Raw genomic sequence first — 57,549 nt, forward strand, 5'->3', positions numbered from 1 at the left:
GGAACCGATTGGGGGATGCTGAAGATACTCGCTGTCCTGTTTGCTGCGCGACAGCGCGGCGTCGAAGACGGGGCGGCAACTCCTACGCGTTTACGGCGTTTGTGTGCGCCCATACACGTCATTGAAGCGCACGATGTCGTCTTCCCCTACGTAGTCCCCGCATTGCACTTCGATCATCACCAACTCAACGTCGGTTGGATTCACCAGGCGGTGCGCGCGGCCGGCTTTGATATACGTCGATTCATTGCTGCCCAACACAAACTGCTGGTCGCCATTGGTGACCTGCGCGGTGCCGCTGACGACGATCCAGTGTTCGCTGCGATGGCGGTGCATCTGCAATGACAAGGCACCTTGCGGTTTGACCACGATGCGTTTGAGTTTGAACCCGGGGCCTTCCTCCAGCACGGTGTAGTTGCCCCAGGGCCGTGTCACGCTGCGGTGCAGGCGATACGTATCGTGGCCTTGTTGCTTGAGCGCCTGAGCGATGTATTTAACATCCTGGCTGCGGGTCGCATCGGCGATCAGCAGGGCATCGGCGGTGTCGATGATGATCAAATCCTTGAGGCCCACCCCGCCGACCAGCCGCTTAGGCGAATCGATGTAACAACCCTGTACATCGTGCAGCACGGTTTGCCCGGTGCACTGGTTGCCATCGGCATCGGCGGGGCTCAATTCACGCACTGCCTGCCAACTGCCAATGTCACTCCAGCCGAGTTGGCAGGGCACGACGGCGACTTTTTTCGAGAGTTCCATCAACGCATAGTCAATGGAAATATCGGCCGCCTGAGCGAAGGTCTGGCTGTCGAGTTCGCGATGGCGTTGCTGCGGGCCTTCAAAAACCGGGCTGTGCTCAAGGCACAGGCTCACGGCCTGGAGGATCTGCGGCGCATGTTGCGCAAGCTCTTGCAGCAGGCTGTCGACGCGCATGCAGAACATTCCGCTGTTCCACAGGTGCAGGCCGTCCTCCAGGTACTGCTGAGCGGTGGCCGCATCCGGTTTTTCAATGAAGCGCGCCACGGCACACCCGTCGCCTTTTTCGATGTAGCCAAACCCCGTCTCGGCCCTGGTCGGCTGAATACCGAACGTCACCAGCCAGCCCTGATCGGCCAACTGCCGGGCGCTGTCGACGGCCTGCTGGAAGGCCGCGATGTCGCTGATCAGATGATCGGCCGGCAGCACGAGCAGGTGCGCATCTGCGCCGTAACGTTGGGCCACGTGCAGCGCGGCAGCGGCGATGGCGGGGGCGGTGTTGCGGCCGAAGGGCTCAAGGATGAAGTCCAGCGCGACGTCGTCCGCCGGGTGCTGGCGATAGTCGTCAAGCGTACGGAAATACACGTCGCGGTTGGTCACGGTCAGCAACTGGCTCACACCCGGCAAGCCGGTGGCGCGTTGAAAGGTCTTTTGCAGCAGGCTCTGGCCATCGGGCAGGCGCATGAAGGGCTTGGGCATGGCTTCACGCGACACCGGCCACAGTCGGGTGCCCGCGCCACCGGCGATGATGCAGGGAATGAGTGGGCTCATTCAGAACGCCTCCAGAGGCAATGGGCTGCGGTTGGGGGGTGAAGTCTGACGGGTTCTGGCGGTTTGATCGACCCGTTGACGGCCCTGAAAGGTTTTTTTGCAAATAAACCGCCTGAGTTGGGCCTTTCTTGATCGGTTGTTGTCCAACCCTACGGACTGACCAGGAGATGCGGCATGAGTGCAGGAAAGGCATTTTTAATTTTGCACGGCAAGCAAGCCATGAACGAAGACGTTCGGGCTGCTGTCGAGCAGCAACGTGCAGGCGGGCGCGAGCTGACGGTGCGCCTTACGTGGGAAGCCGGGGACGCGCAGCGTCTGGTGGGCGAAGCGCTTGAGGCCGGTTACGAGCAGTTGATTGCAGGTGGGGGTGACGGCACGTTGCGTGATGTGGCCGAAGCAATGGCACAGGCGCAGACCACCGCCAGCCTGGTGCTGTTGCCGTTGGGCACGGCCAATGACTTTGCCCGTGCGGCGGGGGTGCCGCTGGAACCCGGCCCGGCCTTGGGGCTGCTGGACGTACCGGCCCGGCAGATCGATTTGGGTGAAGTCGGCGGGCAGTATTTTTTGAACATGGCCACGGGCGGCTTTGGTAGCCAGGTCACCGCCAATACCTCAGAAGACTTGAAAAAAGTCATCGGCGGCGCGGCTTACCTGTTTACCGGGCTTTCGCGTTTCAGTGAGTTGCAGGCGGCCTACGCCGAGCTGCAAGGCCCTGATTTTCAGTGGCAAGGCCAATTGTTGGCGCTGGGCATTGGCAATGGCCGCCAAGCGGGCGGTGGGCACGAGTTGTGCCCGCAGGCATTGGCCGATGATGGCCTGCTGGACGTGAGTATCCTGCCCGCGCCACAAGAGGTGGTGGGTACGGTGAAAAACCTCATGGCGGGTGGCTGGGGGCTGGATAACCTGTTTGTCCGGGCGCGCCTGCCATGGGTAGAGATCAAGGCCGCGCAAGGGCTGGCGCTTAACCTGGATGGCGAGCCGCTAACCGGCGAGAGCTTGCGCTTCAGCGCACACAAAGGCGCGTTGCGCGTGCATTTGCCGCAAAACTCACCGCTGTTGAGTTCCTAAAAGCGCCAGATGTCATCTGGCCATTATTTTTAGGGTGTGAGGGTAGGGAAGGGTCAAGAATCGACGTGTCGTGTCGATAGCCTAGGACTTTTCGCACACACGCCCAGGAAATATCTATGGCCGGCATTCTCGACACGGTAGACCAGCGCACACAGTTGGTCGGTGAAAACCGACTGGAACTTCTGATGTTTCGCCTTGCAGGGCGGCAGTTGTTCGCAATCAACGTGTTCAAGGTGCAAGAAGTGTTGCAACTGCCCAAGTTGACCCTGATGCCCCATCGCCATCGGCATGTGTGCGGGGTCATCAACTTGCGCGGCAAGACCCTGCCCGTCATCGACCTCTCCCAGGCCATCGGCATGCGTCCGGTGGTTCCGGGGCCCGACAGCACGATCATCGTCACCGAGTACAACCGCTCGATTCAGGCCTTTCTGGTGGGCAGTGTGGACCGGATCGTCAACATGAACTGGGAAGCCATCCTGCCGCCGCCCGCCAGCGCCGGACGCCACCATTATTTGACCGCCATCAGCAAGGTTGACGAGCAACTGGTGGAAATCATCGACGTGGAAAAGGTCTTGGCCGAGATCGTGCCGTACAACGCCAAAGTCTCCCCCGACAAGCTGGCCGACCCGGTGCTGGAGCGGGCGCGGGGCCGTGAAGTGCTGCTGGTCGATGATTCCAGTGTGGCCTTGGCGCAGTTGCGGGAAACGTTGTCGCAGTTGGGGATCAAAATGCATGTCGCCAGCGACGGCCTCAAAGCCTTCAACATGCTCAAGGCCTGGGCCGATTCCGGGCAGGTCATGACCGACAAGCTGCTAATGGTGTTCACCGACGCGGAAATGCCTGAAATGGATGGTTACCGTTTAACCACAGAAATTCGTAACGATCCTCGTCTGCGCAGCTTGTATGTGGTACTTCACACTTCCTTGTCCGGCAGCTTCAACGAGTCGATGGTGAAGAAGGTGGGGTGTGACAACTTTCTCTCCAAATTCCAGCCGGATAAATTGGTGGAGGTCGTTCGTCAGCGCTTGATGCTGGACGAAGTGCCTGCCTGATCCTGCCCCAGTGGGGGGATCTTTGCAGGCCCTAAGGCTTCTATACTGTGGCTTTTTTACCTTGCAGGGATCTGACCCATGCTTCGTCTGAGTGCGCTGTATCGCTTCCCACTGAAATCCGGCAAAGGCGAAAGCCTGCCGCAAGCCCGATTGGACAAGCTGGGGCTGGTCGGTGATCGACGCTGGATGCTCGTGGACGAAGCGAGCGGGCGATTCCTGACGCAGCGCACAGAGCCTAAAATGAGCCAGCTGTCGGCCCTGTGGAATGGCGCGGGCGGCCTGACCTTGAGTGCTCAGGGCTTTTCGCCTCTGGAGGTGGCGTTGCCTGACCCGGACGATAATCTGCGCGGTGTGACCATTTGGCGCGACACCTTGCGCGTGCCGGATGCTGGGGATGAGGCGGCGCAGTGGTTAAGCGGCTTTATCGACAAGCCGGTGCGCCTGGTACATGTGCCGCTTGAGCGCGCGCGCATGACAGAGTCGGGCTACGGGCAGGATGATGACAAAGTGGCGTTCGCCGATGGCTACCCCTTGCTGTTGATCGGTCAGGCCTCGCTGGATGACCTTTCGCAGAAAGTAGGGCGTTCGCTGGAGATGCTGCGCTTTCGCCCCAACCTGGTGATTGAAGGCAGCGAAGCGTTTGCCGAAGACGGCTGGAAGCGCATCCGCATTGGCGATGTTGAGTTTCGAGTGGTCAAGCCGTGCTCGCGTTGCATCCTCACCACGATCGACCCGCAGACCGGCGAGCGGGACGCCAATCGTGAACCCTTCGCGACCTTGAACAACTATCGCAAACAGGAAGGTGGCGCGATGTTTGGGCAAAACCTGGTTAACGACAGCGAAGGCGTGCTGGAAGTCGGCATGCCAGTCAGCATTCTGGAATAACTGCAGTAGCGAGCTTGCCTCGCGATCTTTTGACCTTGAAAAGATCGCGAGACGAGCTCGCTCCTACAGGGTTTCGTCAATTATTGATCATCAAAATACCGCTCATGCCAGTCCACCAGCGGCTGTGGCACGTTGAGCTTCTGCCCGTAGATCACCGAATAAGACAACACGTTCTGCACGTATTGGCGGGTTTCGTCGAACGGGATGCTTTCAATCCACACGTCAAAGCCCAAATGGTTCGCGCCTTTCAACCACTGACGCACCCGGCCCGGGCCTGCGTTGTAGGCCGCTGAGGCGAGCACGCGGTTGCCATTGAACTGGCCGTGTACCTGGCTCAAGTAAGCGGCGCCCAACTGGATGTTTTTGTCCGGGTCCAGCACTTGCTGTGGCGAGGCCAGCGGGATGCTGAATTTGCGGGCAGTCTCTTTGGCGGTGGCGGGCATCAATTGCATCAAGCCGCTGGCGCCCACGCCGGAACGGGCATCATCCATAAAGGCGCTTTCCTGACGGGTAATGGCGAATACCCAACTTGAATGCAGGCCACGGACTTTAGCTTCGCGTACCAGGGTGTCGCGGTGCGCCATCGGGAAGCGAATGTCCAGATCGTCCCAATACTGCGCCTGACTGATGGTACGAATGGCCGGGAAATACCACTTGAGGTCGTAAGCCAGCTTGGCCTGGGCGACCATCTCGTCACGGTTGAAGTGACGGCTGACGTAGTACCACTCACGCCGACCATCCACCACCTGGCCCCGGGCGTGGAACTCCAGGGCGCGCTGAATACCCGGTGTGTTGCGTACCTTGTTGACCAGTTGCGGGCTGAGCACCAGCGGCTTGTTGTTGAGCTTGTAAGGCGTTTGCGCCCGATCGGCAGCCAGGAAGCCGTAGAAGTCACGTTCCTTGGCGACATTCTTGAGCAGCACCAGCGCTTGCGGGTTTTTCGGCTCGGCCAGCTCCAGGCTTCGGGCCTGCCAGTAGCGCCAGCGGTTAGTGGTTGCGAGGTCTTGCGGCAGTTTTTTGGTCAACTGATACGCGTCTTCCCAGCGCGCCAGGCGCAACAGCAGGCGCAGGCGCCATTCGGTGACGGTGTTGTCACGCAGCTCCGGGTCGTACTGGGTCATGATGGCCAGGCCGCGGCTGTCGTAACGACGGGCGAACGTCAGGCCGATTTCCCGGGCAATTGACACTTTTTCGTCACGGGAAAAGTGCATGTTATTGGCATAGGTGTCGAGCAGCGACGCGGCTTTTTCCGGGTCCTGGCGGGCGAGGCGGCGCAAGCCCAGGCCGACCGCATCCGACATGGCTTCGCTGGCTGGCAGGAACACCGATGGCTGGCTGAGCATGTCGGGCTTTTGGGCCACGGCGATCATCAGTTTGGCTTGCGGGCCCAGTGTGGTCAGCCCGCTGGCCAGTGAGGTGGCCAGCGCATAGTTGCGTGCTTCGGCGGCGAGTTTGACCCGCTGCCAGCGCTTTTGCTCGGTCAACTGGCCTTCTGCTGCCCATTGCCCGAACAGGGCGTCGCACGCGGTAGGTTGAGCTTTGCCCACCAGCCAGAGTTTTTCGGCGCTGGCATAGCCTTCAGCCTTGAGGTTGTGGCTGATCTGGTATTGGCCATTGAGGCAGTCCAGCTCGGTGAAATTGAGCTTGGGGTCGTAATATTTGACGAAGGTTGCCCAGTCGCCACGCTCGGCCAGCCAGCGTAACCAGCGCAATCTCATCCAGTTGGATTGTGGCAGATCGCCATGCTCGGCCAAAAACTGTTCGATTTCGGCGTTACTCGCAGATTTCAGGCGTGCTGTCAGCTCGTCGTAGGCCAGATAAGGGGTCAACGGGTACGTGCGCAGGGCGGCAGCATTTTGAAAATAAGGGCCGGAGTCACCTTTGGCCAAGGCGCGCTTGGCGTCATCGTACAGTTGCCGTTGTTGGGTCAGGTCTGCAGCCAGCGTGGATTGCACGGCGCAGGTAGAGAGCAGCAGGCAGGATAAAAAGTTGAAAAGACGACTGCGCATGAGGCTTCCGTACAGATTGAAAACACGACACGTGCAGCGCTCGGCTGCACAGACTGTGTCGTAGCTTAGCCTTTTGCCGGCAACCCGTGAAAGCCTTGGCGGCTAACCGGTGCATCTTGTTCAGAAATGATCGGTAGACGCGCCCGTACACGAAATACCCGGCCGCCTGCGGGCTCAAATCAGGTAGAATGCGCGCCCAGTTTTTGGAGAAGCTCATGACCCTGCTCAAATTCAGCGATGTGTCCCTTGCTTTCGGCTCTACGCCGTTGTTGGACAAGGTGTCCTGGCAGATCGCCCGTGGAGAGCGGGTGTGCATCATCGGCCGCAACGGCACCGGCAAGTCCAGCATGATGAAGCTGGTTAAAGGTGATCAAAAGCCTGACGACGGCTCTGTCTGGCGCGCACCCGGGCTCAAGATTGGCGAATTGCCGCAAGAGTTGCCGGTAGCCGACGGACGGACAGTGTTCGACGTAGTGGCTCAAGGTCTGGACGGTGTCGGCGAATTGCTGGCCCAGTACCATCACCTTAGCCAGAACATCGTCACCGATGCCGACCTGGACAAACTGATGCACGTCCAGCAAGACCTTGAAGCCCGTGATGGCTGGCGCTTGCAGCAATTGGTCGACAGCACCCTGAGCCGCCTGCAGTTGCCGGCTGACAAAACCCTCGCCGAGTTGTCGGGTGGCTGGCGTCGTCGCGTCCTGCTGGCGCAAGCACTGGTTTCCGAGCCGGACTTGCTGCTGCTCGACGAACCGACCAACCACTTGGACATCGGCGCAATTGCCTGGCTGGAAGAGGCCTTGAAGGACTTCCAGGGCGCTGTGCTGTTCATCACCCACGACCGTTCCTTCTTGCAGAACCTGGCAACCCGGATTCTGGAGCTGGACCGTGGTGGCCTGATCGACTGGAACGGCGACTACGCCAGCTTCCTGGTGCACAAAGAAGCCACCCTGGCCGCAGAAGAAACCGCCAACGCGCTGTTCGACAAGCGTCTGGCTCAGGAAGAAGTGTGGATCCGTCAGGGCATCAAGGCCCGTCGTACCCGTAACGAAGGCCGTGTTCGTGCCTTGAAAGCCTTGCGTGTAGAGCGCAGCGAGCGTCGTGAGCGCACCGGCAAGGCCAACATTCAGCTCGATACCGCTGAAAAGTCCGGCAAACAAGTGATGGTGCTGGAAAACGTCAGCTTTGCTCACCCGGGCGGCCCGTTCCTGGTCAAAGACTTCTCGATGGTCCTGCAGCGCGGCGACCGCATTGGTCTGCTGGGCGCTAACGGTACCGGCAAGACCACGCTGCTCAAGCTGATGCTGGGCGGCCTGCAACCCACCGACGGCAAAGTGGAAGAGGGCACGCGTATCGACGTGGCGTACTTCGACCAATTGCGCCACCAGTTGGACCTGGAAAAGACCGTGATCGACAACGTGGCTGAAGGCCGCGATTTTATCGACATCGACGGTCAAAGCCGCCACGTCCTCAGCTATCTGGGTGACTTCCTGTTCAGCCCGCAGCGTGCCCGCACGCCGGTCAAGGCGCTGTCGGGTGGTGAGCGTGCGCGTCTGTTGCTGGCCAAGTTGTTCAGCAAACCGGCCAACTTGCTGGTACTCGACGAACCGACCAACGACCTGGACGTAGAAACCCTCGAGTTGCTCGAAGAAGTGTTGTTGACCTTCCAGGGCACTGTGCTGATGGTCAGCCACGACCGGGCATTCCTCGACAACGTGGTCACCAGCACGCTGGTCTTCGAAGGTGAAGGCAAGGTACGTGAATACGTGGGTGGTTATCAGGACTGGCTGCGTCAGGGCGGTTCGCCGCGTCTGCTGGGCGTCACCGAAAGCAAGTCGGGCAAGGCTGACTTGAATTCGGCGGTGGTCACCGCGGCACCGGCACCGGCCGCTGCACAGCCTGCACCTGCGGCGAAAAAGAAGCTCAGCTACAAGCTTCAGCGTGAGCTGGAAGCGTTGCCGGGCGACATCGATGCCAAAGAACAGGCTATTGCGGCTGTCGAGGCTGAAATGGCCGAAGCTGGCTTCTATCAGCGTCCTGCTGCTGAAACCGCTGCTGTGATTGCCAAGCTGGAGAAGCTGCAAGCCGAGCTTGATCAATTGGTTGAGCGTTGGGCCGAGCTGGATGCCTGAGTGACGGTGCGTTGAAACAAAAAGCCCGGCCCTTTAATCAGGGGCCGGGCTTTTTGTTGGGCGCAAGGCGGGCCTTACTCGGGTTTCTTCAGGCTCACGGCCAGTACGTCGCACGGTGCACCGTGCAGTACGTCGTTGGCCGTAGAGCCCAGCAACAGCGCCAGACCGTGGCGGCCATGGCTGCCGACGACGATCAGTTCGCAGCCGTGCTCTTTGGCAAAGCCGTGGATTTCCTGGCGTGGCTGGCCGTATTTGAGGTGGCAGTTGTCTTTGGACAGTTGCGGGTAGATGTCGATCAGGCGCTCAAGGCGCGCCTTGGCCTGGTCGAACTGCTGTTGCTGAAGCTGTGACAGGTCCATGGGGACGTCACCACCAAAGGCCATCGCCATGGGCTCGACGATATGGATGAGCGACAGTTTTGCATTGTTCGCTTCAGCGCTGGCGCTGGCGCGATAGATTACGGGGTCGCATTCTTCGGTCAGGTCGACGGCAACTAAAATATGCTTGTAGGGCATCGGCGAGGTCATGTGAAGCGTTCCTGTAAGGGAGATTAATGATGAGTATGGCCCGTTTATTGAGGCGTGTTATGGATCGGGATCAACTCGTTTATAAAGTGATGAGAGTAGAAATATGACGGTATGGATCGTGGTGTCAATCCTGGTGCTGGTTCTGAGCCCTTTGGCCTGGCTGCGACCTTCGCGGCGCCAGAGTGGTCGCATGGCATTGCGCATGGAAGCCCGGCGCATGGGGTTGGCAATGCAACTGGCGAGCCAGGAATGGCCGCACTGGCTTGAACCTGAGCCGCCGGGCTCGTGTGCGCAGTTTCATCGTCCGCGTCGGGGTACTAAGCCTGAAGTCTGGTGCTATTGGCAATCAGCGCCGGGAATATGGGTCAATCAGTGGCGTGAAGTCTGCACGGATGAGCGCTTGCTGACCCAGTTCAACAAATTACCGGCCAACGTGTACAAAGTTGAAGCCGGGCCACAGATGATTGCCTTGTACTGGGGCGAAAAAGGCGAGCCAGACGTCCTGCAAGCCATTGATCAAGTGCTTAAAGCACTGGCGTAAGTCGCTTTCTACCTTGCCTCGGACCGTAGGAGCTGCCGCAGGCTGCGATCTTTAAAATCTAAAGATCGCAGCCTGCGGCAGCTCCTACCGTTGATTCTTCCTGCCGGTAAAAACCCGCGCCGCACTCAGCCAAACCCTGTCTATCCTTGTCTGCTCTTGCGCGGGTTTTAAATCTGACTGGTGAGTCGTTTTGTCATCCTTGTTTTGGACAATTGACAATCGTTGGCTTTTCCGTGAAGGTGTCGACACCCAAATCAAACGGGCGTATGAATCGGGTGTTTGTCTTGTCAGACGATGCTCGCAGAATCCCGACTATCGCGTTGGCGGGTGTGCCTGGCGGATTGGCATCAGCATTGACACAACGGTCAATGACAGCCAGACGCTAGCGTCCGACGTGTACTGTTCAGCTTCCATATCGTGGAGATCAGTTGATGATTTACGAAGGTAAAGCCATCACGGTTACGGCTCTTGAAAGTGGCATCGTCGAACTCAAGTTCGATCTCAAGGGTGAGTCCGTCAACAAGTTCAACCGTCTAACCCTGAATGAATTGCGTCAGGCAGTGGATGCGATCAAGGCAGATGCTTCGGTCAAGGGTGTCATCGTTTCCAGTGGCAAAGACGTCTTCATCGTCGGCGCTGACATCACCGAATTCGTCGAAAACTTCAAGTTGCCGGATGCCGAGCTGATCGCGGGCAACCTCGAAGCCAACAAAATCTTCAGTGATTTCGAAGACCTCAATGTCCCGACTGTTGCCGTGATCAATGGCATAGCGTTGGGTGGCGGTCTGGAAATGTGCCTGGCTGCGGACTTCCGCGTCATGGCCGACAGCGCCAAGATCGGCCTGCCAGAAGTCAAGCTGGGCATCTACCCGGGCTTCGGCGGCACCGTCCGTCTGCCACGTCTGATCGGCGTTGATAACGCAGTTGAGTGGATCGCCTCGGGTAAAGAAAACCGTGCCGAAGACGCGCTGAAAGTCAGCGCGGTTGATGTCGTGGTGCCGGTTGCCAAGCTGACAGACGCTGCACTGGACGTGATCAAGCGCGCCATCAGCGGCGAACTGGATTACAAGGCCAAGCGCCAGCCAAAGCTTGAAAAACTCAAGCTGAACGCGATTGAACAAATGATGGCTTTCGAAACCGCCAAAGGTTTCGTTGCAGGCCAGGCTGGCCCGAACTACCCGGCGCCGGTTGAAGCGATCAAGACCATCCAGAAAGCCGCGAACTTCGGTCGCGACAAAGCGCTGGAAGTGGAAGCGGCAGGCTTTGCCAAACTGGCCAAAACCTCGGCTTCGAATGCCTTGATCGGCTTGTTCCTGAACGATCAGGAACTGAAGAAAAAAGCCAAGATCTACGACAAGATCGCCAAAGACGTGAAGCAGGCCGCCGTTCTTGGTGCCGGCATCATGGGTGGCGGTATTGCCTATCAGTCGGCTTCCAAAGGTACGCCGATCCTGATGAAGGACATCAACGAGCACGGCATCGAGCAAGGTCTGGCAGAAGCCGCCAAGCTGCTGGTGGGCCGCGTTGATAAAGGTCGCATGACCCCGGCCAAAATGGCTGAAATCCTTAACGGTATTCGTCCTACCTTGTCTTACGGTGATTTCGGCAACGTCGACCTGGTGGTCGAAGCCGTTGTTGAAAACCCTAAGGTCAAGCAAGCGGTATTGGCTGAAGTGGAAAACCACGTGCGTGAAGACGCCATTCTGGCGTCCAACACCTCGACCATTTCCATCAGTCTGCTGGCCAAGGCGCTCAAGCGTCCTGAAAACTTTGTCGGCATGCACTTCTTTAACCCGGTGCACATGATGCCGCTGGTTGAAGTAATCCGTGGCGAGAAGTCCAGTGATCTGGCGGTTGCCACCACGGTTGCCTACGCCAAGAAAATGGGCAAGAACCCGATCGTGGTCAACGACTGCCCGGGCTTCCTGGTCAACCGCGTCCTGTTCCCGTACTTCGGCGGTTTCGCCAAGCTGGTCAGCGCCGGTGTCGACTTTGTGCGTATCGACAAAGTGATGGAAAAATTCGGCTGGCCGATGGGCCCTGCCTACCTGATGGACGTGGTCGGTATCGACACCGGTCACCACGGCCGTGACGTAATGGCTGAAGGCTTCCCGGATCGCATGAAAGACGACCGTCGTTCGGCAGTCGATGCGCTGTACGAAGCCAACCGCCTGGGTCAGAAAAACGGCAAAGGTTTCTACGCCTACGAGGCGGACAAGAAAGGCAAGCAGAAGAAAGTCGTGGATTCGAGCGTGCTTGAAGTGCTCAAGCCGGTTGTCTACGAGCAGCGCGACGTCACCGACGAAGACATCATCAACTGGATGATGATCCCGCTGTGTCTGGAAACCGTGCGTTGCCTGGAAGACGGCATCGTTGAAACGGCAGCCGAGGCCGACATGGGCCTGGTCTATGGCATTGGCTTCCCGCTGTTCCGTGGCGGCGCGCTGCGCTACATCGACTCGATCGGTGTGGCAGAGTTCGTAGCCCTGGCTGATCAGTACGCTGAACTGGGCGCGCTGTACCACCCGACTGCGAAGCTGCGTGAAATGGCCAAAAACGGTCAGAGCTTCTTCGGTTAAGCGCCCCATTAGAGTGAGAGTGAAATTATGAGCTTGAATCCTAGAGACGTGGTGATTGTCGACTTCGGTCGCACCCCGATGGGCCGCTCCAAGGGTGGCATGCACCGCAACACCCGCGCCGAAGACATGTCGGCGCACCTGATCAGCAAAGTGCTGGAGCGCAACAGCAAAGTTGACCCGGCTGAAGTCGAAGACGTGATCTGGGGCTGTGTTAACCAGACCCTGGAGCAAGGCTGGAACATCGCGCGCATGGCGTCGCTGATGACCCAGATCCCGCACACGTCGGCGGCACAAACCGTGAGCCGTCTGTGCGGCTCGTCCATGAGCGCACTGCACACTGCCGCACAAGCCATCATGACCGGCAACGGTGACGTGTTTGTCGTGGGCGGCGTCGAGCACATGGGCCACGTGAGCATGATGCACGGCGTTGATCCTAACCCGCACATGTCGCTGTACGCGGCAAAAGCGTCGGGCATGATGGGCCTGACCGCTGAAATGCTGGGCAAGATGCACGGCATCACCCGTGAGCAACAGGATGCCTTTGGCGTGCGTTCGCATCAGTTGGCCCACAAGGCAACGATTGAAGGCAAGTTCAAGGATGAAATCATCCCGATGCAGGGGTATGACGAAAACGGCTTCCTGAAAGTTTTCGACTACGATGAAACTATCCGTCCGGAAACGACCCTGGAAAGCCTGGCCGCCTTGAAGCCAGCCTTTAACCCTAAAGGCGGGACCGTGACTGCGGGCACTTCGTCGCAGATCACCGACGGTGCTTCGTGCATGATCGTCATGTCCGCCCAGCGCGCCAAAGATCTGGGTCTGGAGCCGTTGGCCGTGATCCGTTCGATGGCACTGGCAGGTGTGGACCCGGCAATCATGGGCTATGGTCCAGTACCGGCAACACAAAAAGCATTGAAGCGTGCAGGCTTGAATATGGCCGATATCGACTTCATTGAGCTCAACGAAGCCTTCGCTGCACAGGCCCTGCCAGTGCTGAAAGATTTGAAAGTGCTCGACAAGATGAATGAGAAGGTTAACCTGCACGGCGGTGCAATTGCTCTGGGCCATCCATTTGGATGCTCGGGTGCTCGCATCTCCGGCACTTTGCTCAATGTGATGAAGCAAAATGGCGGCACTTTCGGGTTGTCCACCATGTGCATTGGTCTTGGCCAGGGCATTGCCACTGTCTTCGAACGCGTTTAAAGCGTTGCGTTGATGGAAGCCGGGGCCATGTGCCCCGGTTTTTGTTTTTAGGCTTTTTTTTATTTTTTCTTGCAGGGGGCCGCAACATGCCGCTACAACCTGGGCTCTATCAGCATTACAAAGGGCCGCAATATCGGGTATTCAATGTGGCTCGCCACTCTGAAACCGAAGAGGAAGTGGTGTTTTACCAAGCCCTGTATGGCGATTTCGGCTTTTGGGTTCGCCCGCTGAGCATGTTCCTTGAGACGGTCATCGTTGACGGTGAGCAAGTCCCGCGTTTTGCCTTGATTGAGGCTGAGCCGAGCATTTTTTCCCGGCCATGAGGCCTGGTCGCGCAGAACCCTGTGCTTGACCTCACCTTGTAGCCACTATATATAGCGGTGCCGCGTCAGGCGCTCACCGCCTTTCACTTCTAGAATTCAGGAATTTTCTGATCCATGGGCAAATCGCTGGTCATTGTGGAATCCCCGGCTAAGGCCAAGACCATCAACAAGTACTTGGGCAACGAGTACGTGGTGAAGTCGAGTATCGGCCATATCCGAGACCTGCCCACCAGCGGTTCGGCTAGCGCCAGTAAAGAACCTGCTGCCAAGCGTGGCAAGGCAGCGGCGGGCGAAGCGCCGGCCCTGTCGCCTAAAGAGAAAGCTCAAAAGCAGCTGATCTCGCGCATGGGGGTCGATCCCGAGCATGGCTGGAAAGCCAAGTACGAGATCCTGCCCGGCAAGGAAAAGGTCATCGAAGAGCTGCGTCGGCTCGCCAAAGATGCTGACACCATCTATCTCGCAACCGACTTGGATCGCGAGGGGGAAGCCATTGCCTGGCACCTGCGCGAAGCCATCGGGGGTGACGACAGCCGCTATAAGCGCGTGGTGTTCAACGAGATCACCAAGAAGGCGATTCAAGAAGCCTTCTCCAAGCCGGGCGAGCTGGATATCAACCGTGTGAATGCACAGCAGGCGCGTCGCTTCCTCGACCGCGTGGTGGGCTACATGGTCTCGCCACTGCTGTGGGCCAAAATTGCCCGTGGCCTGTCGGCTGGCCGTGTGCAGTCGGTTGCGGTCAAGCTGGTGGTTGAGCGTGAGCGTGAGATTCGTGCATTCAACCCCGAAGAATACTGGGAAGTTCACGCTGACCTGGGCACTGCCAAGGGTGCGAAAGTGCGCTTTGATGTGGCCCGCGAAAACGGCGAAGCCTTCAAGCCGCTGAACGAAGCCCAGGCCATGGCCGCGCTGGAGAAGCTCAAGGCTTCCAGCTACACCATCGCCAAGCGCGAAGACAAACCGACCAGCAGCAAGCCGTCGGCACCGTTTATCACCTCCACCCTGCAACAGGCCGCCAGTAACCGCCTGGGCTTCGGGGTGAAGAAAACCATGATGATGGCTCAGCGTTTGTATGAAGCGGGCTACATCACGTACATGCGTACCGACTCCACCAACCTCTCGGCCGATGCGGTCGCGATGGCGCGCACTTACATCGAAAGCGAGTTCGGCGAGTCGTACCTGCCGCCGACGCCTAACGTGTACAGCAGCAAGGAAGGCGCACAAGAGGCTCACGAAGCGATTCGTCCTTCAGACGTGAATATGCACCCGAGCAAGCTGTCGGGCATGGAGCGCGATGCTGAGCGCCTCTACGAGCTCATCTGGCGCCAGTTCGTGGCCTGCCAGATGCTGCCAGCCAAATACCTGTCGACCACCGTCAGCGTGGCCGCAGGCGACTTCGAGCTGCGTGCCAAGGGCCGTATCCTCAAGTTCGACGGTTACACCCGCGTAATGCCGCAAATCACCAAGCCTGGCGATGACGATGTACTGCCGGACATGGCCCAAGGCGACGTGCTCAAGCTGATCCAGCTGGACCCGAGCCAACATTTCACCAAGCCGCCTGCGCGTTATTCGGAAGCGAGCCTGGTGAAAGAGATGGAAAAACGCGGTATTGGTCGTCCGTCGACCTACGCAGCGATTATCGGAACCATCCAGGACCGCGGTTATGTGGCGTTGCACAACCGTCGTTTCTACTCCGAGAAAATGGGCGACATCGTCACCGAGCGCCTGTCTGAGAGCTTCTCTGACCTCATGGACTACGGCTTCACCGCCGGCATGGAAGAGAACCTCGATGACGTCGCACAAGGTGAGCGCGACTGGAAAAACGTGCTGGACGAGTTCTACGGCGACTTCAAGAAAAAGCTTGAAGTAGCAGCAGCACCGGACGGCGGCATGCGTGCCAACGAACCGGTCATGACCGATATTCCGTGCAAGGAATGCGGTCGTCCGATGCAAATCCGTACGGCCTCCACCGGCGTGTTCCTGGGTTGCTCGGGTTACAGCCTGCCGCCTAAAGAGCGTTGCAAGGCCACCGTCAACCTGGTGCCGGGCGATGAAATCGCTGCGGACGACGAGGGCGAGTCCGAGTCGCTGGTGCTGCTGGGCAAACACCGCTGCCCGATCTGCAGCACGGCGATGGATGCTTACCTGCTGGATGAAAAGCACAAGCTGCACATCTGCGGTAACAACCCGGATTGCGTGGGTTACGAGATCGAAGAAGGCAACTACCGCATCAAGGGCTACGAAGGGCCGAGCCTGGAGTGCGACAAGTGCGGCAGTGAAATGCAGCTCAAGACCGGCCGTTTCGGCAAGTTCTTTGGTTGCACCAATTCGGAGTGCAAGAACACTCGCAAGCTGCTGAAAAGCGGTGAAGCAGCACCACCGAAAATGGATCCGGTGAAAATGCCGGAGCTCAAGTGCGAGAAGGTCGACGACACCTACATCCTGCGTGATGGTGCTTCGGGGTTGTTCCTGGCAGCGAGCCAGTTCCCGAAAAACCGTGAGACCCGCGCACCGTTGGTGATCGAAATCATCCCGCACAAGGACGAGATTGATCCTAAGTATCACTTCTTGTGTGAAGCGCCGAAGAAAGACCCTGAAGGTCGCCCGGCCGTGATTCGTTACAGCCGCAAGACCAAAGAGCAATACGTACAGACCGAAGTGGACGGCAAGCCGACCGGCTGGCGTGCGTTCTACGACGGTGGTAGCTGGAAAGTAGAAGACAAGCGCAAAGATAAAGACGCTTGAAACTGAACTGACCGCACCACAAAAAACCGCGCAAGGGCTGCATGTCTTGCGCGGTTTTTTTGATTTTGGGTGGGGTAGTTCAAATCTGTGGGAGCGAGCTTGCCTCGCGATCTTTTGATTTTTGGTGGGGTGGCTTCGCTATCCATCGCAGCCTTCGTGCCTCGGCAGCGACTACGGGGATGTTTTGACCCTGGGGTGAAAATCCTCTCGTCATGGCCTTGCGCCCTTATCCCCTATACCTGAGACTGCTGTCAGCCCTTACCCATTCGCTGTGGAGCGCCTCAACATGGCTCACGAACGCTATACCCGTACCAATCAGAAAATTTATTTCGCCGGTTTGGCCCTTGAGGCCATGAACAAGGCCGGGGAGGGGCGGGCCATGAATGCTCAGGCACTGGTTCAGGCTGAACGCGAATCGGCCATTTTTCATTTGTATGGCGCTTTACTCGGCTTATGCCATGAAATCGCCGGCTTTTATCGCTTGCCTCAAGCAAACGCTCCGCGGGTCGAGTTGCTGCTGACTCAAGAAGTTTTAGACGCCATAGCCATTCCAGAGTTGGCAGAAATGGTCGAGCTGGCCAGAGCGCCGCATACCTGGCTGGCGCAATTGGTTGCCACTCACGCAGCGTTGTACCAGCCGTTGCAGGCGCCGAAGAAGGTTAAGGCAGACGTTTTTCAGCCCCTGATTGAGGCGGTAAATCTGGAGGATGAAGCACCCGAAGAATTAAGCCGGGAGACGCTGGAGGAGTGGCGCCAAAACCTCAAAAGTTTGGCCATCAGGTTTCGTGACGGACTAAATGAGTGTTGAAGGTCGCGGATAAAACTGTACAGTCATTCATCAGTCGGTAATGAAACAGGCTCATATCCTGGAAAAATTACAATGGATGACTGATATAATCCCGCGCTTTCGTGGAGAACAAACCTTTATGCCAACGTCCTTTCTAGAAATTGTCGAATTACCAGACGGCCGTATCGAGTTGCGCCGGGCTGAAGACGAGGGGTCTTTGGTGACGCTTAACTTTTCTGAAGATGCCAAGGCCTTTCTACAAGGTCAGCACGTTGAGGTGGCCAAAGCCATGCTCAGCGTCGGTGTTCAGATGGCAGGCCGATTGGCCGAAGGCGAGCTTGAAAAAGATGAAGGCCCGCGCATCCTGCACTAAGCGTTCAGGCTGGCAGGCATCACTGGCAGGCTTGTGCAGGGCGCACAAGCACTGAGGCAGTTAGCGACAACCGCTCAACCCAAACGAATATTCAGGCTTTGCCCGTGGCCGGTACGTGCAGCGCTGACCAGTTGTTGGCGAGCGCCGGCAGTCAGCGGGTTGATCCAGCTGACCACGGTATGGCTGCGGCCCAGGCGCAGTGCTTCGCAGGTCAGTTGCAACGCACTTTTGTTGCCGTTGGGTTGCAGGAGCAGAATGCGCTCGCGGTTCAGCCCGGCCTCGCGCAGCCAGCTTTGTGTCAGGCTGGCAGGCGGGGCAATCAGGGTCAGCCAACGGTCGTCTTGTTGCTCGCTGAGTTCGCGAAGCATGGGCGCCAGCAGGTTCAGGCAGTTTCCGGCAGCACCGCGCAGCGACAACTCACTGAAAACTTCAGGTTCGGCGCTCCAGGGTGCATCGAGCACTTCTTTGATCGCAGGGGCCATGGGTTGTGCCATGAACACTTCGAACAAGGGGAGTTGTGCTGGCAGCGGTGTGTGTGGGAACTGCATGACGTCTCCTATTAGCGGCGTATGACGCCGACGCTCAGGCCTTCGATAACAAGTTCCTGCTCTTTGAGATTGACCTCAATGGGCTGGAAATCCGGGTTTTCAGCGATTAGCCAGACCTTGTTGCCTTCGCGCCTGAAGCGCTTGACGGTCACTTCGTCGTCTATACGGGCCACCACAATCTGGCCGTTGCGAGCTTCGCGGCAGGTATGCACAGCCAGAAGGTCGCCATCAAAGATGCCGACGTCCTTCATGCTCATGCCCTGGACCCGCAGCAGGTAGTCGGCACGCGGATGGAAGAACGTCGGGTTGATGTTGCAGGACTCTTCGACGTGCTCTTGCGCCAGGATTGGCGCACCGGCGGCGACACGGCCGATGATGGGCAAGGTGGATTCGTCGGCCTTGGCTTCAAAGCCAGGGATACGAATACCGCGCGAGGCGCCCGGGGTCATTTCGATGGCACCCTTGCGAGCAAGGGCCTTGAGGTGTTCTTCAGCGGCGTTCGGAGACTTAAAGCCCAGTTCCTGTGCGATCTCGGCACGGGTGGGCGGGTATCCGTTGTCATCCAGGCATCGCTTGATGAAGGCCAGGATCTCAGCTTGGCGTGGCGTCAGTTTTAACATGGTGATCGCTCTGTCTTTTTATACAGTGACTGGGATTATATACAGTGAAGGCTTATTGGCAATCCTCCATTTTCTGCCGTCCGCTGGACGGTCATCAATGCTTTGCTGGGGTCGCCTAATAGAAGGCAAAGCCTTGCTGGCGGCGGCTGTGGTTAAATGCAAGACCGCCCGGTCGCAAACCGAACACGCCGCCTTGACTTTTTACAAGTCGAAACGTATGTTTCAAACAGATGTTTTAATGTTTTGTCAGGCGGAGTAGCCATGGCCCAGTCGGAAACCGTTGAACGTATCCTTGATGCTGCTGAGCAGCTGTTCGCGGAAAAAGGTTTTGCTGAAACTTCATTGCGGCTGATTACCAGCAAAGCCTCGGTCAACCTGGCGGCGGTCAATTACCATTTTGGTTCCAAAAAGGCCTTGATCCAGGCTGTTTTCTCGCGTTTTCTGGGGCCGTTCTGTGCCAATCTGGACCGCGAGCTGGAGCGCCGTCAGGCCAAGCCTGAGCAGCGCCCCAGCCTTGAAGAACTGCTGGAGATGCTGGTCGAGCAGGCGCTGGTAATCCAGCCACGCAGTGGTAATGACCTGTCCATATTCATGCGCCTGCTCGGGTTGGCCTTCAGTCAGAGTCAAGGGCACTTGCGGCGTTATCTCGAAGACATGTACGGCAAGGTGTTTCGCCGCTATATGCTGCTGGTTAATGAAGCCGCCCCGCAGATCCCGCCAATTGAGCTGTTCTGGCGCGTGCACTTTATGCTCGGTGCGGCGGCGTTCAGCATGTCCGGGATCAAGGCCTTGCGGGCCATCGCCGAAACCGATTTCGGGGTGAACACCTCGATCGAGCAGGTGATGCGCCTGATGGTGCCTTTCCTGGCGGCCGGCATGCGTGCCGACAGCGGTGTAACTGACCCGGCCATGGCCAGCGCGCAGCTTCGCCCACGGACCAAAACTCCACCGGTCGCCGCCAAGGTTTGACCGCGTGCGGGTGGGCGCGGCAGCTTTGTTCCGCTAAGCTAGCCGCCATGCCCAACCCAGACTTATTCCCGTCTCGCTCTCCGTCGCTGCCGCTCTGGTATGCGGCGCGCCATGCTGTGTCTGGTGCGAAGAGCCGGTTGATAAGCGCTTTCTCTCTTTAAGGATTTCCCATGAGTTCTGCCTTGCAAGGTTCCTTGATGGTGGACGTCGCCGGTACCTGGTTGACGGCTGAAGACCGGCAATTGCTGCGCCAGCCTGAAGTGGGCGGCCTGATCATTTTCGCCCGCAACATTGAACACCCGCGCCAGGTGCGTGAGTTGAGTGCATCGATTCGCGCCATTCGCCCGGATTTGCTGCTGGCCGTCGACCAGGAGGGCGGCCGCGTACAGCGTCTGCGCCAAGGTTTTGTCCGCCTGCCGGCGATGCGCGCAATCGCCGACACCCCCAACGCCGAGTACCTGGCCGAGCAGTGTGGCTGGATCATGGCCACTGAAGTGCTGGCGGTCGGGCTAGACCTGAGTTTTGCGCCGGTGCTGGACCTCGATTACCAGCGCAGTGCGGTGGTGGGGACTCGCTCGTTTGAAGGTGACCCTGAGCGCGCCGCGCAATTGGCAGGTGCCTTTATTCGCGGGATGAACGCGGCGGGCATGGCCGCGACCGGTAAGCATTTTCCGGGGCATGGGTGGGCAGAGGCTGATTCTCATGTCGCCATCCCGACTGATGAACGTAGCCTGGAGCAGATTCGCAGCCATGATCTGGTGCCGTTTGCCCGTCTGAGCAAGCATTTGGCAGGCGTGATGCCTGCGCACGTGATCTACCCGCAAGTCGACAGCCAGCCTGCCGGGTTCTCCCGTCGCTGGTTGCAGGACATTTTGCGTGGCGAGCTGCAATTTGACGGGGTGATTTTCAGTGACGACCTGTCGATGGCCGGTGCCCACGTGGTTGGCGATGCGGCGAGCCGCATTGAGGCCGCCTTGTCTGCCGGGTGCGACATGGGCCTGGTGTGTAACGACCGTGCGGCTGCCGAGTTGGCCCTCAGTGCTGCTCAGCGCCTGAAAGTCACGCCTTCTGCGCGTATTGCGCGGATGCGTGCGCAAGCCTGGGCCAGCACCGACTACCGCCAGGACCCGCGCTGGTTGGTGGCCACGGGCGCCCTTAAAGATGCTCAATTGATTGATTAATGCACGTGCTCAAGAGGCAGATTCAATGACGGTTTACGCAATTATTGGTGGCACGGGGCTGACCCAACTCGACGGCTTGACCATCAGCCGTTCGCTGGCGTTGGACACGCCTTACGGCCCGACTTCAGCTGATATCCAGATCGGGGAGTTTGGCGGCCGTGAAGTGCTGTTTCTGGCACGCCATGGCCATCCGCACCGGGTGCCGCCGCATCAGGTCAACTACCGCGCCAACCTGTGGGCCTTGAAGCAGGCGGGTGCCGAAGCGATTTTGGCAGTGAATGCCGTGGGCGGGATTCACATGGCGATGGGCACCGGGCATTTCTGCGTGCCGCACCAGTTGATCGACTATACCAGCGGCCGCGAGCACACCTATTTCGCCGGTGATCTGGAGCACGTAACCCACATCGACTTCAGCTTTCCCTACACCGAAGCCCTGCGTGAAAAACTGATCAGCGCCCTGGCGGCCGAAGGCTGTTCCTACAGCGCCCACGGTGTGTACGCCGCAACCCAAGGCCCGCGTCTGGAGACCGTGGCTGAAATCGCCCGACTTGAGCGTGATGGCTGCGACATTGTGGGCATGACCGGCATGCCTGAGGCGGCGTTGGCCCGTGAGCTGGACCTGGATTACGCGTGTCTGGCGCTGGTGGTAAACCCGGCAGCGGGCAAGACCACGGCGGTGATTACCATGGCTGAAATCGAGCAGGCGCTGCACGACGGCATGGGCAAAGTTAAAGCGACCCTGGCGCGGGTGTTGACCGACCACCATTGATAGTTAATCAGGCAGTGCAGTGAATGCTCTCTATAGAAAACCTGTTGCACAGTGGCGACTGGGCTATTGGCTTTAGCAAAGGCGCTCTTGAACGTGGACGCAAGTACTTTCGAGAAGATCGTGTCGAGTTGCTCAGTAGTGATGACGTCTGCATACATGGCACGTGCGTGGGTGGAGAAGGTTATGCCTACGAACAACTGATCGGTATCGAGTCTGATCTTGCAGGTGAACAGTTTCTGAACTGTTCATGTACTTGTCCGGTCGCCTTTGATTGCAAGCACTGCGCTGCTGTTTTGTATTATGTGCACAACACACAGTCTCAAGAACGGCTGCAAAGGCTTGGTGAGAACATGGGCACTGGCCTGGAACGTTGGCTTGATGCCCTTTCAGATAGCAAGCGTGCCGCGGGTCCTGCTAAAAAAGACAACGACATATGCCTTTTATATCGGCTTGTGTCAAACCGCCAAAAGGGGAGTTGGCAGGTAGAGTTCTTCACGGGCCGACGTCTGCAAGACGGCAGTCTTCGAGATTTGCAGCGCTGCACGTTTACCCACGAGACCGTGCACAATTCGCCCAATTACGTGCTTGAGTCGGACCTTAAGTTTATTCGTCTGTTTTTAGCCAGCCATAGCAACGCGAGCTATGTGTCAGGCGTAGAGCTCAAGGGGCGTATCGGCAGTGAACTGCTTGAGTTACTCCTTGAAACGTCACGCCTGTTTCTCGATTTTGACTCGAAGCAACCATTGGTTGCTTCGCCGCCGCGCCCTGCAACCTTCAATTGGGTTGAACAAGCTAACGGCCATTACCGCGGTCAATGGTTTGCCTCCGGCCAGCCGCTGGATGTTGTTTTGGCGCTTGAACCGCTGCACTACATTGACGTCGAACGGATGCACGTTGGGCCGTTGCAGTATGAGTTGAGCGACAAACTGGCTTGTCACTTGCTTGTGGCTCCGGACATCCCGGCGCAGCATGCCCTGGAGTTCAGTCATCGCATGCGTGCCGTAGTCGATACGGTAGCTGCACCGGTCACACTGACTGAGCGGGTTGTAGACGATATTACTCCCATAGCGCATTTGACCTTGGGAAGCGTTGAGCAGACCTCGTGGCGCGCCCCCCGCCCTTTTGAACACCGTGCCGTGTTGGGTTTCAGCTACGCGGGTCACTCTGTAGCAGATAAAAAGTCCAGCGAAGTACGCGTGTTGTCGGGCAGTGAAACCCTGCGTATCCAGCGCCAGCCAGCAGCTGAAAAAGCGCTTCGCAAGGCACTGCTCAAGGTCGGCTTCAAAAGAGTGATAGGTCAAAGTGCCCCATTGCCTCGCGTGACCGGTGAGCTATTTGAACAAGTGAGCGATGCGGGCTGGATCAATTTTGTCCAATCTGATCTGGAGCGCTTGCGTGGCTTGGGCTGGCAGATCGTAATCAATCAAGGCTTTCACTTTGTACTCCACGAAGTCGGGCAATGGTACGCCGATATCGAGGAAGGGCCAGAGCATGCCTGGTTTGATCTGGAGTTGGGCATTGAGGTCAATGGCCAACGTTACAGTCTGTTACCGATTTTGCTTAACGTGTTGAGACGCAACCCTGAACTGTTAGACCCGCAATCCATGGCTCTGCGCAAGGATGACGAGCCGATGTTGGTCAATCTTCATTATTCGACTTATCAATATGGGCTGCAAAAGCCAGCTTTGAACGTCGTCTTGCCCTATGGGCGTATCAAGCCGCTGATGACAACCCTCAGCGAGTTGTATTTAAACGAGCATCGTGGCAATTCATTACGCCTGAGTGCTCTGGATGCCGCACGCCTCAGTGCGTTGGACGATATACCGCTGGTATGGCAAGGGGGCGAGCGTCAGCGTGACTTTGCCAAGCGCCTTAAGCAGTCAGACTATGTCGCAGTGCCTGCGCCAGCGGGGTTAAACGCCACGCTGCGTTCTTACCAACTGGAAGGCGTCAACTGGATGCTGGCGCTGCGTGAGCTTGAGGTAGGCGGCATCCTGGGTGACGACATGGGCTTGGGCAAGACATTGCAAGCCCTGACCCATTTACTGCAACTCAAGCAGAACGGTCAGCTTGACTCGCCTGCTCTGGCGATCATGCCCACCAGTCTGATACCCAACTGGCTCGACGAAGCCGCGCGTTTTACCCCGCAACTCAAAGTGCTGGCCTTGCATGGAAACAATCGCCAAAAAGACTTCGATCAGTTGGCAAACTATGATTTGGTCTTGAGTACCTACGCCTTATTGCCACGTGACCTGGAAACACTTGAGCCTCTCGTCTGGAGTGTTGTGATTCTGGATGAGGCACAGAACATTAAAAATCCGACCAGCAAGGCTGCCCAAGCCGCGCGGCAGTTGCAGGCAAAACAACGTGTGTGTCTGTCTGGTACGCCTTTGGAAAACCACTTGGGTGAGCTGTGGTCCTTGTTTCACTTCTTGTTGCCGGGTTGGTTGGGTGATAACAAAGCGTTCAATCGTGATTACCGTACGCCCATCGAAAAGCATGGCAACAGTGAGCGCATGCACAGCCTGACGGCGCGTATCAAACCGTTTTTGTTACGCCGAACCAAAGAGCAGGTTGCCGCTGAATTACCCGCGAAAACTGAAATCGTGCATTGGGTTGACTTGAGCGATACCCAGCGTGATGTCTATGAAACCGTTCGCGTTGCAATGGACAAAAAGGTGCGTGATGAAATCAAGCGCAGCGGGATAGGCGGCAGTCAGATCATCATCCTCGAAGCGTTGCTCAAACTGCGTCAGGTGTGCTGCGATTTACGCTTGGTCAAGAGCGCATCAGCCGTGACTACCAAGCGGACGTTGACTGGAAAGCTGGGCAGCTTGATGGTAATCATTGAAGAGTTGCTGGGTGAAGGCCGAAAGATTTTGCTGTTCTCACAATTCACTTCAATGCTGGCATTGATAGAGCAAGAGCTGGCGCAGCGCAACGTTGCCTATTCGCTGCTGACCGGTGATACCAAGGATCGGCGCACGCCGGTTAAAAACTTCCAGGACGGCAAAGTTCCACTCTTTTTAATCAGCTTGAAGGCCGGAGGTACGGGCCTTAATTTGACAGCCGCTGACACGGTGATTCATTACGACCCATGGTGGAATCCGGCGGCTGAAAACCAGGCCACTGATCGTGCACACCGAATTGGTCAGGATAAGCCTGTATTCGTTTACAAGATGATTGCGCGCGGCACTGTAGAAGAAAAAATCCAGGCGTTGCAACAGAAGAAAGCGCATTTGGCTGCAGGTGTTTTAGAAGGCAGCTTGAACAGTGGCTGGAAGCTTGAGCAGAGTGACATTGACGCGTTGTTCGCCCCGTTGAAGGGGTAGCGTACGCAGGTTATGTAGGCGCTTGTCTCGCGATCTCTAAAAGGGAAAAAAGATCGCGAGGCAAGCTCGCTCCTACAGATAGGGTTTTTAGCGTTTTTCGTTTTTAGGCGGCAATGGCGCAAACAGGGCGTCGATGTCGTCGTCTTGCAGTTTCCAGTCTCCGGCAATGCGTCCATCGAGTACACCTGCCGCCAGATCTGATTTTTCCTGCTGCAGGTGCTGGATTTTCTCTTCCACGGTGCCGCGCGCAATCATCTTGTACACAAACACCGGTTTTTCCTGGCCAATGCGATAGGCACGGTCGGTGGCCTGGTTTTCGGCGGCCGGGTTCCACCATGGGTCGTAGTGGATCACGGTGTCGGCTTCGGTCAGGTTCAACCCCACACCACCCGCCTTGAGGCTGATCAGGAAGATCTGCAGCTTGCCGCTCTGGAAGTCCTTGACCGGCGCACGTCGGTCGCGGGTTTGCCCGGTGAGCAGGGCGTAGCGGATGTTGCGTTTCTTCAGTTCGGCTTCGATCAGTTCCAGCATCGAGGTGAACTGCGAAAACAACAGGATGCGCCGACCCTCGGAAAACAGTTCTTCGAGCATAGTCATCAAGCTGTCCAGCTTGCCCGAGGTGCTGCCTTTTTTCGGCGGGGTGTTGCTGACCAGGCGCAGGTCGCAGCACACCTGGCGCAGCTTGAGCAGCGCTTCGAGAATGATGATCTGGCTACGGCCTACGCCTTTGCGGGTGATTTCGTCGCGGACCTTTTTATCCATCGCCAGGCGCATGGTTTCGTACACGTCGCGCTGAGCTTCGTTGAGGTCGACCCAATGGATGATCTCGGTTTTTGGCGGCAGCTCGGTGGCGACTTGCTCTTTGGTGCGGCGCAATAAAAACGGTTTTATCCGGGCATTCAGGTGCTGCAACCGCTCATCGCTGCCTTGGCGCTCAATCGGCACCCGGTAGTTGTGGTTGAAGGTTTTAATGTCGCCCAACCATCCGGGGAGCAAGAAGTGAAACAGTGACCAGAGTTCGCCCAGGTGGTTTTCCAGCGGTGTGCCGCTCAGGCACAGGCGCTGGCGGGCCACCAGCTCGCAGGCAGCCAGTGACGCCTTGCTGCCGGGGTTCTTGATGTACTGCGCTTCATCGAGGATCAATACGTGCAGCGCCAATTTGGCCAGTTGCTCACTGTCTTTGGGCAGCAGCGCGTAGGTGGTGAGGATCAGGTCGTAGTCGTTGAGGTGGTCGAAGTGTTTTTTGCGTGTTGCGCCCACCAGCGCCAGCACCTTGAGTTGCGGGGTGAAGTGCGCGGCTTCGTCCAGCCAGTTGGGGATCAGGCTGGTGGGCATAACGACCATGGCCGGGCGGTCAAGGCGTCCGGCATTTTTCTCGCAGAGAATATGCGCCAGTGTTTGCAGGGTTTTACCCAGGCCCATGTCGTCCGCAAGAATGCCGCCGACTTCAAGCTGGCGCAGTGACTGCATCCAGCTCAACCCTTCCAGTTGATACGGGCGCAGGTTGGCATTGAGCCCTTTGGGAGCGTCGACGCTGAAGTCTTTGATGTCGCGCAGGCGTTGGGCAAATCCACGGATGTGTTCGCCGCCTTCCCAGCGCAATGGCATGGCGTCCAGCGCATTGAGTCGTGGGGCGTCAGCACTTTTGATACGCAGTGCGGTGGCGCCCGGCTCACCCAGATAGAACTCGTCCAGGGTCGCCAGCACCGGTTTCAGGCGGCCATAGGGCAGCGCCACTTGCAGCGGGCCGTGGCCGCTGTTGGGCGTGGCCGGGATATTCACCAGAATCAGTTCATCGTCGCGGCGGCGGGCGAGTTTTTCGGGGCTGAGGATGTCGGTGTGCGAGCGCATCAGGTTCAGCAGGATCGGCAATAAGCTCAGGCGCTGGCCGTTGACGATGATCCCCAGCTCCAAGTCGAACCAGTCGTGCTCGGGGGCTTCGTCGACGTTGGCGTACCAATCTTCGATCGGCGACAGGTCAAAGCCGAAATCCTCGTCAATCTGTAGCTCCCAGCCTTGCTCGCGCAGGCCGGGCATCTGGTTCAGGGTGAAGTTGAGCCAGGCGCTGTCGTTGACCATCTCAAACAATTCGCCGGCGCTCTCCGGCAGGGCTTTGCTCTGACGGGTAGCGATTTTGAAGCCCAGTTCGCGCAACTGCTCGCGAAAGGCGTTTTCGGCCTCGGGCTGGCGTTTGATGCGCAGGGTTTGGTGTTCCTGGCGAATCAGGATGTCAGTGGCTTTGTGCCCGCTGGCGTAATGATCCAGGTAATTGAATGACAGCGCGGCGCGGTGCTGGGTGTAGCGCTGCATTTTCCCGTTACGCGGTTCGAAGGCGCTGAATTCGGCGCTGGCCAGCCACAGCCGTGGCGTTGGCTGCACGTCTTCACTCAGCACTTCCGGGAGGTTGTTGGGGCGGCGCGAGTCGAGTACGGCCTGGAGTTTTTCCAGAAGCTCGGCGTCCTGGGCAGCAGCGGGGTAGTTCAAGGTGTCTTCAATCTTCAGTAAAACGGCAGCGGTGTGCTTGCAGTTAGTGCGTACAGGGCAAGTACAGTTCGCGCTCACCAACAGCAGAGTGCCTTTGGCGGATTCGCGTAACTGAATGGTCTGGCGATAGGTGTTGTCCCCGGAACCCTGACAACTGGCCGTGATCAGGCTGTCGCCGATCTGCGCGATTCTGACACGGTTTTCCCGGGCGTAGCGGCGGCCACGCTCCAGGCTTTGTTCTTTGAAACGACTGACCCAAGTCGGTGCGAGTGGCTTGGTCAGTCGTGGGTTCAGGTTCGGGGGCATGGGCGTTTCATTGCGCAGGTCCCATTACGATGACTTCGGCGTGAGGCGCTCCAGGAGGGCCTCGATGACATTGAAGCGCTCGTCCGGACGTTCCATCGGCACCATAAATTTAAACAGCGTGGCGCCTTCGAATTTATAGCGGTTGGGCTGGCTTTGGATCAGTTTGATCAAGGTCAGCGGATCAACCGGTGTGTCGGAGGCAAACTCGACACGCCCGCCTTGTGGCCCGGCGTCTATTTTCTTGATGCCCAATTGCTCGGCCTGCAATTTGAGCAGGGTAATGCGCACCAAGTTCTTCGTCGGCTCCGGGAGCAGGCCAAAGCGGTCGATCATCTCGACCTGCAAGTCCTTGAGGCCGTCTTCGTCGGTGGCCGAGGCAATGCGCTTGTAAAGGATCAGGCGCGCATGCACATCCGGCAGGTACGACTCCGGGATCAGTGCGGGCACGCGCAGGTTGATTTCCGGCCCGCCACCCAGCGGCTGCTCAAGGTTGGGCTGCTCGCCCTTGCGAATCGACTTGACCGCGCGCTCGAGCATTTCCATGTACAGGGTAAAACCGACCGCCTGGATCTGGCCGCTTTGGCCGTCGCCGAGCAGCTCGCCCGCACCACGGATTTCCAGGTCGTTGGTGGCCAGAACAAAACCGGCACCCAGGTCCTGGGTGTTGGCGATGGCTTCGAGGCGCTTTTGCGCATCGCCGGTGATTTGCTGGCGCGGTGGCGTCAACAGGTAGGCGTAGGCCTGGTGGTGACTGCGCCCGACGCGGCCGCGCAATTGGTGCAACTGCGCCAGGCCGAATTTGTCCGCACGCTCGATGATGATGGTGTTGGCGCTCGGCACGTCGATACCGGTTTCGATGATGGTCGACGCGATCAGCACGTTAAAGCGCTTGTGGTAGAAGTCGCTCATCACCTGTTCGAGTTCGCTTTCGCGCATCTGCCCGTGGCCGATGCCGATCCGCGCTTCCGGCACCAAGGCTGCCAGTTCGGCGGCACATTTTTCGATGCTCTTAACGTCGTTGTGCAGGTAGTACACCTGGCCACCACGGAGCAGTTCACGCAGCAGGGCCTCTTTGACCGTGCTGTTGTTTTGCTCCATGACGAAGGTGCGCACCGACAGCCGGCGCGCCGGTGGCGTGGCGATGATCGACAGATCACGCATGCCCGACACCGCCATGTTCAGCGTGCGCGGGATCGGCGTTGCGGTGAGGGTCAGAATGTCGACTTCGCTGCGCAGGGCCTTGAGCTGTTCTTTTTGACGCACCCCGAAGCGGTGTTCTTCGTCGATGATCACCAGCCCCAGGTTTTTGATTTTGACGTCGTCCTGCAGCAGCTTGTGCGTGCCGATCACGATGTCGATCTTGCCTTCGGCCAGGTCGGCCACGGCCTGGTTGATCTCTTTGGCGGACTTGAAGCGGCTCATTACCTCAACGCGCACCGGCCAGTCGGCAAAACGGTCGCGGAAGCTGTTGTAGTGCTGCTGGGCGAGCAGGGTGGTTGGCACCAGAATCGCCACCTGACGACCGCCGTGCACGGCAATAAAGGCCGCGCGCATGGCCACTTCGGTTTTGCCGAAGCCCACATCGCCACACACCAGACGGTCCATCGGCTTGGGCGACAACATGTCGGCGCGCACGGCTTCGATGGTGGTTTGCTGGTCCGGGGTTTCTTCAAACGGGAAGCCGGCACTGAAGGTGGCGTAATCGGCCTTCGGGTCGGCAAACGCATGGCCTTCGCGGGCGGCGCGGCGGGCGTAGATGTCGAGCAACTCGGCGGCCACGTCACGTACTTGTTCGGCGGCTTTGCGTTTGGCTTTTTGCCAGGTCTCGGAGCCCAGGCGGTGCAATGGCGCCAGTTCGTCATCGCTGCCGGTGTAGCGGGCAATCAGGTGCAGGTTGGCCACCGGCACATACAGCTTGGCGCCCTCGGCGTATTCCAGAGTAAGGAATTCGGCCACCTGATTGTCGACCTCCAGCGTCGCCAATCCCTGATAACGGCCCACGCCGTGGTCAATGTGCACCACCGGTGCGCCTTCGCGCAGTTCGGTAAGGTTTTTGATCACTGCGTCGTTGTTGGCGTCGGCGCGTTTTTCACGGCGTCGACGTTGCATGACGCGTTGCCCGAACAGCGGGCTTTCGGCGATCAGCGCCAGCGCCGGGTCATCCAGCAGCAAGCCTTCATCCAGCGGGGCGATGGTGATCGCCAGGCGATGTTTGCTGGCGACGAAGTCCGGCCAGTTGTCGACGTTTTTCGGCCGCAGCTTCAGGCGTTCGAGCAATTCGAGCAGCACTTCGCGGCGCCCGGCCGATTCGGCGGTGAACAGCACGCGGCCATCAAACTGCTCCAGGAACTCGGACAGCGCCGCCAACGGCTGGTTGGCCTTGGCTTCAATGGCCAGGTTCGGCAGCGGTTGCGCCGGGAAGCGTTCGCGGCCACTGCCAGCGTCGATGTCGTCCTGGCTGGCGACCACGCGTGGCCAGCTTTTAAGCCGGGCAAAGCAGTCTTCAACCGGCAGGAACAATTCGGCCGGGGGCAACAACGGGCGCGACGGATCGATGCGACGTTCTTCGTAGCGGTTGCGTACGTCCGACCAGAAGTTTTCAGCCGCTTGCTCGATACCTGGCAGCGAGAACACTTGCGTGTCCCCCGGCAGGTAGTCGAACAGCGTCGAAGTTTCGTCGAAAAACAGCGGCAGGTAATACTCGATCCCGGCCGGGGTAATCCCGCTGGTCAGGTCCTGAAAGATCGGGCAGCGACGGAAGTCGACATCGAAGCGCTCGCGAAAGCGCGCCTTGAAGCGGGTCACGGCGTCTTTTTGCAGTGGGAACTCGCGGGCCGGCAGCAAGCGCACCGACTCCACTTTGTCGATAGAGCGCTGGGTCTCCGGGTCGAAGGTGCGCAGGGTCTCGATTTCATCGTCGAACAGGTCGATCCGGTAAGGCAGTTTGCTGCCCATCGGGAACAGGTCGATCAACGCACCACGCACGGCGAACTCGCCATGCTCATACACCGTGTCAACGCAGCGATAACCGCTGGCCTCAAGGCGCGTGCGCATTTGTTCGACATCAAGCTTTTGCCCCACGTCCAGCACCAGGCTGCTGCCCAGCAGGAACTTGGTCGGCGCCAAGCGATGTAGGGCGGTAGTGATCGGCACTACCAAAACACCGTGGTCCAGCTCTGGCAGCCTGTAGAGGCTGGCAATGCGCTGGGAAATGATGTCCTGATGCGGCGAGAACAAGTCGTAGGGCAGGGTTTCCCAGTCGGGGAAATGCAGCACCGGCAGTTCGGGGGCGAAAAAGCGTAGTTCCTGCTCAAGGCGTTCAGCGCTTTGGCTGTCGGCAGTCAGGAGCAGGGTGAAGCGCTTGGCGGCGCTGGCGGCCTCGGCAATGGCGAGGCTCAGGGCAGCACCGGGCAGATTGCTCCAGTGCTGTTTACCTGCCGTAGCAGGGAGTTTGGGTAGACGCAGGACGGGCACGGAAGGTTGAGCTCCAAGCGTTGCGGCAAAGAGGCTAAGTGTAACGGCCAAGGGGATGGCTGTCAGTTGCCGTCTTTAATGGAGTCTTGAATTCACCGCTTCAAGGCGTAAAACATTGGGCCAGAGGGCGTTGCAGCACGGCTTGAAGCCGCAAAAAAGCCCATTGTTAGAAAATTATTTACCTTTATTTATTGGTGCTTAAACGTTTCAGTTGAGGTCTGTGACAGGCGTGCATTGCCCATGTCTGGACACAACTGCATAATGTAGCCCCTTTTTTCAGCCCCTACATGTGGAAGGTTCCCGTGACTCAGAAGCCCGACCAGTGTCTTGGTGAATGGATCGACCGTGAAGCACTCGCAGAAGCGATGATTCCGCTCATCGGTCAGCTTTACCGCAATAACAATGTGGTGAGTTCGATCTATGGCCGCAGCCTGATCAACCGTTCAGTCATTGCGATTCTCAAAGCGCACCGCTTTGCCCGTCATCGCCAGTCCGATGACAGCGAATTGTCCGTGCACGAAACTTTCCCGCTGCTCAAAGCGATGAGCGAGCTCAAGCTCGGCGCCGCGTCGGTAGACCTGGGCAAGCTGGCAGTCAAGTTCAAGGCTGAAGGCAATGGCCGTACGGCCGAGCAGTTTGTTCGCGAAGAACTGGCCGATGTGGTTGGTCAGCAAAACGCTTCTGCACGTAAAGGCACTGACGTTGTGCTGTACGGCTTCGGTCGTATCGGCCGTCTGCTGGCCCGTATCCTGATCGAAAAAACCGGTGGCGGCGACGGCCTGCGTCTGCGTGCAATCGTTGTGCGCAAAGGCGCCGAAAACGATCTGGTCAAGCGCGCCAGCCTGCTGCGTCGTGACTCGGTACATGGTCCGTTCGACGGCACCATCGTGGTCGATGAAGAAAACAACACCATCACCGCCAACGGTAACCTGATCCAGGTGATCTACGCGAAGAACCCGACTGAGGTGGACTACACCCAGTACGGCATTCAGAACGCCCTGCTGGTGGACAACACCGGTGTATGGCGTGACGCCGACGGCCTGGGTCAGCACTTGCAGTGCCCGGGTGTCGACCGCGTTGTTCTGACTGCGCCGGGTAAAGGCAAGCTGAAGAACATCGTTCACGGCATCAACCACGGCGAAATCACCGCAGACGACAAGATCGTTTCGGCGGCATCCTGCACCACCAACGCCATCGTGCCGGTGCTCAAGGCTGTCAACGACAAGTTCGGTATCGTCAACGGTCACGTTGAGACTGTTCACTCGTACACCAACGACCAGAACCTGATCGACAACTTCCACAAAGGCGATCGCCGTGGCCGTAGCGCTGCGCTGAACATGGTCATCACCGAGACCGGTGCTGCGACAGCTGCTGCCAAGGCATTGCCTGAGCTGGCTGGCAAGCTGACCGGTAACGCGATCCGCGTTCCGACGCCAAACGTGTCGATGGCCATTCTCAATCTGAACCTTGAGAAGTCGGCTACCCGCGAAGAAATGAACGACTACCTGCGTCACATGGCGCTGCACTCCGATCTGCACAAGCAAATCGACTTCGTGAGCTCCCAGGAAGTGGTATCGACTGACTTCGTGGGTTCACGTCACGCCGGTGTGGTGGATGCTGAAGCGACTATCTGCAATGACAACCGCGTTGTGCTGTACGTGTGGTACGACAACGAATTCGGTTACAGCTGCCAGGTAGTGCGTGTGATGGAAGACATGGCTGGGGTTAACCCGCCAGCGTTCCCGCGCTAAGCACTCGCTGCAACTAAAAACGCCCCGACTGGTTCGGGGCGTTTTTGTGTGCGGCATTTAAAAACCTGTAGGAGCGAGCTTGCCTCGCGATCTTTTAAACGATCAAAAGATCGCGAGGCAGGCTCGCTCCTACAGATAGGCGCAGGTCCGCTTAAACTGCTTGCGCTACGCGCAACTGGTGCTTGTTACCGCGAAACAGCGCCACGGTGGCAATCAGGCCCAATACGGCGGCACCGGTGAGCCACAGGCCGGGCGCTGCCTTGTTGTCCAGGGCGTGGATCAAGTAGGTGCACGCGGCCGGGGTAAAGCCACCGAAGGTCGCGGTTGCCAGGCTGTAAGCCAGTGAGAAGCCTGTGGTGCGCACTTCTGCGGGCATGATTTCGGTCAGGGCAACCACCATCGCACCGTTGTACGAGCCGTACAGGAACGACAACCACAACTCCACGATCAGCAAGTGGCTGAAGCTCGGGTTGGCCACCAGCCAGGACAAGGCCGGGTAGGCGGTGAGGATGGCGAGAGTGGTTGCGCCCAGCAGCAGCGGTCGGCGACCGATTTTGTCAGACAGTGCGCCCATGATCGGCAGCCAGATGAAGTTCGACAGGCCAATACAGACGGTCACCAGCAACGCTTCAAGATCCGACAGGTGCAGCTCGGTCTTGCCAAAGGTCGGGGTGTAGGCGGTGATCAGGTAGAAAGACACAGTGGTCATGACCACCAGCGCCATACCGCCCAGTACCAGGCCAAAGTTCTGACCGATGGAGGTTATGATTTCGCGCAGGGTAGGGCGATGTTTGCGGGCTTCGAACTCCGGTGTTTCTTCCATGGACTTACGGATGACAAAGATCACCGGCACGATCATGCAGCCGATCAAAAACGGAATCCGCCAGCCCCAGTCGCCCATGTCTTCCGGGCTCAACCAGTGGTTCAAACCAACGCCCATCAAGCCTGCGAAAACCACCGCAGCCTGTTGGCTCGCGGACTGCCAGCTCACGAAGAAGCCTTTGCGGCCCGGTGTGGCGATTTCCGCCAGGTACACCGATACGCCGCCCAACTCCACGCCCGCCGAGAAGCCTTGCAACAGACGGCCGAGCAACACCAGCAGCGGTGCCGCAACGCCCAGGGTGGCATAACCCGGTACGCAGGCAATCAATACGGTGCCCATGGCCATCAGGGCCAGGGTAATGATCAGCCCTTTACGACGGCCATGGCGGTCGATGTAGGCGCCCAGAAAAATAGCGCCCAATGGACGCATCAGGAAACCGGCGCCAAAGGTCGCCAGGGCAAGCATTAAGGATGCGAAAGCGCTGTCACTGGGGAAGAAGGTTTTGGCAATGGCCGTGGCGTAAAAGCCAAAGACCATGAAGTCGAACATTTCGAGAAAGTTGCCGCTGACAACGCGAAAAATCGCTTTGCCTTTGCCTGTACTGGAGGCCATCAGAAATCACCCGCTGTTATCTGTTTTATGCGTAATCCATGTTTGTTGCTTGTCCACACTGCAAGATCAAGGCGCACGCCGTTGTACAAAACAGTTTTGTAACGATATGTGTATCAAGCCGTTCAGGCAACTTTTGTTGCTGTTGCGCGTCGGATTCAAGGGCTAGGGGCCCGCAAAGGCTGGCGATTTTTTTTGATTAATCCTGGCAGGGTGAGCGAGATGCTCCGGCGGATTTTGGTCTTTTGATGATTTTTGGTGCGCAAAATGAACGCAACATTATGTGCATTACCGCTTTCTTGCTTTTGAGTGAGCGCGGCTTTTGGCGAGGCTGACATGAGGGTGAAATGCAAACGGTGATGTAGTGCAGACAAAATTAGCCTACGACAAGACCAAGGGTTAATGTTCGCCGCGGTCAGGCTTCTATAGACTGTGCCCCACGTTTTGATCCTTCATGGCGCTGGCCGCGACATGATTTAGCCGTAGGTGCCCAAAGCGGTGCCACGGCCTGTTCTGAGGAGTACGCATGGCTGTCTACAACTACGATGTAGTGGTACTGGGCTCTGGCCCTGCAGGAGAAGGCGCGGCAATGAACGCCGCTAAAGCAGGGCGCAAGGTAGCAATGGTCGACAGCCGGCGTCAGGTCGGCGGCAACTGCACGCACTTGGGCACGATCCCGTCCAAAGCCTTGCGTCACTCGGTTCGCCAGATCATGCAGTTCAACACCAACCCGATGTTCCGGGCCATTGGTGAGCCGCGTTGGTTCTCGTTCCCGGACGTGCTTAAAAGCGCTGAAAAAGTCATTTCCAAGCAAGTGGCTTCGCGCACCGGTTACTACGCGCGCAACCGCGTTGACCTGTTCTTCGGTACCGGCAGCTTCAACGACGAACAGTCCATCCAGGTGGTATGCCCTAACGGCGTGGTTGAAACCCTGATCGCCAAGCAAATCATTATCGCCACCGGCTCGCGTCCTTATCGCCCGGCCGACATCGATTTCACCCACTCGCGTATCTACGATAGCGACACCATCCTCAGCCTGGGCCACACCCCGCGCAAGTTGATCATTTACGGCGCTGGCGTGATCGGTTGCGAATACGCATCGATCTTCAGCGGTCTGGGTGTATTGGTTGAGCTGGTCGACAACCGTGGGCAATTGCTCAGCTTCCTCGACGCCGAAATCTCCCAGGCGCTTAGCTATCACTTCAGCAACAACAACGTCACTGTTCGCCACAATGAAGAGTACGAGCGTGTTGAAGGCGTTGAAAACGGTGTGATCCTGCACCTTAAATCCGGCAAAAAGATCAAGGCAGACGCCTTGCTCTGGTGCAACGGCCGTACCGGCAACACCGATCAACTGGGCCTGGAAAACGTCGGCCTCAAGGCCAATGGCCGTGGCCAGGTGCATGTGGATGAAAACTACCGCACCGACGTGCCGAACATCTACGCCGCTGGCGATGTGATCGGCTGGCCAAGCCTGGCCAGTGCGGCTCACGACCAGGGCCGTTCAGCCGCTGGCAGCATTGTCGACAATGGCAGCTGGCGCTTCGTCAATGACGTACCGACCGGTATTTACACCATTCCGGAGATCAGCTCGATCGGCAAGAACGAGCAGGAACTGACCCAGGCCAAAGTACCGTACGAAGTGGGCAAGGCGTTCTTCAAGAGCATGGCGCGTGCACAGATTGCCGGCGAGCCTCAGGGCATGCTGAAAATCCTGTTCCATCGCGAAACCCTTGAAGTGCTGGGCGTTCACTGCTTCGGTTATCAGGCTTCAGAAATCGTACACATCGGCCAGGCGATCATGAACCAGCCGGGCGAACTGAACACCCTGAAGTACTTCGTGAACACCACGTTCAACTACCCGACCATGGCCGAAGCCTATCGGGTAGCCGCTTACGATGGCCTCAACCGGCTTTTTTAAGTGGCTCCGGCCGGTGGCCTGAGCCGGCCGGGGAGACCGATTTCAGCCATTCCCAAGGGTGGCAGTGGCCAAACCGGGAAAGTCTGTAATCAGGCTGTCGACGCCGAAATCAGCGAGTCTGCGCATCAGTGCAGGCTCGTTGACTGTCCATACCGACACATGCAAGCCCTGACGCTGAGCCTTGGCCAGACGTTCAGGCGTGCAGAGTGTCCAGTTCAATGCCAACATCTCGCAACCGTAATTCTGGGCGACCTTCAGCGGGTCGAGCCAGGCGTACTCGGCTACCAGGCCGCGTGACAGGTCCGGGGTCAGTTCCAGCGCGGCCTTGAGCACTTCCCGCGAGCTGGAGGTGACGGTGACTTTGTCCATCAGGCCATGGCGTTCAGCCATTTCGCGGATCGCCAGCACGGTGGTGGCAGCGCGGGTGCGTGAGGCGCTTTTGACTTCCAGTTGCCAGTGCTCAAAGTTGCACTTTTCAAACAGTTCTTCCAGACGCGGGATCGGGCACGGATGCACCCAGCCCGGGCCGCCTTTACGTGCGTCATAGGTCACCAGGTCGGCAGCGGTTTGTTCAATCACCTTGCCGCGTCGGTCGGTGGTGCGTTTGAGGGTCGGGTCGTGGATCACCATCAACTCGCCATCTTTGGACAAGTGCAAATCCAGTTCGCAACGACGGACGCCGTGCTTGAGGCATTGCTCAAAGCTGGCAAGGGTGTTTTCCGGTGCTTCGCCTTTGGCGCCGCGATGGCCATAAATCAGGGTCACAATTGCTCCTTTATGCAGCATTCACTGCGTCTACAGAGAGGCCGTTGAAGGCTTACTCGGTCGTTGGATCGTCTAAGTCGCGCGCCAGGCGCCGTGCCTGAGCCTGTTTTTGCAAGATATGGCGTGCCAGCAATTGGCGCTGGGTTTCGCTCAGTGCTTCAAATTCTGTCGCTATCCAATAACGCCCGGCGTCGGCCCGGCATTCAATGACCCGGGCGCGCAGCAACAACCCCAAGGCTTGCGGCATCAGCACCAGCTTGACCGATACATGGCTATCAACCGGGTACGCTTGCGGGTGGTGAAAGTCGATACCGCCTTCGGACAGGGTGACTGGCTGCAGTTCGCCGACTTTACCCAGCACGGTTTGCGCGACGATCTGGCTGAGCAGGTCGACGCGTTTGTTCAGGGTTTTAAGGTAACTGGACAGCGTGCGGTCGCGCTCGCTGATCTGGCGCAACAGGTGTTGGGACTCGAATTCGCTGAGGTGCAATTCACTGAGCAAATTGAAGAGCGGGGATGCATCCTGCAACACTTTACCGCTGTCGACCTCGGCGGCCGACAGTGGGGTGATTTCCAGTGCGATCACATCCTCGATACGGTAGTATTCGCGGCGATTTGCTTCATCTAATGTCGACATGGCGAACCCATGATGGCGGCTGTGGTCAGAGTGTAAAGCTGCTTATCAGGCCCCGCCACAAGGACGCCTTCTTTTCCCCAGAACAAGCCCCGACATGTTCAGACCTCTCTTCGTATTTATTGGCACGCGTTATACCCGTGCAAAGCGTCGCAATCATTTTGTGTCGTTCATTTCCCTGACTTCAATGATCGGGCTCGCTCTTGGCGTGGTCGTGATGATTGTCGTGCTCTCGGTGATGAACGGCTTCGATCATGAGATGCGCACCCGCGTGCTGGGCATGGTGCCCCACGCGACCATCGTCGGCGATCAACCGATCACAGACTGGCAAAGCCTGGCCGCCAAGGTCCAGCAGAACCCGAAAGTGGAGGCGGTTGCGCCGTTCACCCAGATGCAGGGGTTGCTGACCCATGATGGCAATGTGCAGAAAGTCCTGCTCAATGCCATCGACCCGGTGCAGGAGCGCAAAGTCTCGATCATCGATCACTTCATGCTGGAGGGGCAGCTCGACTCCCTGACGCCCGGCAGCTTCGGCATCATTATTGGTGACAAGGCTGCCAAGGCGCTGGGCGTGGGTGTAGGCGACAAGCTGACATTCGTGGCCCCGGAAGTGTCCGTGACCCCAGCCGGCATGTTCCCGCGCATGAAACGCTTCACCGTGCAGGGCATTTTCCATGTTGGTGCGGGCGAGATCGACGGCTACCTCGGTCTGACCAATTTGCAGGACCTGGCGCGCATGCAGCGCTGGAAGCCTGATCAGGTACAGGGCTTGCGCCTCAAGTTCGGTGATTTGTTCGAGGCCCCGCGCGGCGCGTGGGAAATCGCCCAGCACTTGGGTGACAGCTATTACGCCCGTGACTGGACCCGTACCCACGGCAACCTGTACCAGGCCATCCGCATGGAAAAAGCCATGATCGGCCTGCTGCTGTTGCTGATCGTGGCCGTGGCGGCGTTCAACATCATTTCCACGCTGGTGATGGTGGTCAATGACAAGAAAGGCGATATCGCCATTCTGCGTACCTTGGGCGCGACACCGGGCACCATCATGGCCATCTTTATGGTGCAGGGCACGGTGATTGGCGTGGTTGGCACGGCCATCGGCGCGGTGGTGGGCATCCTTGCCGCGCTGAATGTGAGCGCTGCGATCTCGGCCCTCGAAGGCCTGATCGGTCACAAGTTTCTCAATGCTGACGTGTACTTCATCGACTACCTGCCGTCGCAATTGCAGGTGCAGGATGTGTTGATGGTGTGCGGTGCAGCGTTGGTTCTGAGTTTCCTCGCGACCTTGTACCCGGCCTGGCGTGCTGCGCGCACCCAGCCTGCGCAGGCGCTTCGTTATGAGTGAGTTGGGCATGAAAGAACAAGCAGTGTTGAGTTGCCGCGACCTGGGCAAGGCCTATGAGGAAGGCCCGGAGTCGGTGGTGGTGTTGTCGGGCTTGCAGTTAGAGTTGCATCCGGGTGAGCGCGTGGCGATTGTCGGTACCTCGGGTTCGGGTAAAAGTACCTTGCTGAACCTGCTCGGCGGCCTCGATACCCCGACCACCGGCAGCGTGTGGCTGGCCGGCGAAGAGTTGTCGGCGCTGGGTGAAAAGGCCCGTGGCCTGCTGCGTAACCGCTCGCTGGGCTTTGTGTACCAGTTCCACCACTTGCTGCCGGAGTTCACCGCACTTGAGAACGTGTGCATGCCGCTGTTGATCGGCAAAACCCCGATCCCGGAGGCGCGCGAGCGTGCCACCGCGTTGCTGACCCGTGTCGGCCTGGGCCATCGCCTTGAGCACAAGCCCGCCGAGCTGTCGGGTGGTGAGCGCCAGCGTGTGGCAATTGCCCGTGCACTGGTGAACAAGCCGGGGCTGGTGATGCTCGATGAGCCCACCGGTAACCTCGACTCGCACACCGCCCAAGGCATTCAGGATTTGATGCTGGAACTCAGCACCTCAATGCGCACCGCGTTCCTGGTGGTGACCCACGACATGAACCTGGCCCGGCAGATGGATCGGGTGTTGCACCTTCAAGAAGGTCGCCTGACCGCGATTTGATCGGCCAAGCCCGACGCTGAATCACGGCGTCGGGCCTTTTATTTTTATACGGTGCCCGCGAATGTTCAGACCGTTATCGATTTTTATCGGCACGCGCTATACCCGCGCCAAGCGCCGCAATCGTTTTGTTTCGTTTATCTCCATGACCTCGATGATCGGCCTCGCCCTGGGCGTGCTGGCGATGATCGTGGTGTTGTCGGTGATGAACGGTTTTCAGCGTGAAATGAGTAACCGCATCCTCGGCATGGTGCCGCACGCAACCATCGTTGGCGTCAAGCCGATTGATGACTGGCGCCCGGTGGCCGAAGCGGCGATGAAAAACCCGGAAGTGACGGCGGCTGTGCCGTTTACCGAGATGGACGGCATGTTGTCGTTTAAAGGCTCGATGCAACCGATCCAGATCAGCGGTGTGGATCCGGCACTGGAAGGGCAGGTGTCCATCGTCGCCAAGCACATCGTGCAGGGCAAACTTGAAGACCTTAAGCCGGGCGAGTTCGGCGTTGTGCTGGGTGATATCACGGCGCGGCGTTTTCGCCTGAGCGTCGGTGACAAAATCACCTTGATCGTGCCCGAAGCCAGTACCGCGCCCGGCGGGATTACTCCACGCTTGCAGCGTCTGAACGTGGTCGGCATCTTCAAGGTCGGCGCTGAGCTGGATGGTTCGATGGGCCTGGTGAACATGGCCGATGCTGCGACCATTCAGCATTGGCAGCCAAACCAGGTGCAGAGCGTACGCCTCGCGGTCAAAGACTTGTACGCAGCGCCAAAAGTGTCGCAGCAAATTGCTGCCGGGCTGGGCGCGGACTACAAGGCCGATGACTGGACCCACACCCAGGGCAGCCTGTTTAGCGCCATGAAAATGGAAAAAACCATGATCGGTCTGTTGCTGCTGATGATTGTCGCCGTGGCGGCGTTCAACATCATCGCCACCTTGATCATGGTGGTGAACGACAAGGGCGCGGACATCGCGATCTTGCGCACCATCGGCGCGACACCACGTCAGATCATGGCGATTTTCATGGTGCAGGGTACCGTGATCGGCATCGTCGGCACCTTGATCGGCGGTGTACTGGGCGTGATTGCTGCCTTGAACGTCAGCGAATTGGTGGGCTGGATCGAGCGGATTTCCGGACAGCATATTTTCAGCTCGGACGTGTACTTCGTCAGCAACCTGCCGTCAGAGCTGCAAGGTGGCGACGTCGCGTTGATCTGCGGCGCGGGTTTTTTGTTGAGCTTTTTGGCGACGTTGTACCCGGCCTACCGCGCGGCCAAGATCGAGCCTGCACACGCGTTGCGGTATTCCTGATCTACCCTGGCCCTCTGTAGGAGCGAGCTTGCTCGCGATCTTTTGATCTTTAAAAGATCGCGAGCAAGCTCGCTTCTACAGAGGGATGTCAGGCATGACAGGGCAACTCAATCACAAACTGTGTCCAGCCTTCCTGCGATTCACACCTGATCTGCCCGCCATGGGCGCGAATGATCGATTGGGTGATGGCCAACCCCAAGCCTGCATGTTCGCTACTGCCTTCGCTGCGCGCCGGGTCAGCCCGGTAAAAACGGTCGAACAAGCGCGGCAACAAATCGGCACTGATTCCGGGGCCGGTGTTGGACAGGCTGATGCGCACAGCGGTCGCCGCTTCGCTGATCACCACCTTGATCGCCCCGCCAGCCGGTGTATAACGCAAGGCGTTATCCAGCAGGTTGGAAAGAGCGCGCCGCAACATGCTGCGGTCTCCGGCGATCTGGGCGCGACCTTCGCGGGTCAGTTCGATCTGTGAGTCCTCAGCCAGCAGCGCATAAAATTCCAGCAGCGAATCCACCTCATTGACCAGCTCCAGGGGCTCGCGGCGCGGGGTCAGCAAGCCATGGTCGGCCTTGGCCAGGTACAGCATGTCGTTGACCAGTTGGGCCATCCATTGCAGCTCTTCAAGGGTGCTGTGCAGCGCTTCTTTGTAGGCTTCGATGTCTCGCGGCCGGGTCAGGGTGACTTGGGTGTGGGTCAGCACGTTGGACAGCGGCGTGCGCAGTTCATGGGCAATATCGGCGGAGAACGCCGACAGGCGCTGAAAGGAGTCGTCGAGGCGCTCCAGCATGGCGTTGAAGGCGATGGCCAGCTCCGCCAGTTCGGGCGGCATCTGTGCGTGAGGCAGGCGTGCATTCAACGAATCGGCGGACACGCTGCCAGCAATCGCGCTCATACGGCGCAGCGGGCGCAAGCCGCTACGGGCCGCCCAGGCGCCGAGCAGAGCGGTGGCCAGCGCCGAAAGCCCGACCGTCATCCAGATCAAGTGCTGCATGCGTTGCAGAAAGTGCTGGTGATGGGTGATGTCGAGCAATAACGTCAGTTGCGGCGCATCAGGGTTGTCAGTGCGAGGGTTGAGGACCCGGTAATCGGTGCCATTGATCTGCAGGCTGCCCAACCCTGGTTGGGTAGGCAACTCCAGCGGCAAGCGCGTCGAGCTGTCAAACCACAGGTGGTCGTCCGGGCCGCGCACTCGTACCGCCAGGTCGGGCTGATGGCTGAGGTCTTGCAGCAGTACCGGCAAGCGTTGCTTGAACGTGTCGAGGGAGTCCACGCCTTGTAGGGTGTTGCGCAAGACCGCGAGGCGGCTTTCCATCAGTTGTTGATCAAGCTCGACGAAGTGCATCTCGCTGGCGCGGCCAAACAGCACCCCGGCAAATAACGAGACGACCGCCGTGCAGCCGGCAAATAGCAGGGCCAGGCGAGTGCTCAGTGACAGACGCCGCATCAGGGCGCGCGCTCTTCAAGCACGTAACCCATGCCGCGCATGGTGTGGATCAACTTGTGTTCATGGTTGTCGTCGATTTTCAGGCGCAGGCGGCGAATTGCCACTTCGATCACGTTGGTGTCGCTGTCGAAGTTCATGTCCCACACTTGCGAGGCGATCAACGATTTGGGCAGCACTTCGCCCTGGCGGCGCAACAGTAACTCCAGCAATGAAAACTCTTTGGCGGTGAGGTCGATGCGCTGACCGGCGCGTTCGACGCGGCGGCGAATCAGGTCCAGGCGCAAGTCGGCCAATTGCAGGCTGGTTTCTTGGGTGGTGCTGCTGCCGCGCCGCAACAGGCTGCGCACTCGGGCCAGCAGCTCGGAAAAAGCGAACGGTTTGACCAGATAATCATCGGCCCCCAGCTCAAGGCCATGCACGCGGTCTTCAACGGCATCGCGGGCGGTCAAGAACAGCACGGGAATATCCAGTCCGGCGCTGCGCACCGCTTGCAAGATCTGCCAGCCGTCGCGACCGGGCAGCATTACATCGAGAATCAGCAGCGAGTAATCACCCGTCAGGGCCAAATGCTGGCCAGTGATGCCGTCGGTGGCCAGTTCGGTGGTAAAGCCTGCCTCGCTCAAGCCTTGGCGCAGGTATTGGCCGGTTTTGGCCTGGTCTTCGACAATCAGCAGTTTCATGGGCAACTCATCACAAAATTCACCTCAGCCTTATACAGGGCGGATTTGTTCGTAGGGTCAAGCTTACAAAGTTGTAATCTGGCGGTCAGTTGAATGCCAGTCGCGCCGCTTTAAGGTGGTACAAAGTCTGACTGCATGTTTCTGGAGGTAAGTATGGCGGTACACAAGCGTTTGTCTCTTGCGGGTTGTTTGCTGGCGCTGAGTTTGCCGGTCATGGCCTCGCCGGGGGAACACTTTGACTTTGGTCATCCGGCGCCTGCCGCCAGTGCCACGCGCACGGTGGAAGTCGACATGACCGACATTGCCTTCAATCCCAAGACGCTGGATGTAAAAGCCGGCGAGACCGTACGTTTTGTGCTGGTCAACAAAGGCCAGTTGCTGCACGAATTCAACCTGGGGCACGCGGCCATGCACGCGGCGCATCAAAAAGAGATGCTCGACATGCAGCAGAGCGGCATGTTGACGCCCACCGGCATCAATCACGCAGGTATGGATCACTCGGCGATGGGGCATGGCGGGATGAACATGCCGGGCATGAAGCATGATGACCCTAACAGCGTGCTGGTGGAGCCGGGTAAAACGGCTGAACTGACCTGGACCTTTAGCAAAACCGACAACCTGGAATTTGCCTGCAATGTGCCGGGGCATTACCAGGCGGGCATGGTGGGGCAGCTGAAAGTTGCACCTTAAATCGGTCTGATCGTCTGCGGGGGCTGAAAGCCTGTAGAATTGCCGGGTTTTTCTAGCCAGGTTTTTGTCATGCATCCCGCAGCCGAACATTCGCCGCTGGGCAAGTCCAGTGAATACATCAGTACCTACACCCCGTCCTTGCTGTTCCCGATCCCGCGTGCGGCGAAATGGGCGGAGCTTGGGCTGAGCGCCGACACGCTGCCTTATGTGGGGGTGGACTTCTGGAACTGCTTCGAACTGTCGTGGCTGTTGCCCTCGGGCAAGCCCGTGGTGGCCATTGGTGAATTCGCGTTTGCCGCTGATTCGCCGAACATCGTTGAGTCCAAATCCTTCAAGCTGTACCTGAACTCGCTGAACCAGACCGTGTTTGCTGACACGCAAACCCTGGAAGCAACCTTGCAGGCTGATTTGTCAGCCGCTTCTGGTAAGCCTGTGAGCGTGCGCGTGCGCAGCTTGAATGACGTTCAAGCAGATGGCGTAGGCGTTTTGCCGGGTGTATGCATTGATGATCTGGACATTACGGTCAGCGATTACGCGCACCCGCGTCCTGAGTTGCTCAAGTGCGACCCATCGCAGGTTGTGGAGGAGAGCGTGTACAGCCACTTGCTCAAGTCCAACTGCCCGGTCACCAGTCAGCCTGACTGGGGCACGGTGGTCGTGGAGTACCGTGGTGCAGCGCTGGATCACGCCAGTTTGCTGGCGTATCTGGTGAGCTTTCGCCAGCACTCAGACTTCCATGAGCAGTGTGTCGAGCGGATTTTTCTCGATGTGCAGCGTTTGCTCAAACCCGAGAAATTGACCGTGTATGCGCGCTACGTGCGCCGTGGCGGGCTGGATATCAATCCGTACCGCAGTACCGAAACGGTTGAATTCAACAACCTGCGGTTGGTGCGCCAGTAAAAACCATTTGATCGTGTAGGAGCGAGCTTGTCTCGCGATCTTTAAAAGATCAAAAGATCGCGAGGCAAGCTCGCTCCTACAGGGTCAGGCCTGGTTTAATTGCTTGGCCTGTTCCAGCACCGCTTCAACGTGCCCTGGCACTTTTACGCCGCGCCATTCGTGACGCAGGACGCCGTCCTTGTCGATCAGGAAGGTGCTGCGATCCACGCCCAGGTATTCCTTGCCGTAGAGCTTTTTCAGCTTGATCACGTCAAACAGCTGGCACAAGGCTTCGTCCTTGTCGCTCAGCAATTCAAATGGAAACGCCTGCTTAGCCTTGAAGTTCTCGTGAGACTTGAGGCTGTCACGTGATACGCCAAACACTTCGGTATTGGCTGCCTGGAACTCTGCGTAATGGTCACGAAAGCCCTGGCCTTCAGTGGTGCAGCCCGGCGTGCTGTCTTTGGGGTAGAAGTAAATCACCACCTGCTTGCCTTTAAGGGCCGACAGGCTAACGGTTTTCTCGCCGGTCGCCGGGATCTGGAAGTCGCTTACGGGTTGGTCAAGTGCAACGGCCATGAGGGGTTCCTTCCTTACATCGGGTTCTGTGGGCGCCACGGTTCGATCAGCGCGTCGAGGTTCAGGGCATCGGCGAAATCCAGGAATTGGTCGCGCAGCCAGCTGATTTGCACACCGGGCGGCAAGGTCACGGTGAACGTGGCGTTGAGCATGGTGCCGCCGGTTTGCGGCGCCTGATAGGTGTCGCAGGTCAGGTTTTCGAGTTCAACGTTGTGGTCCATGAAGAACTGGCACAGCTCGTTGATGATGTCCGAGCGGTAGGCCGAGCTAACATAAGCCACGTACGGCAGTGCTTGCGGGCGTGTTTCAAGTGCCGCGCTGCGCACAACATTGACGTTGAAAGCGTGGCGTTTGGCCAGGGAGGGCAGGCCGGCCTCAAGGCGGGCCAGAGCATCCCAACTGCCAGAAATTTCCAGTACCAGCGCGCTGCATTCGCCGTGGCGAGTCAGACGAGAGGTCACCACCGCGCAGCGATTTTCATGGCTGGCCCGGCACAGGACGTTAGTCAGCTCCATGGGATTGGCGCCGAGTGCACTGATGACAAGGAATTGTTCGCGGACTGTGGGGGTGGACATGCAGCCTTCCTAAAACGATGAGCGGTCAGTACGGTCGATGACGTGCGAGTCGAGAATCAAGCCCTTAACAAACAGCAGAAGCCCGCCAGCAGGCCGTTTCAGGCAATTTGCACACGCGGCAAACTGCGTTCTGTGGAGTGGGGGCAGGGTGTGAAATGCTGACATAAAGGCCCGTAAAACAGACGTTCGCACACATCAGTACCAATCAAAGGATGAAGGGTAGCGAAAAGCAACGCGAAGGGGAATGCTCATGAGGCGCGCTGTTGCTTGTGCAAGGGTCATGGCGCCAGTACCATTACGGCTCTCTTTTTCCGGCAGGAGCGGTTGCATGATTGCGGGCAGTATGGTGGCACTGGTCACACCTATGGATGCACAAGGACGTCTTGATTGGGACGCTCTGAGCAAACTGGTGGACTTTCACCTGCAAGAGGGCACCAACGCCATTGTTGCCGTTGGCACCACAGGTGAATCAGCAACTCTGGATGTGAACGAACACATCGAAGTGATTCGTCACGTCGTCAAACAGGTGGCGGGGCGTATTCCGGTGATTGCCGGTACAGGCGCCAACTCGACGCGTGAAGCGATCGAACTGACCTCCAACGCGAAGGCCGCGGGCGCAGATGCGTGCCTGCTGGTGACGCCGTATTACAACAAGCCGACCCAAGAGGGCTTGTATCAGCACTTCAAAGCCATTGCCGAAGCGGTTGATATCCCGCAGATCCTCTACAACGTTCCGGGCCGTACGGCGTGCGACATGCTGCCAGAAACCGTGGTGCGCCTGTCGACAGTGAAAAACATCATCGGCATCAAGGAAGCCACTGGCGACCTGACCCGTGTACCCGCCATTCTGGCCGGTGTGAGCAGCGATTTCCTGGTGTACTCCGGTGATGACGCCACGGCTGTAGAGCTCATCCTGCTCGGCGGCAAAGGCAATATCTCGGTGACCGCCAACGTTGCCCCTCGTGACATGAGCGATCTGTGCGCCGCTGCGATGCGTGGCGATGCTGACACGGCCCGTGCGATTCACGAAAAACTGATGCCGCTCAATAAAACCCTGTTTATCGAATCCAACCCGATCCCCGTGAAGTGGGCGCTGCATGAGATGGGCTTGATGCCGGACGGTATCCGTCTGCCGCTCACCTGGCTCAGCGAAGCCTGTCACGAACCGCTGCGGCAGGCCATGCGCCAGTCCGGCGTCCTGGTTTAATTGAGGAAGCATTACGCATGAAGCGATTGGCCGGACTTTCCGCACTAGCCGTGATTATTTCAAGCACCAGCGGCTGCGGTTGGCTGTGGGGCCCAGATGGGTACTTCCGGGACCGTGGCAGCGACTATTTGCAAGCTCAAGAAACTGCGCCGATGAAACTGCCGCCGGGCGTTGTCACTGACAAGCGCCTTGTGCCGTTGTTGCCGATCCCGGCCAACGTGCCGGATGACAACGTCAAGGGCGAGTTTGTCGTGCCACGTCCACAACCCTTGGCGGCGATTGCCAGCTCCGGCGACTACAGCCTGCAAAAAACCGGCGACAGCCGTTGGGTGTTGGCGCAGCACGTGCCGTCCGAGGTGTGGTCGGTTGCGATGCAGTTCTTCCAGGACAACGGCTTCCGTATTGATGAGCAGCGCCCACAAACCGGCGAGTTCACCACCGCTTGGCAGCAGGCTGGCGAATTGTCCTCACCGATTGCCCGTCACGTGACCAGCAGCGGCTTGGCTGCCGACAGCGAAACCCGTCTGCGGGTGCGTATCGAGCCAGGCGTGCAGCGCAACACCAGCGAAATCTACGTGGTCAGCGCCAACCGCCCGGCGGGCAGCACCGCCAATGTTGATTTCACTCAGAACTCGGTGAACACCGGTCTGGATGCGGGTCTGGTTGACGAAATGCTGATCAGCATGAGCCGCAGCGCCGAGAAGGGCGGTTCGGTGTCGTTGCTGGCAGCCCGTGACTTCGATACCCCGGCGCGTGTCACCCTGAGCGAAGACGGCAGCGGCAACCCGGTGCTGAGCCTCACCGAAGACCTCGACCGTGCCTGGTCCAGCGTTGGTCGTGCGCTTGAGCAAGGCGATTGGCGCGTTGAAGACATCAACCGCACATTGGGCCTGTACTACATCAACCTGGCGGAAAAAGCCGAGAAGAAGGACGAGAAACCTGGTTTCTTCTCCGGTCTCTTTGGTGGCAAGCCGAGCAAGGAAGAAGTTGAAGCCCGCGCCCAGCGTTATCAGGTTCGCCTGAGCAAGGTCGGCGACAGCGTACAAGTGACGGTTGAAGAGAACATCAACAAGAGCGCATCGCCAGAAGTGGCGCGCAAAGTGTTGAGCGAGATTCAAGACAACCTGGGCTAATTTTATGCGTTTTGCCGTTCTCGGCAGTGGTAGCCAAGGGAATGGCACGCTGATAGCCAGCGACAGCACCTATGTATTGGTCGATTGCGGTTTCTCGTTACGAGAAACCGAGCGTCGCCTGGTTCGGTTAGGCGTCAGCCCACACCAACTGAGCGCGATTCTGGTAACCCACGAACATGCCGATCACGTGCATGGCGTGGGTTTGCTGTCTCGGCGCTACAATTTGCCGGTGTATATGAGCCGTGGCACTCAGCGCGGGATGCGCAAACCACTGGAGCCGGCAGGTTTCGTGGCAGACGGTGAGACGCTGCAGATCGGCGCCCTGACCATCAGTGTGACCCGTGTGGCGCATGATGCTCAGGAGCCCACCCAATATGTATTCAGTGATGGTCAGCGGCGTTTTGGCTTGTTGACCGACCTGGGTTCCTATTGCGCGGGCGTGCTGCACAGCTACCGTGATCTGGATGCACTGATGATCGAGGCTAACCATTGCCGCGACCTGCTGGCCCGTGGTCACTACCCCTACTTTCTCAAACAGCGAGTGGGTGGTCAGGAAGGACATTTGAACAACCATCAGGCTGCAAACCTGGTGGCCGAGTTGGGCTGGAAAGACCTGCAACACCTGGTGCTGGCCCACCTCAGCAGCAAGAACAACCTGCCGCAGCTGGCCCGACAATGTTTCGTCGACACCCTTGGGTGCGACCCGGACTGGCTGCAACTGGCGGATCAAGATTCAGGGCTCGACTGGCGCACAATCGCCTAGCCCACCTACTTAGCATGCGGAGCCCATCATGGAAAAACGTGAAGAACTCTATCGCGGTAAAGCGAAATCGGTTTACAAGACTGACGACGAAAACCGCTTGATCCTGTTGTTTCGCAACGACACCTCAGCATTTGATGGCAAGCGTATCGAGCAGCTCGATCGTAAAGGCATGGTGAACAACAAGTTCAACGCCTTCATCATGCAGAAACTCGAAGCCGCCGGCGTGCCGACGCAATTCGACAAACTGCTGGGCGACAACGAATGCCTGGTTAAAAAGCTCGACATGATCCCGGTTGAATGCGTTGTGCGTAACTACGCGGCAGGCAGCCTGGTCAAGCGTCTGGGTGTTGAAGAGGGCATGAAGCTCAACCCTTACACCTTCGAACTGTTCCTCAAGGACGACGCCAAGGGCGACCCGTTCATCAACGAATCCCACGTAGTGGCATTCGGTTGGGGCACAGCCGAGCAACTGGTTCGCATGAAAGAACTGTCGCTCAAAGTTAACGACGTGCTGAACAAACTGTTCGACGACGCAGGCTTGCTGCTGGTCGACTTCAAACTTGAATTCGGCGTATTCCACGACGGCACCATCGTCCTGGGCGACGAATTCAGCCCGGACGGCTGCCGTCTGTGGGACAAAGCCACTGGCAAGAAAATGGACAAAGACCGTTTCCGTCAGGGCCTGGGCGACGTTATCGAAGCCTACGAAGAAGTTGCAAACCGCCTCGGCGTCCCGCTTTAAGCTGTAAACGCGCGCAAGCAACTGATAGCACGCGATTTTTTTGAAAAAAGGCTTTGCCTGAAATCAAAAGCGTTGTTATGATGCGCGCCGTTGGAGAGATGCCAGAGTGGCCGAATGGGACGGATTCGAAATCCGTTGTACTGGCGACAGTACCTAGGGTTCGAATCCCTATCTCTCCGCCATTACATAGAAAAGCCCCGTAGCTGAATAAGCTACGGGGCTTTTTCGTTTCTATTCGATACATCCTACCGCTGATTAAGCCGGCTCTGCCACCAGGTTATTACTCACATTGCGCCCCAGCACCAGCACGGTGACAAAGCCGCAGCCGACCAGTGCGGTGGCGAGGCTGAATAGCATTGCGCTGCCCATTTGGTCGACGATCTGGCCGCCGAAGAATGAGCCCAGGGCGATAATCACCTGGAACAAGGCGATGAACAGCGGCATGCCGCGTTCAACGTCTTTGGGAGCGACGACGAACATCCAGATGCTGGCGCAAGTCGGGAAGGCGCCGAAGGCAAAGCCCCAAAGTGCGATGAGCATGACGGCGCCGGTCATGTGGGTGGCGAAAAGGGGGAACAGGGCGGTGCTGGCGCCGATCATCAGTGCAACCAGTAGCAAGGTGTAGCGCACGCTGCGGTTGGCCGCGAAGCCGGCAAAGAAGTTACCCAGAACCCCGGCCGCGCCGTAGAGCAACAACAGGGAACCAATGGTCGGTCCATCGAAGCCCGAGCTGTTTTTAAAGAACGGTGCAACGTAGGTGTACGCCGCAAAGTGGGCCAGGCCAATGAGCAATACGGCGATCAGGCCAACCCGGGATTTCGGGTTGATAAACAAGGCAGGCAGGTCTCTCACCAAAATGGCCTTTTCCGGATTGAGGCGCGGCAACAGAAAAATTTGCGCCAGCAGCACCGGCAAGCCTAGCAGCGCGGTGAGTAGAAACGTCATGCGCCAGCCCATCAAGCCGCTCAACCAAGTGCCCACGGGCACGCCCAGCACGGTGGCCAGCGTCACCCCGAACATGATGATTGAGGTTGCCTGGGCGACGCTCACGCCTTTGGGCGCCAGCCTGCCGCTGAGGCCGATGGCGGTCGCCCAGAAGCCGCCGATGCTGATACCCAGCAATGCGCGGCCTAACAGCAGCAAATTAAAGTCGCTGGCGACGGCTACCACCGAGTTGGCGACGATCATCAGCAGGGTCAGGCTGATTAGCAGATAGCGGCGGTCCATGGCGCCGATACCGACAGACAGTAAGGGGGCGGCGAGCGCCGCCATGATGCCGGGCAGGGTTACCATCAGCCCGGCGTGGCCTGCGCTGATGCCAAGGTCGGTGGCGACGTCGTTGAGGACGCCCACCGGGAGAAATTCGCTGGTCACTAAGGCAAAGGCGCCTACGCAGACCGACAGAATCGCCATCCACTGCTGTTTGACGCTTTGCTGATTATGTTCGGGTAGGCCGCTGGAGGCCTGGCTTGCGCTTGGCATGGGGTGGGGTTCCAGGATGGATATCGCCTGAGGGCAGGCGAGGAGGGGAATTGGGAGGCGATTATAAGAAGCCGTTACGGCAAGCAGGCAGGCGGTCGTTTCGATAGTGATCATCAGTGTAATTAATGCGATGACCCGGTTGTTTTCGCGAGGTAGAACAGTGGCTTACTGAGCGGCTGATGTTTGCAAGTGCGACAAAAAGCTCAGGGTTAAATGCGTCAACCGCTTGACGAAATATTTTTGACTGTCATTTTTTTGAACATGAACAGTAAATGCAGTTTGCACAATAGGGAATGAGAGCTATTATCCGGGTGTCTTTGTGCCATGACCCGGTGGCGCCATGATCAAACTGTCCATGAAAAACTCGATGTGCCCTCTCGGTGTTGTATGGAGTGGCCATCTGCTGATTTTTTTTGCAATCGCTTCAAGCTCTCGAGAAAATTTCGAGCGGGGTGAAATTTCATAGACGGCTCGTCGTTTATGGGTCGCGTACCGTACGGCGAGATCTTCGGGTAAATTGCCAACATACATAAGTGACAAGTCAACGTTGCAGGAGGTGAGGGCAAGCAGTTTGCTAAATGCATCGCGGCCTTCCATAGGGCTATAGGTTCTATTACTGATAACTCTGAATTTTCTGATTTTATATTGGTTATTTAGCGTATAGATAAGTGCGTGTGCATTCAGGATCGAAGCTGGCTCATTACAGATGACCACCAATACTTCATGAGCGGCACGTGTGAAGTTCAGGACAGACTCATTGGCCCCGGAGGCAGTATCTACAACCAGTACATCCACTTCAGTCTGGATTTCGTTGAACGCGTTTATAATCCCGACGTGATGAGCGGTTAGAAGACCGTGCATCGTTTTTGAGTAGGGGGTGCCGAGTATCAAGTTGATGCCTCGGGGGCCGGTGTGCAGTATGTCGGTTAAGGTGCAATTGCCTTCAATCAAGTTTGAGAGTGTTCTCTGCGGTCTGATATTCAGCAGTGTATCGATGCAAGGCAGTTCAAGGTTGCCGTCCAGTAATGCAACCCTCTGCCCTAAAGTGGCCAGGGCAATGGATAGATTGATGGCCAGTGTGCTTTTGCCGGTGCCTCCTTTGCCGCCGGTAATGGCAAGGACCTGAACCGAATGCTTTTTTTTCATGAGGTTAACGCCGTCCTTAGCGGGTTGCGCAAGTGTAAACTTGCCTGGTTATAATTTTATTCTTATTTTGTAGTGGCTATGTTTGTCTCTGAAAGCACCCGTGTCCCCCGTGAGTAAAAAGCGCGTGGCTCTTAATGCGGCGGTACTTCGGGAACAGTGTAATGAGCGTATTTTTTTATAAGCCCACCACCATCCGCGTTTTTTTCTATGATTGTCCATGGGGTTGATACTTCTTGGGTTTTTTAGAGACTTGCTATGTGATTTCATTCTCCCATGCGTATGCTTTAATCATAAGTGTCCCCTGAGGCTAATAGTATGTCCTGAAGCGCAACAGCATTGACTCAGTCCTGTGGCAGGATTAATTCTATAGAGTCTGTTGTGCACGTTATTTTATGTCTGAAAATTAGAAGGCACTCGTTCGTGCTCTTGTTTGTTCCGTGGATGAATGAATGTATAGAATTCGAAAATCATATGTTTACTTGCTCTGTCGAGCGTTGGGGACTGTCTATAAGTCCAGTGAAACATTTCATGATTATGTCGATGACACGGAATTTGTTGAAATCCAGTCGGTGTATGAGTGGTTGGCCAATCTTGCTGTAACTTCTTGCGATCCGGATCTGGGACTGAGGGCGTACAGGAACATGCACCCCGCCATGCTGGGGGCGTTGGGGTATGCAGTCATGTCATGTGCGACATTAGGGGGAGCCCTTGAACGCCTGGTAAATTACTATCCCTTGATTAGCAGTGGTTCATTATTAAAGCTGGAATTACATGACCATATCGTAAAAATTGTCAGTATTGAGGTGACCAAAAAAGTGCCTCGCGTCTTTATAGACGCAGGCTTCTCAATTTTACTGGCACTGATCAGGTGGTTGGTCCCACATTATTATGTGGTGCCGTTGGGGGTTGAATTAGTCTATGCCCCTCCCGGCGAAAGAGGGGGGCTGGAAGAGGTGTTTGGCCGGAATTTAAAGTTTTCAGCAGGCCATAATGTACTGGTATTTCCTCGGGAAATTTGCAACTACCCACTGATTACAGCATCGCCAAAGCTAGACCGTCTGCACGCTGAGTTTCTTAAAGTCCAGCTGGAATCATCGCCCACCGGTTTCGCATCGTCGAAGATAAGAAGAGCTGTTGCGCAAAGTTTAGCGCTTGGGGTTACCCCAACATTGGATTCAATAGCGGACGCACTTAAAGTGAGCAAAAGAACCTTGCAGTACTCTTTAAGGAATGAGGGGCTCAGCTTTTCCATGGTGTACAACGATGTGAGGCAAGCCTTGGCGCATGATTACTTGCGGCACTCGGTATACAGTATTAAGTATATTTCTGCGACATTGGGCTTTAGTGATCAGAGTAGTTTCTATAAAGCCTCTTTGAGGTGGTTTGGGATGACGCCTCAGAACTACAGGGATTTGTCTTGAATTTTTAATGGTGATAGTCAGGAGTTTTGGTTTTAGCTTTTATTTCTATTTATTTGTTGTCATAAAAAATACATATTTTGTTTTTGGTGATTTATGGGTGTGCGTGACTTTGCTTTTCCTGTCAGCTATTTAGCAGCTTTGAAATGATCATCGCTCTAAGCGTGGATGACAGTTAGTAATCGATATATTTTCAAAAAAAGATGTTGCGTTATGGCTTTGTCAGGGGTGTTCCAGACCTGTTGGTGACAATCAGAAGCGCGAAAGGGGAGGCCATCCATAGCCTTTTAATGTCTCGATTTTTCCATAGAAACATGGCGAAAAGTCAGACGAATTATATCGGTGTTCATTCAGCTTACGTCGGGCTTGCTCACTGCCAATAATAAAAAAGGCGGGCGTCTAAGTGCATCTGTTAATGATGGGCGCTCTTTTAGTGCATGCGGCAAAGGCGTGGGTTCGCCCAGATGATCCAGGCGAAAACCCGCAGCTATCAGTGTGTTGACGTAGGTTTGCAGAGTCCGGTGAAACTTGGTCACGTTCTCCACAAACCAATGGCTTTGGCGTTCTGTTTCATAGTGATAATTGTCCAACGGCCAATGCAGGCGCTCGCCCTCAGGGCTGAGGACCCAGCCGCTGGGCTGCGCCGTACAGAGCGGGTGTTCGACTGAAAAAACGAATTGGCCACCGGGGACAAGGCTCGCGTACACGCGTTTGACCACCGCTGCATAATCATCGACGTAGTGCAGCGCCAGCGATGACACCACCAGATCAAAAGCTTGAGCCTGGGGTGTGAAGCTTTCGATCGGGTAATGAACATACACAATCTTGTCGTCATGGGTGAGGTGTCGGGCCTCAGACAACATCTTTTGTGAAATATCGACAGCAGTGACCGTCTGGGCGCCCTGGCTGCGGGCATAGCGAGCGAAATCACCAAACCCCGCACCCAAATCCAGCACCTTAAGCCCCTGCAATTTGGGCAACAGCGCATGAAATGCCGGTATCTCAAGTACACCGTTCAGCCCCGAATCCTTCTGGCGCAGGTTCTTGTAACCTTCAAAAAATACTGGATCGTCGTACACGTTCTGAGGCCGGGGTGAGGTCGTGTCGCTCATCTACAAACTCCTGTGGAGGGGGCGCCTGAAGGGTTGAAGTTGAGCAAACGTCCAGCAAAAAACACGCCATTAATGTTTACCAGGCTTGTCGGGCATTACCTGCTCAGAAGGTGTCTGGCTGCAAGCAGCGCTTCTGCTGTGCTGCTGTTGGCGCAGCACTGGGGAAGGTCGTCAGAGGTTGTGTTGATCAGCCAGCCAGCGCATTGAGTACGTGCACCGGGTCATTATGGATGGCTTTTAACAGGGCTTTGGCGGGGCCGGTGGGCTCTCTACGGCCTTGTTCCCAGTTACGTAAGGTGCCGAGTTGAACGTCAATCAGCGCTGCAAATTTGGCTTGCGTCAGACCTGTTGCTTTACGGATCTCTTTTACTTGCAGTGCGTCAACGTGAAACTCACGGGACGGACGACGTTCGCCTCGGACAATTTCGTCCATTTGCTGCACGCTCTCCATTAGCTCATCAAAAAATTTGCTCATGGTTATCTCCAGTGTTCAATGACGGCTTTGAGTGCTCTGCGCTCATCGGCTGTCAGGTCTTGTTGTTCATTTTTCGGGTAGATCATCAGTAGTGCTATTTGCGAGGCCGAGACGAAGTGATAGTAAATCACGCGTGCACCGCCCCGTTTTCCATGGCCTTTGGCCGCGATCCGGATTTTTCTGATACCACCCGTGTCTTCCATTACGTCACCTGCAGAAGGATTCAGTACGAGCACCCTTTGCAAAGCGATATAAGCATCCTCATTCATTAACTCTTTAGCTCTGCGGGTAAAAATCGGGGTTTCAATGAAGATCATTGCTAATGTACGCCAGTGGCTTACTGTTGGGCAATTCTAAGCTGGGCCGTACTCCTTAACATCTGATCAGTTGTTACTGCATTTAAATGTCATTTCATGCTCTTAAGCCCAAACCAGCTGCAAACCTGTCACTTGCCACAGACTCTTCCAGCCCCCTAAAACTCGTTATAACCAAATAACAAGCAGGTCTTTCGTTTTTAGACTTTTTCCTTTTATTTTTATAATCAGCAATGCCATCAACCACCTGACTGAAGTCGGGCCCGTCATACCTAAAATTCTTCTGTTTCAACAAGGAATTCACTATGTCAGGTCTGGAGGAGCGCGTGGGCGGGCGTGAGTGGCGCGCCGATGTGCTGGTGATCGGGGGTGGACCCGCGGGCACTTGGGCGGCGATCAGTGCGGCGGCCCAGGGCGCACGTGTGGTGCTGGCGGACAAAGGCTACTGCGGGGCGTCCGGGGCTACGGCGCCATCGGGCACGGCCGTTTGGTACGTCGAGCCTGACGCGCAAAAGCGTGAAGACGCCAAAGCCAGCCGCTATGCGCGCGGTGGCTATCTGGCGGAAAACGACTGGATGGACCGCGTCCTCGAACAAACCTGGAGCAACATGCAAACCCTTGCTGATTGGGGTTATCCGTTCCCGCTCGACAGCGACGGCCAGCAGCAGCGTATTTCTTTGCAGGGCCCGGAATACATGCGTTTGATGCGCAAGCGGGTGAAGCAGGCCGGTGTGCGGATTCTCGATCACAGCCCGGCGCTGCAACTGCTCTCAGACAGTGAAGGGCGCGTCAGCGGTGCGTCCGGTTTCTCGCGGCAGAAAAATCATGAATGGAAGGTCGAAGCCGCTGCCGTGGTCATCGCGACGGGTGGCTGCGCGTTTCTAAGTCGGGCGCTGGGTTGCAATGTATTGACGGGCGACGGGCATTTGATGGCGGCCGAAGTCGGCGCCGACTTTTCCGGCATGGAGTTTTCCAATGCGTATGGCTTGTGCCCGGCTTTTTCGTCGGTGACCAAGTCGGCGCTCTATAAGTGGGCGGTTTTTTATCATGCTGACGGCCGCGTGATGGAAGGCGCAGGTTCGGCCCTGGGCCGTGGCGTGATTGCCAAAGCGCTGCAAACCGAGGCGGTGTATGCGCGGCTGGACAAGGCCGATGCCACGGTTCAGGCGCAGATGCGCCTGGCGCAGCCGAACTTTTTTCTGTCGTTCGATCGTCTTGGCATTGATCCTTTCCAGCAGTTGTTCCCGGTGACCTTGCGCCTGGAGGGCACGGTGCGTGGCACCGGTGGCCTGCGCATTGTCGATGAACAGTGTGCGACCAGCGTGCCGGGCTTGTACGCGGCCGGTGATGCGGCGACTCGCGAGCTGATCTGCGGGGCGTTCACCGGGGGTGGCAGTCATAACGCGGCGTGGGCGTTGTCGTCCGGCTTTTGGGCAGGCGCTGGCGCGGCGCAGTTCGCTCAGGCCAACCGACTGGCGGCCAGCACCCATTTACGCGCCCAGGGCAGGGCGGGCTTGCTCGATGCTCGAGGTCAGCGCATGGACAGCGGCGCGCTGATCAAAGCCGTGCAGGATGAAGTGTTCCCGTATCAGCGCAACTGGTTCCGCCATGGCGAAGATTTGCAGGCCTCGCTCGGCCGG

Annotated in this window: 47 protein-coding genes and 1 tRNA gene (1 of these 48 only partly in view); 29 read left to right on the forward strand and 19 right to left on the reverse strand. The window is 57.6% G+C overall.

The window, feature by feature from the left end:
- Positions 1–90: 90 nt before the first annotated feature.
- A complete protein-coding gene (locus tag AAEZ03_RS14300; protein ID WP_350579480.1) occupies positions 91–1,521 on the reverse strand; it encodes a mannose-1-phosphate guanylyltransferase/mannose-6-phosphate isomerase in 1,431 nt (476 codons plus the stop codon).
- A 174-nt stretch (positions 1,522–1,695) separates the two neighbouring features.
- On the opposite strand from AAEZ03_RS14300, the gene yegS reads away from it, so the two are divergent.
- From yegS to AAEZ03_RS14315, 3 genes are all read left to right on the forward strand, one after another.
- Complete coding sequence (yegS, locus tag AAEZ03_RS14305) at positions 1,696–2,589, forward strand: lipid kinase YegS (RefSeq protein WP_048368719.1); 894 nt, start codon at positions 1,696–1,698, stop codon at positions 2,587–2,589.
- A 116-nt stretch (positions 2,590–2,705) separates the two neighbouring features.
- Complete coding sequence (locus tag AAEZ03_RS14310; protein WP_123750238.1) at positions 2,706–3,641, forward strand: chemotaxis protein CheV; 936 nt, start codon at positions 2,706–2,708, stop codon at positions 3,639–3,641.
- A 78-nt stretch (positions 3,642–3,719) separates the two neighbouring features.
- A complete protein-coding gene (locus AAEZ03_RS14315; RefSeq protein WP_350579482.1) occupies positions 3,720–4,526 on the forward strand; it encodes an MOSC domain-containing protein in 807 nt (268 codons plus the stop codon).
- An 80-nt stretch (positions 4,527–4,606) separates the two neighbouring features.
- On the opposite strand, the gene AAEZ03_RS14320 is transcribed toward AAEZ03_RS14315, so the two are convergent.
- Positions 4,607–6,535: a transglycosylase SLT domain-containing protein gene (locus AAEZ03_RS14320; protein WP_123750240.1), complete on the reverse strand. Its 1,929-nt coding sequence runs from the start codon at positions 6,533–6,535 to the stop codon at positions 4,607–4,609.
- Between the two features lie 215 nt (positions 6,536–6,750).
- On the opposite strand from AAEZ03_RS14320, the gene AAEZ03_RS14325 reads away from it, so the two are divergent.
- Entirely contained in the window at positions 6,751–8,667 is a 1,917-nt protein-coding gene (locus tag AAEZ03_RS14325) for an ATP-binding cassette domain-containing protein (RefSeq protein ID WP_048368810.1), read from the forward strand.
- 74 nt (positions 8,668–8,741) lie between these two features.
- On the opposite strand, the gene AAEZ03_RS14330 is transcribed toward AAEZ03_RS14325, so the two are convergent.
- Entirely contained in the window at positions 8,742–9,182 is a 441-nt protein-coding gene (locus tag AAEZ03_RS14330; RefSeq protein ID WP_048368809.1) for a universal stress protein, read from the reverse strand.
- 115 nt (positions 9,183–9,297) lie between these two features.
- Here AAEZ03_RS14330 and AAEZ03_RS14335 point away from each other — a divergent pair, with 115 nt between their 5' ends.
- From AAEZ03_RS14335 to AAEZ03_RS14365, 7 genes are all read left to right on the forward strand, one after another.
- On the forward strand, positions 9,298–9,735 hold the full coding sequence (locus tag AAEZ03_RS14335; protein WP_123750242.1) for a hypothetical protein: 438 nt from the start codon (positions 9,298–9,300) through the stop codon (positions 9,733–9,735).
- A gap of 431 nt (positions 9,736–10,166) precedes the next feature.
- Entirely contained in the window at positions 10,167–12,314 is a 2,148-nt protein-coding gene (fadB, locus tag AAEZ03_RS14340; protein ID WP_153372273.1) for a fatty acid oxidation complex subunit alpha FadB, read from the forward strand.
- A 27-nt stretch (positions 12,315–12,341) separates the two neighbouring features.
- Positions 12,342–13,517: an acetyl-CoA C-acyltransferase FadA gene (gene fadA, locus AAEZ03_RS14345; RefSeq protein WP_048368713.1), complete on the forward strand. Its 1,176-nt coding sequence runs from the start codon at positions 12,342–12,344 to the stop codon at positions 13,515–13,517.
- Between the two features lie 86 nt (positions 13,518–13,603).
- On the forward strand, positions 13,604–13,840 hold the full coding sequence (locus tag AAEZ03_RS14350) for a DUF1653 domain-containing protein (RefSeq protein ID WP_048368808.1): 237 nt from the start codon (positions 13,604–13,606) through the stop codon (positions 13,838–13,840).
- 114 nt (positions 13,841–13,954) lie between these two features.
- Positions 13,955–16,582, forward strand: a complete 2,628-nt coding sequence (gene topA / locus AAEZ03_RS14355) for a type I DNA topoisomerase (protein ID WP_153329633.1) — start codon at positions 13,955–13,957, stop codon at positions 16,580–16,582.
- 286 nt (positions 16,583–16,868) lie between these two features.
- Entirely contained in the window at positions 16,869–17,390 is a 522-nt protein-coding gene (locus AAEZ03_RS14360; RefSeq protein WP_350579487.1) for a DUF6586 family protein, read from the forward strand.
- Between the two features lie 118 nt (positions 17,391–17,508).
- Positions 17,509–17,742: a hypothetical protein gene (locus AAEZ03_RS14365; RefSeq protein WP_019408701.1), complete on the forward strand. Its 234-nt coding sequence runs from the start codon at positions 17,509–17,511 to the stop codon at positions 17,740–17,742.
- A 74-nt stretch (positions 17,743–17,816) separates the two neighbouring features.
- Here the strand turns inward: AAEZ03_RS14365 and sulA are convergent, their stop codons facing one another.
- Entirely contained in the window at positions 17,817–18,290 is a 474-nt protein-coding gene (gene sulA, locus AAEZ03_RS14370; RefSeq protein WP_048389319.1) for an SOS-induced cell division inhibitor SulA, read from the reverse strand.
- 11 nt (positions 18,291–18,301) lie between these two features.
- The gene (lexA, locus tag AAEZ03_RS14375) at positions 18,302–18,910 is read right to left on the reverse strand and encodes a transcriptional repressor LexA (RefSeq protein WP_350579489.1); all 609 of its coding nucleotides are present in this window, start codon (positions 18,908–18,910) and stop codon (positions 18,302–18,304) included.
- Between the two features lie 261 nt (positions 18,911–19,171).
- Here lexA and AAEZ03_RS14380 point away from each other — a divergent pair, with 261 nt between their 5' ends.
- The 4 genes from AAEZ03_RS14380 (at position 19,172) to AAEZ03_RS14395 (ending at position 25,161) form a co-directional block, all read left to right on the forward strand.
- Positions 19,172–19,879, forward strand: a complete 708-nt coding sequence (locus tag AAEZ03_RS14380; protein ID WP_048368707.1) for a TetR/AcrR family transcriptional regulator — start codon at positions 19,172–19,174, stop codon at positions 19,877–19,879.
- Positions 19,880–20,049: 170 nt separating this feature from the next.
- Positions 20,050–21,060 carry a beta-N-acetylhexosaminidase gene (gene nagZ / locus AAEZ03_RS14385; protein ID WP_048389317.1) on the forward strand — a complete coding sequence of 337 codons (1,011 nt, stop codon included), beginning with the start codon at positions 20,050–20,052 and terminating at the stop codon, positions 21,058–21,060.
- 25 nt (positions 21,061–21,085) lie between these two features.
- Positions 21,086–21,829, forward strand: a complete 744-nt coding sequence (locus AAEZ03_RS14390) for an S-methyl-5'-thioinosine phosphorylase (protein ID WP_350579492.1) — start codon at positions 21,086–21,088, stop codon at positions 21,827–21,829.
- A 23-nt stretch (positions 21,830–21,852) separates the two neighbouring features.
- Complete coding sequence (locus tag AAEZ03_RS14395; RefSeq protein ID WP_350579494.1) at positions 21,853–25,161, forward strand: DEAD/DEAH box helicase; 3,309 nt, start codon at positions 21,853–21,855, stop codon at positions 25,159–25,161.
- Positions 25,162–25,248: 87 nt separating this feature from the next.
- Here AAEZ03_RS14395 and AAEZ03_RS14400 read toward each other — a convergent pair whose 3' ends face one another.
- Together AAEZ03_RS14400 and mfd are read right to left on the reverse strand one after the other, a co-directional pair.
- A complete protein-coding gene (locus AAEZ03_RS14400) occupies positions 25,249–27,951 on the reverse strand; it encodes an SNF2-related protein (protein ID WP_350579497.1) in 2,703 nt (900 codons plus the stop codon).
- 24 nt (positions 27,952–27,975) lie between these two features.
- A complete protein-coding gene (gene mfd / locus AAEZ03_RS14405) occupies positions 27,976–31,425 on the reverse strand; it encodes a transcription-repair coupling factor (protein WP_273218957.1) in 3,450 nt (1,149 codons plus the stop codon).
- A gap of 287 nt (positions 31,426–31,712) precedes the next feature.
- On the opposite strand from mfd, the gene AAEZ03_RS14410 reads away from it, so the two are divergent.
- Entirely contained in the window at positions 31,713–33,176 is a 1,464-nt protein-coding gene (locus tag AAEZ03_RS14410) for a glyceraldehyde-3-phosphate dehydrogenase (protein ID WP_350579500.1), read from the forward strand.
- A 151-nt stretch (positions 33,177–33,327) separates the two neighbouring features.
- On the opposite strand, the gene AAEZ03_RS14415 is transcribed toward AAEZ03_RS14410, so the two are convergent.
- Positions 33,328–34,611 (reverse strand): MFS transporter, encoded by a 1,284-nt coding sequence (locus tag AAEZ03_RS14415; protein WP_350579502.1) that lies wholly within the window; start codon positions 34,609–34,611, stop codon positions 33,328–33,330.
- Positions 34,612–35,134: 523 nt separating this feature from the next.
- Between AAEZ03_RS14415 and sthA the strand changes: the two genes are divergently transcribed.
- Positions 35,135–36,529, forward strand: coding sequence for a Si-specific NAD(P)(+) transhydrogenase (gene sthA / locus AAEZ03_RS14420; RefSeq protein ID WP_048368700.1), 1,395 nt, complete (start codon positions 35,135–35,137; stop codon positions 36,527–36,529).
- Between the two features lie 42 nt (positions 36,530–36,571).
- Here sthA and AAEZ03_RS14425 read toward each other — a convergent pair whose 3' ends face one another.
- Together AAEZ03_RS14425 and AAEZ03_RS14430 are read right to left on the reverse strand one after the other, a co-directional pair.
- Entirely contained in the window at positions 36,572–37,294 is a 723-nt protein-coding gene (locus AAEZ03_RS14425; protein WP_048368699.1) for a glycerophosphodiester phosphodiesterase, read from the reverse strand.
- Positions 37,295–37,346: 52 nt separating this feature from the next.
- Entirely contained in the window at positions 37,347–37,931 is a 585-nt protein-coding gene (locus AAEZ03_RS14430) for a PilZ domain-containing protein (protein WP_262125667.1), read from the reverse strand.
- Between the two features lie 94 nt (positions 37,932–38,025).
- Here AAEZ03_RS14430 and AAEZ03_RS14435 point away from each other — a divergent pair, with 94 nt between their 5' ends.
- From AAEZ03_RS14435 to AAEZ03_RS14445, 3 genes are all read left to right on the forward strand, one after another.
- Positions 38,026–39,273 carry a lipoprotein-releasing ABC transporter permease subunit gene (locus AAEZ03_RS14435; protein ID WP_350579506.1) on the forward strand — a complete coding sequence of 416 codons (1,248 nt, stop codon included), beginning with the start codon at positions 38,026–38,028 and terminating at the stop codon, positions 39,271–39,273.
- Between the two features lie 7 nt (positions 39,274–39,280).
- Positions 39,281–39,964 (forward strand): lipoprotein-releasing ABC transporter ATP-binding protein LolD, encoded by a 684-nt coding sequence (gene lolD / locus AAEZ03_RS14440; RefSeq protein WP_173430604.1) that lies wholly within the window; start codon positions 39,281–39,283, stop codon positions 39,962–39,964.
- 61 nt (positions 39,965–40,025) lie between these two features.
- Complete coding sequence (locus tag AAEZ03_RS14445; protein ID WP_350579507.1) at positions 40,026–41,270, forward strand: lipoprotein-releasing ABC transporter permease subunit; 1,245 nt, start codon at positions 40,026–40,028, stop codon at positions 41,268–41,270.
- 88 nt (positions 41,271–41,358) lie between these two features.
- On the opposite strand, the gene AAEZ03_RS14450 is transcribed toward AAEZ03_RS14445, so the two are convergent.
- Positions 41,359–42,714, reverse strand: a complete 1,356-nt coding sequence (locus AAEZ03_RS14450) for a heavy metal sensor histidine kinase (RefSeq protein WP_350579509.1) — start codon at positions 42,712–42,714, stop codon at positions 41,359–41,361.
- Positions 42,714–43,394 (reverse strand): heavy metal response regulator transcription factor, encoded by a 681-nt coding sequence (locus tag AAEZ03_RS14455; RefSeq protein WP_153338125.1) that lies wholly within the window; start codon positions 43,392–43,394, stop codon positions 42,714–42,716. The genes AAEZ03_RS14450 and AAEZ03_RS14455 overlap by 1 nt, the downstream gene beginning before the upstream one ends.
- Before the next feature lie 153 nt (positions 43,395–43,547).
- Between AAEZ03_RS14455 and copI the strand changes: the two genes are divergently transcribed.
- Both copI and queF read left to right on the forward strand, forming a co-directional pair.
- The gene (copI, locus tag AAEZ03_RS14460; RefSeq protein ID WP_185059605.1) at positions 43,548–44,084 is read left to right on the forward strand and encodes a copper-resistant cuproprotein CopI; all 537 of its coding nucleotides are present in this window, start codon (positions 43,548–43,550) and stop codon (positions 44,082–44,084) included.
- A 69-nt stretch (positions 44,085–44,153) separates the two neighbouring features.
- A complete protein-coding gene (gene queF, locus AAEZ03_RS14465; protein ID WP_153334256.1) occupies positions 44,154–44,984 on the forward strand; it encodes an NADPH-dependent 7-cyano-7-deazaguanine reductase QueF in 831 nt (276 codons plus the stop codon).
- 84 nt (positions 44,985–45,068) lie between these two features.
- Here the strand turns inward: queF and AAEZ03_RS14470 are convergent, their stop codons facing one another.
- Positions 45,069–45,542: a peroxiredoxin gene (locus AAEZ03_RS14470; protein ID WP_123750256.1), complete on the reverse strand. Its 474-nt coding sequence runs from the start codon at positions 45,540–45,542 to the stop codon at positions 45,069–45,071.
- 14 nt (positions 45,543–45,556) lie between these two features.
- The gene (locus AAEZ03_RS14475) at positions 45,557–46,117 is read right to left on the reverse strand and encodes a glycine cleavage system transcriptional repressor (protein WP_048368689.1); all 561 of its coding nucleotides are present in this window, start codon (positions 46,115–46,117) and stop codon (positions 45,557–45,559) included.
- A gap of 328 nt (positions 46,118–46,445) precedes the next feature.
- On the opposite strand from AAEZ03_RS14475, the gene dapA reads away from it, so the two are divergent.
- The 5 genes from dapA to AAEZ03_RS14500 all read left to right on the forward strand — a co-directional run bounded on the left by dapA (position 46,446) and on the right by AAEZ03_RS14500 (position 50,144).
- Positions 46,446–47,324, forward strand: a complete 879-nt coding sequence (gene dapA, locus AAEZ03_RS14480) for a 4-hydroxy-tetrahydrodipicolinate synthase (protein WP_153372288.1) — start codon at positions 46,446–46,448, stop codon at positions 47,322–47,324.
- A gap of 17 nt (positions 47,325–47,341) precedes the next feature.
- Complete coding sequence (gene bamC, locus AAEZ03_RS14485; RefSeq protein WP_123750258.1) at positions 47,342–48,457, forward strand: NlpB/DapX family lipoprotein; 1,116 nt, start codon at positions 47,342–47,344, stop codon at positions 48,455–48,457.
- Between the two features lie 4 nt (positions 48,458–48,461).
- Positions 48,462–49,220, forward strand: a complete 759-nt coding sequence (locus tag AAEZ03_RS14490) for an MBL fold metallo-hydrolase (protein ID WP_048368686.1) — start codon at positions 48,462–48,464, stop codon at positions 49,218–49,220.
- Positions 49,221–49,248: 28 nt separating this feature from the next.
- On the forward strand, positions 49,249–49,962 hold the full coding sequence (purC, locus tag AAEZ03_RS14495; RefSeq protein WP_048368685.1) for a phosphoribosylaminoimidazolesuccinocarboxamide synthase: 714 nt from the start codon (positions 49,249–49,251) through the stop codon (positions 49,960–49,962).
- Positions 49,963–50,054: 92 nt separating this feature from the next.
- Positions 50,055–50,144, forward strand: a tRNA-Ser gene (locus AAEZ03_RS14500).
- A 73-nt stretch (positions 50,145–50,217) separates the two neighbouring features.
- On the opposite strand, the gene AAEZ03_RS14505 is transcribed toward AAEZ03_RS14500, so the two are convergent.
- Both AAEZ03_RS14505 and AAEZ03_RS14510 read right to left on the reverse strand, forming a co-directional pair.
- A complete protein-coding gene (locus AAEZ03_RS14505) occupies positions 50,218–51,444 on the reverse strand; it encodes an MFS transporter (protein WP_350579515.1) in 1,227 nt (408 codons plus the stop codon).
- A gap of 303 nt (positions 51,445–51,747) precedes the next feature.
- A complete protein-coding gene (locus AAEZ03_RS14510) occupies positions 51,748–52,590 on the reverse strand; it encodes a MinD/ParA family ATP-binding protein (protein ID WP_350579516.1) in 843 nt (280 codons plus the stop codon).
- 449 nt (positions 52,591–53,039) lie between these two features.
- Here AAEZ03_RS14510 and AAEZ03_RS14515 point away from each other — a divergent pair, with 449 nt between their 5' ends.
- Entirely contained in the window at positions 53,040–54,011 is a 972-nt protein-coding gene (locus AAEZ03_RS14515) for an AraC family transcriptional regulator (RefSeq protein WP_123750314.1), read from the forward strand.
- A gap of 347 nt (positions 54,012–54,358) precedes the next feature.
- Here the strand turns inward: AAEZ03_RS14515 and AAEZ03_RS14520 are convergent, their stop codons facing one another.
- From AAEZ03_RS14520 to AAEZ03_RS14530, 3 genes are all read right to left on the reverse strand, one after another.
- Positions 54,359–55,120, reverse strand: a complete 762-nt coding sequence (locus tag AAEZ03_RS14520) for a class I SAM-dependent methyltransferase (RefSeq protein ID WP_350579518.1) — start codon at positions 55,118–55,120, stop codon at positions 54,359–54,361.
- Between the two features lie 187 nt (positions 55,121–55,307).
- Complete coding sequence (nadS, locus tag AAEZ03_RS14525; RefSeq protein WP_046031301.1) at positions 55,308–55,595, reverse strand: NadS family protein; 288 nt, start codon at positions 55,593–55,595, stop codon at positions 55,308–55,310.
- 2 nt (positions 55,596–55,597) lie between these two features.
- Complete coding sequence (locus AAEZ03_RS14530; protein WP_048368676.1) at positions 55,598–55,912, reverse strand: type II toxin-antitoxin system RelE/ParE family toxin; 315 nt, start codon at positions 55,910–55,912, stop codon at positions 55,598–55,600.
- Positions 55,913–56,214: 302 nt separating this feature from the next.
- Here AAEZ03_RS14530 and AAEZ03_RS14535 point away from each other — a divergent pair, with 302 nt between their 5' ends.
- A protein-coding gene (locus tag AAEZ03_RS14535) for an FAD-dependent oxidoreductase (RefSeq protein WP_350579522.1) crosses the window boundary here: on the forward strand, positions 56,215–57,549 show its 5' portion. The gene runs 285 nt beyond the window's last position; 1,335 of the gene's 1,620 nt are visible here — the first part of the coding sequence; it begins with the start codon at positions 56,215–56,217; its stop codon lies beyond the right edge, outside the window.

Origin of the sequence: Pseudomonas sp. HY2-MNA-CIBAN-0224 (assembly GCF_040310285.1) — a bacterium.
In the GTDB taxonomy this organism is placed as follows: Bacteria; Pseudomonadota; Gammaproteobacteria; order Pseudomonadales; family Pseudomonadaceae; genus Aquipseudomonas; species Aquipseudomonas helleri.

Coding starts and splice junctions, on each gene's coding strand:
- AAEZ03_RS14380 (WP_048368707.1), top strand. CDS start 19,172: ATGGCCCAGTCGGAAACCGTTGAACGTATCCTTGATGCTGCTGAGCAG.
- AAEZ03_RS14455 (WP_153338125.1), bottom strand. CDS start 43,394: ATGAAACTGCTGATTGTCGAAGACCAGGCCAAAACCGGCCAATACCTG.
- queF (WP_153334256.1), top strand. CDS start 44,154: ATGCATCCCGCAGCCGAACATTCGCCGCTGGGCAAGTCCAGTGAATAC.
- topA (WP_153329633.1), top strand. CDS start 13,955: ATGGGCAAATCGCTGGTCATTGTGGAATCCCCGGCTAAGGCCAAGACC.
- AAEZ03_RS14445 (WP_350579507.1), top strand. CDS start 40,026: ATGTTCAGACCGTTATCGATTTTTATCGGCACGCGCTATACCCGCGCC.
- AAEZ03_RS14315 (WP_350579482.1), top strand. CDS start 3,720: ATGCTTCGTCTGAGTGCGCTGTATCGCTTCCCACTGAAATCCGGCAAA.
- lolD (WP_173430604.1), top strand. CDS start 39,281: ATGAAAGAACAAGCAGTGTTGAGTTGCCGCGACCTGGGCAAGGCCTAT.
- AAEZ03_RS14360 (WP_350579487.1), top strand. CDS start 16,869: ATGGCTCACGAACGCTATACCCGTACCAATCAGAAAATTTATTTCGCC.
- AAEZ03_RS14395 (WP_350579494.1), top strand. CDS start 21,853: ATGCTCTCTATAGAAAACCTGTTGCACAGTGGCGACTGGGCTATTGGC.
- fadA (WP_048368713.1), top strand. CDS start 12,342: ATGAGCTTGAATCCTAGAGACGTGGTGATTGTCGACTTCGGTCGCACC.
- AAEZ03_RS14300 (WP_350579480.1), bottom strand. CDS start 1,521: ATGAGCCCACTCATTCCCTGCATCATCGCCGGTGGCGCGGGCACCCGA.
- yegS (WP_048368719.1), top strand. CDS start 1,696: ATGAGTGCAGGAAAGGCATTTTTAATTTTGCACGGCAAGCAAGCCATG.
- AAEZ03_RS14530 (WP_048368676.1), bottom strand. CDS start 55,912: ATGATCTTCATTGAAACCCCGATTTTTACCCGCAGAGCTAAAGAGTTA.
- AAEZ03_RS14450 (WP_350579509.1), bottom strand. CDS start 42,714: ATGCGGCGTCTGTCACTGAGCACTCGCCTGGCCCTGCTATTTGCCGGC.
- AAEZ03_RS14400 (WP_350579497.1), bottom strand. CDS start 27,951: ATGCCCCCGAACCTGAACCCACGACTGACCAAGCCACTCGCACCGACT.
- nagZ (WP_048389317.1), top strand. CDS start 20,050: ATGAGTTCTGCCTTGCAAGGTTCCTTGATGGTGGACGTCGCCGGTACC.
- AAEZ03_RS14350 (WP_048368808.1), top strand. CDS start 13,604: ATGCCGCTACAACCTGGGCTCTATCAGCATTACAAAGGGCCGCAATAT.
- AAEZ03_RS14310 (WP_123750238.1), top strand. CDS start 2,706: ATGGCCGGCATTCTCGACACGGTAGACCAGCGCACACAGTTGGTCGGT.
- AAEZ03_RS14490 (WP_048368686.1), top strand. CDS start 48,462: ATGCGTTTTGCCGTTCTCGGCAGTGGTAGCCAAGGGAATGGCACGCTG.
- fadB (WP_153372273.1), top strand. CDS start 10,167: ATGATTTACGAAGGTAAAGCCATCACGGTTACGGCTCTTGAAAGTGGC.
- AAEZ03_RS14410 (WP_350579500.1), top strand. CDS start 31,713: ATGTGGAAGGTTCCCGTGACTCAGAAGCCCGACCAGTGTCTTGGTGAA.
- AAEZ03_RS14390 (WP_350579492.1), top strand. CDS start 21,086: ATGACGGTTTACGCAATTATTGGTGGCACGGGGCTGACCCAACTCGAC.
- sulA (WP_048389319.1), bottom strand. CDS start 18,290: ATGCAGTTCCCACACACACCGCTGCCAGCACAACTCCCCTTGTTCGAA.
- sthA (WP_048368700.1), top strand. CDS start 35,135: ATGGCTGTCTACAACTACGATGTAGTGGTACTGGGCTCTGGCCCTGCA.
- bamC (WP_123750258.1), top strand. CDS start 47,342: ATGAAGCGATTGGCCGGACTTTCCGCACTAGCCGTGATTATTTCAAGC.
- AAEZ03_RS14325 (WP_048368810.1), top strand. CDS start 6,751: ATGACCCTGCTCAAATTCAGCGATGTGTCCCTTGCTTTCGGCTCTACG.
- AAEZ03_RS14520 (WP_350579518.1), bottom strand. CDS start 55,120: ATGAGCGACACGACCTCACCCCGGCCTCAGAACGTGTACGACGATCCA.
- AAEZ03_RS14365 (WP_019408701.1), top strand. CDS start 17,509: ATGCCAACGTCCTTTCTAGAAATTGTCGAATTACCAGACGGCCGTATC.
- AAEZ03_RS14415 (WP_350579502.1), bottom strand. CDS start 34,611: ATGGCCTCCAGTACAGGCAAAGGCAAAGCGATTTTTCGCGTTGTCAGC.
- AAEZ03_RS14330 (WP_048368809.1), bottom strand. CDS start 9,182: ATGCCCTACAAGCATATTTTAGTTGCCGTCGACCTGACCGAAGAATGC.
- AAEZ03_RS14470 (WP_123750256.1), bottom strand. CDS start 45,542: ATGGCCGTTGCACTTGACCAACCCGTAAGCGACTTCCAGATCCCGGCG.
- dapA (WP_153372288.1), top strand. CDS start 46,446: ATGATTGCGGGCAGTATGGTGGCACTGGTCACACCTATGGATGCACAA.
- nadS (WP_046031301.1), bottom strand. CDS start 55,595: ATGAGCAAATTTTTTGATGAGCTAATGGAGAGCGTGCAGCAAATGGAC.
- copI (WP_185059605.1), top strand. CDS start 43,548: ATGGCGGTACACAAGCGTTTGTCTCTTGCGGGTTGTTTGCTGGCGCTG.
- AAEZ03_RS14510 (WP_350579516.1), bottom strand. CDS start 52,590: ATGAAAAAAAAGCATTCGGTTCAGGTCCTTGCCATTACCGGCGGCAAA.
- AAEZ03_RS14430 (WP_262125667.1), bottom strand. CDS start 37,931: ATGTCGACATTAGATGAAGCAAATCGCCGCGAATACTACCGTATCGAG.
- AAEZ03_RS14515 (WP_123750314.1), top strand. CDS start 53,040: ATGTATAGAATTCGAAAATCATATGTTTACTTGCTCTGTCGAGCGTTG.
- AAEZ03_RS14320 (WP_123750240.1), bottom strand. CDS start 6,535: ATGCGCAGTCGTCTTTTCAACTTTTTATCCTGCCTGCTGCTCTCTACC.
- lexA (WP_350579489.1), bottom strand. CDS start 18,910: ATGTTAAAACTGACGCCACGCCAAGCTGAGATCCTGGCCTTCATCAAG.
- AAEZ03_RS14335 (WP_123750242.1), top strand. CDS start 9,298: ATGACGGTATGGATCGTGGTGTCAATCCTGGTGCTGGTTCTGAGCCCT.
- AAEZ03_RS14475 (WP_048368689.1), bottom strand. CDS start 46,117: ATGTCCACCCCCACAGTCCGCGAACAATTCCTTGTCATCAGTGCACTC.
- AAEZ03_RS14435 (WP_350579506.1), top strand. CDS start 38,026: ATGTTCAGACCTCTCTTCGTATTTATTGGCACGCGTTATACCCGTGCA.
- AAEZ03_RS14505 (WP_350579515.1), bottom strand. CDS start 51,444: ATGCCAAGCGCAAGCCAGGCCTCCAGCGGCCTACCCGAACATAATCAG.
- purC (WP_048368685.1), top strand. CDS start 49,249: ATGGAAAAACGTGAAGAACTCTATCGCGGTAAAGCGAAATCGGTTTAC.